Below are 55,987 nucleotides of genomic sequence, written 5' to 3'. Positions count from 1 at the left end.
TCATCAAGCAGTAAAAAGTATGGATTTACGGCCAGTGCTCTAGCGATGGCTACACGCTGTGCTTGACCGCCAGAGAGCCTGTTTGGATAGGTATCTTCTTTGTGGCTAAGCCCCACTTTAGCTAAAAGCTCTTTTGCCTCTTTTATTGCTTCGTTTTTATCCTTTTTTTGAACATAGATCGGAGCTTCGGTGACATTTTGAAGCGCTGTTAGGTGTGGGAAAAGGTTAAAGCTTTGAAAAACCATGCCTGTTTTTTTGCGAATTTCTAAAAGCTCTTTTGAGCTAAGCTTCTCTTTAAAATTTACAGCTCTATCATCTACCTCTAAAATGCCACTTTGTGGGATCTCAAGTAAATTTATACATCTAAGAAGTGTTGATTTACCACAACCAGATGAGCCAACTATCACGGTCGTTTGCCCCTCTTTGAAGCTTGTATTTATGTTATCTAGCACCAAATGATCGCCGTAAGATTTGCTTATATTTTTAAAATTTATAGCCATTAGACATACCTTGAGACAGCTTTTTCAAGCCTTGATTGAAGATAAGTTAAAAGTGTGCAAACCACCAGGTAGATAAGTGCTGCTAGGATGTAGAGGATGAGTGGCTCAAAGGTTCTTGCTGCGATCCTTTGAGCGACCATAAACATATCTACCATCGTTATAGAAGCTGCTAGTGAAGTGTCTTTAACAAGGCCTATAAATGTGTTCGAAAGCGGTGGTAGCGAGATCCTCACTGCTTGAGGTGCGATGATGCGCTTTAAAATTTGATAGTGTGTCATGCCAAGCGATGTGGCAGCCTCCCACTGACCTTTTGGCACAGAAAGTATGGCTGCTCTTACAGACTCAGAGGCATAAGCACCCACGTTTAGGCTAAATGCGATAGTCGCCGCACTCCAAGTATCAAGCGTGACACCGATGCTAGGAAGCCCATAAAATACTATAAAAAGCTGCACGAGAAGTGGCGTGCCGCGAAATATCCAAACATAGGTGGCAAATATAAATTTTAAAATTTTTATATTTGAAAGCCTCACTACTGCTGTGATAATGGCGATGACAAGCCCTAGCGAAAACGAGAGCAATGTAAGCGGGATCGTCACCTTTAAAAGTGCAATGATCATCGGTAGCGTCGAGCTTGAAACAAGCTCGATCACTCTATCTAAATTTTCCATTTTTGCCTTGTTGGTTTATAAATTTATTTTGAGACGTCTTTGCCAAAGTAGCTTTTTGAGATAGCTTCTAGTTTGCCTTCTTTTGAAAGCTCAGTTAAAGCATTTGAAATTTGCTCTGCAAGTTCGGCGTTGTCTTTTTTAACAGCTGCTGCTGTGTAGTCTTTCTCATCAAGTGAGGCAGCTATTTTTACAGGCGCGTTTGGACGCTCTTTTATGAAGTCGTAAAATACGATGTTGTCTCTTACGACAGCATCTACGCGTCTTGATATAAGAAGCTCCATACTTTTAGCAAAACTATCTGTTACGACGTGTTCAGCGCCGTATTTTACGGCGACTTTTGCCCAGTTGCTAGTCGCTGAGTCGGCATTTTTTTTGCCTTTTAGGTCGGCAAAGCTTTTTATGTCGTTATTATCTTTTCTAGTGATGATGGCACCAAATGTTACAGTATAAGGCACTGAAAAAGCATATTTTTTCTTTCTCTCATCAGTTATGCTTACTTGATTAAATACAACATCGGCCTTACCAGCGTCAAATGCAGCTAGCATCGCATCCCAAGGAGCTGTTAGAAACTCAACTTTTAAATTTAGTTTTTGCGCTACCGCTCTTGCGATATCTACATCGTATCCTACTAGCTCATTTTTATCATTATAAAATGTAAAAGGAGCGTAAGTACCTTCAGTTGCTACTGTTAGCACGCCGTCTTTTATAGTTTTTGCTTGTAAATTTAGAGCCATTGCAAGCACAGCTACTACTTTTAATAAATTTGTAAATTTCATTTTAATCCTTTATTTTGAAATATCTTTTCCAAAATATTTCATCGAAATTTCACTTATCTTGCCCTCGGCTTTTAGCTCGTCAAGCGCTTTGTTTATCGCTTCTAGTAGCTCAGTGTTGCCTTTTTTAACGATTGCAGCTGTTGGCATCGGCTCGTTGCTTGTGTATGCGATTTTTAGTGGCGCATTTGGGCGTTGTTTGATGTAGTCAAAAAATGTAACGTTATCGTTTATCGTATCATCAGCTCTTTTTGAGATGATAAGCTCCACGCCTTTGCTAAAGCCATCAGCCACAACCACTGTTGCGCCGTTTTTCTCGGCTATCGCTGCCCAGTTGCTAGTCGCAGAGTGTACACTCTTTTTGCCTTTTAGATCAGCAAAACTTTTGATGTCGTTATTGTCTTTATGCACGACAATTACCGGATATGGCATAGTGTAAGGCACGCTCATACCATACTTTTTCTTTCTATCCTCATTTATACTTACTTGATTAAACACAACATCTGCTTTGCCAGCATCAAAAGCCGCGAGCATCGCATCCCAAGGAGCTGTTAGAAACTCGACTTTTAAATTTAGCTTTTGCGCTACTGCTCTTGCAATATCTACGTCATATCCTACTAGCTCGCCCTTTTCATCGTAAAATGAGTAAGGTGAGTAAGTACCTTCAGTTGCGACGATAAGTTCGCCTTTTTTGATAGTTGAAGCATTTAAATTTAAAGCTAAAAAAAGCACCTGCGATCAAGCCAAAAATGGGCTTAAAATTCATTGATTCTCCTTATTTAAAAATATCTTTGCCGAAGTATTTAAGCGAAATTTCGCTTAAAGCTCCTTCTTTGCTAAGCTCATTTAGGGCAAAATTTATCTTAATTAGCAGCTCTTTGTTACATTTTTCTACCTTATAGCCTATTTATTCGCTATTTATATGGCATCATCTTTTATGATTGCTAGTAAAATTTTGTAAAGGCAGAATTTAGCAAACAATCGCACGAATTGCACCAAATTTAAAAAGCAATAGAAATTTTTATACAAAACTCTTTGCAAAAAATTTCAAGATTTATGCAAATGTCAGTCGCAACTGCAATCTGGGTAGTATTTTGGCGCATTTTATCACGAAAAAAGAGGGCGGTGCCTCACTCCGCTAAAAGTGAGACCGCTAGAGCTTTTACGCCCTTAAAATCAACCTTGCCACTTGCAAGTGTTGGGATATCATCAACGATGAAGATATAGCTTGGCATCATTATCGGAGCTAAGTTGCTCTCTTTTAAAATTTGCTCTAAATTTTCAGGCTCTGTGCCACTTTTTACTAAAAGCGCGATCGCTTCGCCCTTTTTGCTATCTGGCACGTTTGCACTGCTAAAGACAACGTCGCTTCCAAGCACCTTTGCAAGCTCTTCTTCGACGCTTCCAAGGCTTATCATCTCGCCACCGATCTTGGCAAATCTTGAGTATCTATCGACGATAAACACAAAGCCGTTTTCATCGATGTGGCCTTTATCGCCAGTTTTATAGTATCTTACGCCGTCTATATGCGTGATGACCTCGCTTGTTTTGGCTTCGTCGTTTAGATAGCACTTCATCACCTGCGAGCCGCCGATCACTATGAGTCCGTCTGTGCCAGTTTCTAGCTCTTCAAGCGTCTCTGGGTCGATTATCTTGATGATAGTGCCAGGCAGAGGCATGCCAACGCTGCCAGGTCTATTAAATGTAAGCTCTTTTAGGCTCTCTTTTTCTAGGATATTTGGCATATTTACAGCAGCTACTGGCGCCGTTTCGGTCGCGCCGTATCCTTCATAAATTTCTATGCCAAATTTGAGCCTAAACTCATCTTTTATCTCAGGTTTTAGCTTCTCCGCCCCAGCTACGACCATTCTGGCACTTTGAAACATTAGCGGATGAAGCTTTTTATTTCTTGTGTAGAGCCTAAAGAACGTTGAGGTGCCAAAGATGATGCTAGCGCTGTGTCTTGCAGCCATTTTGCCGATAGTTGCTCCATCTGTTGGGTCAGGTACGCTTACCATTTTTATGCCCTCACAAAGTGGCATGAGCGTGGTGACCGTTAGGCCAAATGAGTGAAATACTGGGAGTGAGTTTAAGATCACGTCATCTTTTTTGAAATTTAGAAGTTCGCTTATTTGCTTAATATTTGCAAGTAAATTTTTGTGGCTTAGCTCGATGCCTTTTGGCTCGCCCTCGCTGCCACTACTAAATAAAATGGTAGCTGTATCTTCTAAGCTCACTGGCCTAAAATAGCAAAGCTTAATAAGCCAAGTTGGGGCAAAAAATGCCGTTAAAAGCGCTAAAAATTTCTCTTTTTTTGAGACGCTAGCTGAGAGATCTTCTGCAAATTTAGCCTTGCCACTCATCGCATCTTTTAGATCAAAGCCTTTAAGCGCTAGTTTTTCAAGAAATTTGCTAGAGGTGATGACTGTGTTTATATCTGCCTTTCTTAGAGCGTGATTCAGCGAGGTAACATTAAGCGTGTAGTTTAAATTTACGCTCACTTTGCCCATGGCAAGAAGCGCCATATTTACGATAGCTGCGATGCTTGAGCTAGGTAGCAGGATGCCTATATTTTTCTCATCTTTTAGCTCGCGTTTGAAAATTTTGATAAATACTAAAACGGCTGTTATAAATTTCAAGTTACTTAAATTTAGCCCAGTGCTATCGCTTACGCACTCTTTAAATTTCTCTTCTTTTGCGTTGTTTAGCCACTCCTCGGTTAGCGGTTTTTGCCTTGAGATAAAGCTCTCCCACGATAAAAAGCTAAGCTCAAGCACCTTTTGCTTCATCTTTGCAGCGTTTATAAATGTGGTTATCGGCTTGCCAAAGGCAACGATGATGTCGCGTCTGCCGTTTTTAGAAGTGAGGTCCTTGTAAAATTTACTAGCTCTTGAAAAGCTTGAGCCCCAAAGGCCACGAAGATAAAATGGCACGATGCAAATTTCTTCTAGATCTCTGATGATAAGCTCAAAACCCTTTTGAAATTCATTTATCTGGCCGTTATAGCTGATGTGGCCCTCTGGGAAAAGTGCGACTACTTCGCCATTTTTTAGACACTCTCTAACTAACTCGATCGACTCTTTGCTAGCCCCTGCGCCTATTGGGATTACTTTAAAAAATTTAAAAATTTGCTTTAGATACCATTTGTTATAGATCGTTCTATACATGACAAATCTTATGCCCCTTGGGCTTGCAGCTTGAAGCACGAGCCAGTCGATCCAGCTGATGTGATTGCCAAGAAGTAGAGCGCCACCACTTTGTGGTAAATTTTGAAGGCCTTCTACAAAAAAGCGGTACTTTGTCTTTAAAAATGGCAACAAAAGTAGTCTTGTAAAAAGGTGCGGAAGCTGCAAAATAGCGTAAAAACTGCCTATCAAGCAAACAAGGGCTGTAAAGACAAAGAGCCCAGTGGTTGAAATTTCAAAATATACTAAGCCTATGCCAATAGCTAGAAATAGCAGCATTGAGACGTTTTGTAAGAAGTTGTTTGCCGCCATTATCTTGCCGGTGGTCTTTTGCGGGGCAAAGTACTGGATCATCGCATTTAGCGGCACTATAAATATGCCTCCAAAAAAGCCAAATGCAAATGAACTAAGGCCTACTACACCGATGCTTGAACCAAATGCGAAAAATAAAAGTGAGAAAAATATGCCCATAGCGCCCATCGGCACGATACCAAGCTCGATGTGAAGCTTTGACATAGAGCCAGCCACGTATGAGCCAAATGCGATGCCTATGGCGCTTGCTGCAAGGATTGCTTGTACCGCTAGCGAGCTGTCGTCGTTAAAAACGGCCTTATAATGAGCTGGGAAAGCTGCGATGATGATCTGAGAAATTCCCCAAAATATACTAAGTCCAGCGATGCTTAGCCAGATATTTTTATCTGACCTTACTTCTTTTAAATTTTCTCTTAAATAGCTAAGGCGAATATATTTTTTAATATCAAAATTTTCGTTTGTTTCGTCTTTTTCATCGATGCAAGGTAACTTATAAGCAAAATACGCTTCAAGCGAGCTAAAGATCACTAAAAAGATGCCAATAGGATAGACGCTTTTTAAGATCTCTTCTGAGTTTTCGCCTTGGATGTATAAATTTTCAAATATAAATGAAAACAAAAATGAGCTAACAAGTATCGCTACGATGGTGAGCGCTTGAATAATGCCATTTGCTGTGCCAAGGCGCTCAGGGCCGACTAGGGCTTTGATGATGCCATATTTTGCTGGTGAGTAGATCGCACTTTGAGCGGCTAGTATGAGCGTTAAAGCAAAGGCTACGCCAAAAGCGCCCGCAAGATAGCTAAAAAGCACCGCGACGCTGATAATAACGCCAAAAATGGCACAAATTCTTATGACCTTTATTTTTGCGAATTTGTCGTTTATAAAGCTCGAGGGCGAAAATAAAAAGATAAATGGTAGCAAGATCATTGCGTTTATGACGGCTGTTAGGATAAAAAGTATATCGCCATCGTATGTTTTTAAAAGAACATTTTGTATGGTGATTTTGTGTGCTAGATCGACACTTGCATTTAAAAATGCGATCGCAAGGTAGGGCAAAAAGCCAGCAACTTTTAATAAACTCATCATAGAAATACCTTTGTGATTTTAAAAATTTTGTAAATCTAACAGCAAAATATTTAAAATATTATTAATAAAAAACTCTACATTAAATTTGGCAATAAAAATTTTTAAAAAATTTAAATTTTATATGCTTTTGGATAAAATCAGCCCATCAAAAATAAGGAAAAATTTATCATGAACTATGAAATAATCGTCGTTGGCGGCGGACATGCAGGCATTGAGGCAAGTCTTGCGGCTGCTAGAATGGGCAAGCAAACTTTACTAATCACGATCTTAGCCGAGCAAATAGGCGCTGCAAGCTGTAATCCAGCTATCGGCGGCCTTGCGAAGGGGCATCTTGTAAAAGAGATTGATGCGCTTGGTGGTCAAATGGGGCTTACAACTGACGCTGTTGGCATCCAGTTTCGCGTGCTAAATGAGAGCAAAGGTCCAGCAGTACGTGGTAGCCGCGCTCAGATAGATATGGATAGATATAGAGTTTATATGAGAAATTTACTTTTAAACACTCCAAATTTAGAAATTTCTCAAGAGATCGCTACTGAAATTTTAAGCGAAAATGGCGAAGTAACTGGCGTTAAAACCCACCTAAATAATATCTATAGTGCAAAAAAAGTGATAATCACAACTGGTACATTTTTAAACGGGCTAATTCACGTTGGATTTAACAAGCTAGAAGCTGGCCGTGTGGGCGAGCTAAGTGCAAAGGATCTAAGTGGCAGTCTAAGAGAGCTTGGGCTAAATTTAGGCAGGCTAAAGACTGGAACATGCCCAAGGATCGATGCAAAAACTATAAATTTTGAAATTTTAGAAAAGCAAGATGGTGACGCAAAACCAGTTGCGTTTAGCTTTAGAACTAAAAATTTTTCCCCAACGCAGCTGCCATGCTACATCGCCTATACAAACGAAACCACGCATGAGATAATCCGCTCAAATTTCGACAAAGCGCCACTTTTTACAGGACAGATTGAGGGCATTGGGCCAAGATATTGCCCAAGTATCGAGGATAAGATAAACCGCTTTGGCGACCGCGACAGACACCATCTTTTCATCGAGCCTCAAACACTTGAAGCTACAGAGTACTACATAAACGGCTTTTCAACGAGCCTGCCTTATGAGGTGCAAGTGCAGATGCTACGCTCCGTAAAGGGTTTTGAAAACGCCAAAATCGTAAGGCATGGATACGCTATCGAATATGACTACGTCGAGCCAACACAGCTAAAACATAGTTTGGAGACTAAAAAAGTCAAAGGTCTTTATCTAGCTGGACAGATAAATGGAACGACTGGATACGAGGAAGCTGGCGCTCAGGGGCTAATGGCTGGCATAAATGCAGCGCTTTCGCTTGATAATAAAGAGCCACTTGTCTTGCGCCGCGACGAGGCGTATATCGGCGTTTTGATCGACGACCTTGTGACAAAAGGGACAAAAGAGCCATATAGGATGTTTACGAGTAGGGCGGAGTATCGCTTGCTTTTGCGTGAGGAAAATGCCATTTTAAGGCTTGGTGGATATGGCCATGAGCTTGGGCTTCTTGATGATGAGACTTTTAATGAAATTGAAGCTATCAGGCAAAATTTAAAAGATGGGCTTGCTTACCTTAACAATACGCAAATTACGCCAAGTAAGCAAAATTTAGAGCTTTTAGCCAGCCTTGATGAAGAGCCAATAAGCCAAAATGTGAGCCTTCAAAAGATTGTCGCACGCAAGAGCTTTACAGCTGAGAAACTAAGAAAGCTTGATCAGAAATTTGCAAATTTAGATGATGCGAGTGTGGATCAAATTTTAACCGAGTGTAAATATCAGCACTACATAAATGAGCAAAAAAATCAGATAGAAAAAATGAAAGATATGATGGATGTGAAAATTCCTGAAAATTTTGACTTTAGAGGTGTGAGTGGTCTTAGTAATGAAGTGGTCGAAAAGCTTGAGAAATTTGCACCGCCTACGCTCTTTGCTGCGAGTGAAATCTCAGGTATCACACCAGCTGCGATTGATATCTTACATATTTATATAAAGATGAATGAGAAAAGGCTTGGCTGATTTTGATTTTTGGTTTAGTTCAAAAAGCCATAAAACTTAAAATTTTTATCTTAAAATCAAGATTTACGTTTAAGTTAAAATTAACATTATTTTTGCAGATTATATTTAGAAATTATACTTTTTTAATTTTTTGAGAGTATAATCGTTAAGAATTTATTTATAGAAAGGAATTTAATGTCAGTAAAGCAAGAAAGACGTAGCTTTATCGGCCTTGCATTTGGTGCTGTGGCAGCTGTCGGCGGCGCTATGTCACTAGTGGCTGTTAAAAAGACTTGGGATCCGCTTCCAAGCGTAAAAGCTGCTGGTTTCACAACAGTTGATCTAAGTCCGATCAAAGATGGAGAAATGAGGCAGGTTGAATGGCGTAAAAAGCCTATTTTCATCCTTAAAAAAAGTCCTGATATGGCTAAAAATGACAAAAGAGATGTTGTCGTAGGGGATGCTAGATACGTAGTTCTTATCGGACTTTGCACGCATCTTGGTTGTATACCTGAGTATAAAGCAAGTAAACAAATGTTTGTATGTGCCTGTCATGGCGGCGAATTTAATGCCGACGGAATGCAGACATACGGACCTCCTCCAAGACCACTTGATATACCACCATTTAAGATCGATGGAACCAAGCTAGTTCTAGGCGAAACAAGCCCAGAATACGAAAAATTAGTAGCAAAAGCTTAGGAGGATAGCAATGTCTTTAGCTCATAAATCAACTGGCGTTATTGACTGGCTTGATCAACGCCTAGCTTTTACAAAACTTATAAAGGTTCTAGTTAGCGAATACTGGATTCCAAAAAATATAAATTTCCTTTGGGCAATGGGCGTTATTTTAACAACGCTTTTTATGCTCTTAATTGTTACTGGTTTTTTACTTTTAATGTATTACAAACCAGATGTAAATTTGGCATTTGATAGTGTAAATTATACTATCATGCAAGAGGTCGAGTATGGCTGGCTTTGGCGTCACATTCACGCAGTTTCAGCTTCTACGATATTTCTTATTATGTATATTCACTTGCTTACTGGACTTTACTATGGTTCATACAAAAGAGGCAGAGAAGTCATTTGGATAAGTGGCATGGTGCTATTTATCTGCTTTTCAGCAGAGGCATTTAGTGGCTATATGCTCCCATGGGGACAGATGAGCTACTGGGCGGCAACTGTTATCACTCAGCTTTTTGGCGGTGTGCCAGTTATTGGCGATGCTTTAGTTGAGTGGATTAGAGGCGATTACGCAGTTGGTGACTCAACACTTACTAGATTTTTTATGCTTCATGTTTGTTTATTGCCACTTGTAACGATAGCTGTTTTGGTTATTCACTTCTACTCTTTAAGAGTTCCGCACGTTAACAACCTAACAAGCGAAGATATAGACTTTGAAGTAGAGGCACAAGAGTATCTACACGGCGATAGAGCGAAATCTAAAGTTATACCATTTTGGCCAGGATTTTTGGCAAAAGACTTTATGTATGTATCATTCTTTATGATATTTGTCATCTATCTTGTTTGCTATCACTTCAATTTTGCAATGGATCCTATCAACTTTGAGCCAGCAAATCCACTAAAAACCCCACCACATATCTATCCAGAGTGGTATTTCTTGTGGCAATATGAAATTTTACGTGGCTTCTTCTTTGATATAGCTGGAATTTCTGCTTATAACATCGGTCTTATCGCGTTTGCGTTTGCAGGTGTTGCATTTATGCTTATACCTCTTCTTGATAGAAGCGACCTTGTAGCTCCAGCTCACAAAAGACCACTATTTTTTATATGGTTCTGGGTCTTAGTTGTCGATCTTATCGTTTTATCTATATATGGCAAGCTCCCAACAGGTGGTTATAATGACTGGATAGGATTTTATTCATCATTGCTATTCTTGTTCTTATTTATAATTGCGTTGCCAGTTATAACAATACTTGAAAGAAAGAGGGGCTAATTATGAAAGAGCTTAAAATTTTTGCCATTGTTGTTATTCTTTCAGGTGTTTTATATTGGGGTATCGAGCCTTATGCTCACACAAAGCTTCACCCTCATACTGCAAATGCTGAGTATAACTTCTCAAAAGAAGATACTAACTATGCAAAGCACTTTTTAGAGCAAAAAAAGGCAGCACTTGAGACTGCTAAGGCTAGCGGAAATAAGGCAAGTATAGATGCGGCTACAAAAGATGTAGAAGTAGCACAAAAAATTCTTGATGACTATACAGCATTTTGGAATGACATTAACTCTATTGATCTTACAAAAGGTGACGCTACAAAGGGTGCTGATACTTTTGTAGCAGCTGGATGTACAGGATGCCACGGTATAGAGGCAGCAGGTATGCCAGCTGGTATGGATGCTGAGACAGCTAGTCAAAGCTTTGGTGTAGTGCCACCAGATCTTAGTACCGCTGGTAAAATTTATGACGATAAATTCTTAGCCGCACTCATTAAAAATCCAACTATGGCTTTAAAGCTAACTCATAAATTTAACGACGAGCATCCATTTCCGATGACCGCATTTATGGGCGCTGGTGGTGATATAAATGCTGAGACTGCTGATATAGTAGCTTATTTGAAAAAGGTATCTGCTGATTATGAAAAGGCAAATAATAAGATCACTGAAGAAAAGGTTTTCGCTGATGCATGTCAAAGATGTCATGATATAAAATATGACAAAAAATATGCATTTAGCAACAAAGTAAGCCTTGCTGCTTATATGGGCTCAAATCCACCTGATCTATCGATGATGATTCGTTCAAAAGGTGATGAGTATTTACATAAATTTATAAACGATACTCAAAAGATGCTACCAGGTACCGCAATGCCAAGAGTTGGCTTAAATAAAGCTGCTGAAGACGACGTGGTATCTTATATCCAAAAAGTAGGTGACAAGAAGAAGGTTGAGCGCGAGAGCACAGGGCTTTATGTCATGATCTACTTCTTTATATTAGGAATTTTTGCTTGGCTTTGGAAACGCAAAGTTTGGAGCGAACTCCACTAAAATTTAAGAGCCTCTTTGGCTCTTAAATCCTCTCTGGTAAATTTACATATATAAATTAGGTATGTGAATTCTTTTTTAAATTTATTCTTTTTTACAAATTTTAAAATTCCATTCGCTCGCAAGAATTGACTACTGATTTTTGTATGTTTGCATTTACATTTTTGGCTGTTAGGATAGGATGATAAAAGGCATTATTTAAACCGTTTATAGCATCTACTGGATGTAAGATAATATTTCCTAAATCAGCAAGTCCTTCAAGTCCGCCTACTACAAATCCACCTACCATACACGGTTGATTTTGTATAATCTAATATGCCGGGGTTTGTTTTAATATACAAATTATCTTTGTAAAAATCTGAATTTTCATATGCCTTTGAAGCATACATATACCTATCCTCGTATTGCTTCTTATCCGGATTAAAGGCATTTGTATTGTCTAGGCTCGTATTATAAAAGCTACTTTGTTTTATGAAATTCGTTGCTAGTTCTATATTGTAAAGATTATTTGAGCTTAGGCTTTGTCTATATGTTTCATTAAATGATTTATCCGTTAAAGATACCGCTGCTTTTGCTAGGATAGATTTTGCTTCATCGTCGCTATAAATTTTATTTGTTGTAGTTTGAAGCTTTGATTTAAAGCTTGCTATATTGTTTTTATTGTTTATAAAGTCTATCTCTCTTTGATGAAGCTGCCTATTATAAGTATCTGCGCTTGTGATTATTTTATATCCTGCGTTTGCTCCTTTATCGCCGTTTGTGTTATTTAAATTGAAAGAAACACCAGTTACAATAAAAGCAGTAAATGCAAAAATTAAACTTATTAATTTACTCATTATATTCCGCCACCCATTGCCTAAAATATTTTTAAATAAAATTTTATTTGCTAATTTTTAGCCCATAGATGATATAAATACTGCCGAATTTTCTCCTATCCAAATTTCTAGCGGCATACTACCCAAAAACCACCCAAATCATCGTCTAAATTTTGAAAATATAAATTTATATGCGTAAATATATGCTTCATTTATAGTCAAATATCTTTTCATACTTTATTTCCATTTGGGTCGTGTTGAAGACGATACACCTGTTTTTTTTATAAAATTCATTCTTGTATCCTAATTAATTTTAATGTGTTTATTGTGCTATTTTTTAATTCGTATTCATCAATTTCTCCATCGTTTCTTAATTGTTTATTGGAGCAATATTCTTCCACATCATAAAACAAATCCTGCATAATATCATAGTACTTATCAAAAAATTCATTATCATCATGCAATAATTTAAAAAAATAAGTTTGATATATATCGGCACTTATTTTATTATTAACAAAATCGTTCATCAATTCTAAAAAATTATTGTAACTCATAGGCTTCCCCTATTTATTAGGTTATTTAACTGACTATTATTTAGTTTCCAAGTGCTTAAAAACTCGCCTTTGTTATCTATTATTACATTCAAACCAGTTTTTTTATCTAAATAATGAGTTACTTGTTGCCCCCTGTATGTTCCATGGATTTTTGTTGTAGTTGTAGCATTCATATGCTCTTTAATTGCTTCTTTGAAATTTAGTAAATTTTCTTTGGTATATTTTGTAGGCAAATCAAAATCTCCTGCGTGTTTTAATTTCTTTTGCAGTTGGCTGTCTTTAAAAACTATATCAATATTCTTATTTACAACCTCACTTCCCTCGGCAACAATCATACCATCATTGCCATTATTATTCCAATTGTTCCCATTGTTATTTGAATTTGTAGTAGCCGATTTAGTATCGCTTGGTTTATTGTTTTTAACTATATTGTCGCCATTTTTACCGATATTTGCTAGTTTGCTACTATTTTTTGCTATTTGTCCTACTTTACCAACAGCTCCAAGAGAACCTATATTTTCGCCTAGTGCGTGATAATTTCTATAATTTATAGAACTATGATCACTTAAGACACTATCTACAAAATTTTTAGCCATAAATTCTAGGTCTCAAAAAGCTTGACACTAAAATCAGAGCCGAAATTACTCGTTCATGAAATTCTAAAAATTGCTGGAATTTTGTGTATTGATAGTGTCATACGCGCTTAGTGTGCAAGAAAAGAAAAGACGGCAAATGTGAGGATGAAAACAGCCTCTAAACGAGTAAATTTGATTTTTTAAGCAAATTTACTCAGCAAAAAACCACATAAATTTACGCAAAACAGCCAAATTTAGCTAGCGTAAAATCACACTAAACGGCTAAATTTCCTTGGCGATCTTGCTCATTTTATTGAGCAGTTTTTCACGTTCATTTGGCTTTAGGTTGCCGTATTGAAGCTTTGTTATCATCTGCATGAAGTCAAATTGTTTAAACATTTGTGCATCGCTTTTTAGCTCTTTTTCTAGCTGTTTATAAATTTTTTCAGTCTCTTTATTTGCTTTTTCTAAATTTTGTAAAAAGCTTCCAGTCGCGCTCATATCAAGGTCGTTTTTTGCAGCTTTATCGATGGCATTTTTTAGATTTGCTAAATTTTCAGAAATTTTCATCAGCATTTCCTTTTGGATTTTAAAATTTAGAGCAAAATTTATTCCTAAATTTCCTCCCACCATTTTTTTCTAGGCGGATTTTGTGCGGTGAAAACTTCCCCGATCATCGGCATTGCGTAGTTTAGCTCAAGTTTTGTCGCTGCCTTTTCAAAACGCTTGATCGGCTCATCCCAAGCGTGATAAGATAGATCAAATTTACCCCAGTGCACCGGTACACCAAGCTTTGCACCAAGATCTTTTAGCGCTTGCGCCGACTCCTCTGGCCTCATATGCACGTAAGGCCAGCCATCGCCGTAAGCACCATTTTCTATAAAAACTAGATCAAATGAGCCAAATTTCTCATTTATCATCTTAAAATGTTTGCCGTATCCGCCATCTCCGCTAAAATAAAAGCTAAAGCCAGCCTCTTCAACCGCCCAGCCACCCCAAAGTGTCGTGTTTCTTTTAAATGTGCGCCCGCTAAAGTGCCTTGAAGGGCAAAACGTGAAGTTTAAATTTCCTATTTTTTGCTCACCAAACCAGTCAAACTCATAAATTTTAGATTCATCAACGCCCCATTTTACAAGGTGAGCTTTTACGCCAAGCGGCACTAGAAATTTGCAAATTCTATCTTTTAGCTCAAGTATCGTTTTATGATCAAGATGATCGTAGTGATCGTGCGAGATGAGGGCGATATCGATCGCATCTGGGTAGTCACTAGTGGTGATAGCATGCTCGTAGGCAAAGGGCTTACCGCCAATTGGCAGTGGAAATGCTCGGTACAAAACAGGGTCCGTGATGATGGTTTTGTCATCAAGCTTGCATATGAGGCTAACGTGCCCTAGCCAGATAAACTCACCATTTTTGAGGGCATTTGCATCAAATTTTAAATTTGGCAAAGGCTTAGTTGGTAGCTTACCTTTTGGTGGAAAAAGTGTTTGGCGGACGAAATTTAGCATAGATGCTTGCGGATTATTTTTTACCATATCAATCGTTGGCTCTAAATTTATAAAAACTTTGCCGTTAAAATTTGGCGAAGCCTTTATCAGCTTTTGGCTTTTAATATCTGGCACGCCACCAAAAACTGGGGCAAATCTCATAAATACAAAAACTGCAACAATAAGCAAAAGTATAACTATAAAAATTCCCATAAAAAGCCTTTTAAATTTAAAGGTCGGATTATATTTTAGATTTTTAAATTTCAGTTTTATTTAATTAACCCGAGCTTAAATAATTAACTTGTAAATTTAAACTTAATTAAGATATTTTTACTCTTTATAGGAAAATTTTATTAATAAATATTATCCTTTAGCAAACAAATATACCTAAAAATCGATATTAAGTAGATAATCTTAAAAATATATAAAATAAAAATTTAATTCTAAAAATACAAAATTTGTCAGATAGATGACGGAATTTATTCATTGTAAGTTATAGAATTATTACAAAAATTAGGAAGGAGCGTTTGAGATGTTAAATAAAAATTTAACTATCTCTATTTTGGTGACTAACCATCACTTTAAAAGTGAGCAGGGCAGTTTAGCCTTGTTTAATGGGAGGAATTTATGAAAAAACATAAATTTGTGATTGCCGATTATAAACGCTGTATAGGATGTGCAACCTGCATGGCTGCATGTTTTAAGAGCGCTTATGAACGCGGCAAGCTGTCACGTGCAAGGCTAAGTGTGCTAAGAGAAGCTACTGGCGTTATGCCAACTCAGTGCAGACAATGCGACGATGGTCCTTGTGCGAATGTGTGTCCAACTGGAGCGTTGCGATTTAATGATAATTGCATCGAGCTTCACGAGGAAATTTGTATAGGCTGTAAGATGTGCACGATCGCTTGTCCTTACGGTGCGATAAGCTCAAGTGCAGAGCTTATGCCTTCAGTAAATTACGCTGTCGAGCCAAAGTACAACCTTGAGATAGAGTCACAATCAGGTGCAAAAAATATCGCTGTTAAATGCGATATGTGCTTTGGTCGTGAGAACGGACCAGCTTGTGTTGATGTCTGTCCAACGAGTGCTCTTGTTATGATTGATCCAGAAGAGGGTAAACATAAACTTGGCAAGAGGATAGATTATGAAGCAGCGAATAAATTTGCTACTAAAATTTTAAACGGACAAGGAGCATAAGATGACTACGGTTTATATGCTATTTCTTGTAAGTGCCGTCGTTAGCATCTTGCTTTATTGTGCTCCAAAGGCCGCTGTAAAGGTTGGTTTTGGACTAAGCGCTTTAAGCTGTTTTTACGCGATGTGCCACTTTGTTGCAAATATGGGAGTAAGCGATAGCTTTGCTCTTATGGATGGCTTTTTGTATTCGCCAAAATTTGCGCTAAATCCACTTGGAAATTTCTTTAGCTTTGTAGTTGTTTTCATCGGATTTGCAAGTAGCGTTTATGGTATGAGCTATGCAGATGAGTACATCAAAAAAGCAAACGTTGGCGTATTTGCATGTTTGTTTAATACATTCATTCTTTCAATGCTTCTAGTAATTAGCGCTGATAATGTATTTTGCTTTGTTGTTTTATGGGAGCTTATGACTCTTATTTCATCATTTCTTATCATCGTCAATGATGGTAAAAATACACTTAAAGCAGTTATGGTATATCTTGGCATCGCACAAATCGGTGCATTTTGTATCACCTGTGGCTTGCTTATCACTGCATACTACGCAGGAAGCTTTGAGTTTAGCGCATTTATGGGCGTTAAGATGCCATTTGGCGCTTCTGTTGCTGTATTTGCGCTATTTTTGGTCGGCTTTGGTAGTAAAGCTGGTATGTGGCCATTTCACGTTTGGCTTCCACAAGCTCACCCAGCAGCCCCATCAAACGTTTCAGCCCTTATGTCAGGCGTTATGATTAAAGTTGCTCTATTTACATTAGTTAAATTTACACTTTACTTGCCACTTAGCACATATTTTGGACTTACTATACTCGCTCTTGGTGCAGCTAGCTCACTATTTGGTGTTTTATACGCTCTTTGCCAACACGACTTTAAGGCTTTGCTTGCTTATCACTCAGTTGAGAATATAGGTATCATCTTGCTAGGTCTTGGTACAGGAATTTACGGCGTTGCAGCCGGAAATTTAACACTTGCAGCAGTAGGTTTTCTAGCAGGTTGCTACCACGTAGTTAACCACGCTATATTTAAAGGTCTGCTTTTCCTTTGCGCTGGTTCAGTTATCCACGCTACTCATACACAAAATATGGACATCCTTGGTGGTCTTGCTAAAAAGATGCCATGGACAAGCCTTGGTATGTTTATAGGTATCATGGGTATCGCAGCTTTACCTCCAGTAAATGGCTTTGTTTCAGAGTGGTTTACATATCAAGGTATGCTTCAAGGTGCGATGGGAGAAGGAACATTAGTTAGATATGCATTTACACTTGGCGTCGTAGCTCTTGCGCTAACAGGCGTTTTGGTTGGTATGCACCTTAAACTTTACGCTGTTATATTTGCAGGTACTCCAAGAGATCAAAAAATTTGGGAAAATGCTAAAGAGAGTCCAATAGGCATGGTTCTTGGTATGATCATCCTAATGATAGGCTGCGTTGGCTTTGGTCTTGGCGCAAACTACATAGTTGATTACATCATGCAAGCTGTAAATTCTATCGCTATAAGCGACTATAAAGCTAGCCTTGGTGCTATAAATGTAACTTCACCTATAGGCAGTATGATCTCAACTCCACTTATCGCTTTAGTTTTATGTGCGACTATGATTTTGCCATTTATCATCCTTGCTGTTATGAAAGCAAATAGAGATAAACCACGCGAGACTGATCCTTGGGCATGCGGCTTTAAATATAGCTCACGTATGCAAATGACAGGTGGCCCATTCACTGGCGACCTTAGAAAAATTATGCAATGGCTATTTAGAGCTGATAAAAAGATCGTTACTAGAAATTATTTTGACGCGGTTGAATATCACAACCATCCAAAAGATATCTGGTGGGGAATGTTTTATGAGCCAGTCATTAAATGGTGTATGAAATTTGCCGATAAACTAGGCATTGTTCAAAGCGGATATACAAACATATATACACTTTATATTCTAGTTTATTTATGTGCCATACTTGCTGTGGGCTACTTTTTAGTTTAGGAGACGAAAATGCAAACTATACTTTTAATGATATTTCAAGTAGTCGTTATCGTTTTGGTAGCTCCTTTGTTTGATGGTATGGCAAGAAAACTAAGAGCTAGACTTCAATCAAAACAAGGTAGCGATTTCTTTCAAACATATCGCGATATTATAAAACTCTTTAGAAGAGGAAGAACCGTCCCTGAGTGCTCTCACTGGGTATTTAGATGGGCTCCATTTTTCCTTTTTGCAACTTCAGCTGCAGTGCTAGCTGCTATACCTATAACATATAGCAAAGACACTGTTTTTGGAGCATATTCAGATATATTTGTGATCCTTTATCTTGGCGCATTGCTTAGATTTGTATTTGGTGCAGCTTCAATGGATAGCGGCAACCCATTTGCAGCAACAGGCGGCGGCAGAGAGCAAATGCTGGGTGTATATGTCGAGCCAGTTATGATCATGTGCCTAATCGTAGTAATGCTTGCAGCTAAAACATCAAATTTAATTGAGATCCAAGAGATGGTAAAAACTGGTGTTATCGGATATCAAATCCCAAGTTTTGCCGTAGCTTCTATCGCATTTTTATGGTGCATGTACGTTGAGACTGGCAGAAAACCATTTGACGTAGCTGAAGCTGAGCAAGAGCTTCAAGAAGGCTTGCTTGGCGAGTATGCAGGTAGCGACCTTGGTTTAGTTCAAGCATCACTTATATTAAAACAGTTTGCTATGATCGGACTTTTCCTAACTATATTTGAGCCATGGAATTTTAGCAATCCTTTCTTAGCTATTATCGTTTTTGTGATAAAAACTGGAGTATTTTATGTAGCAGCTGTCTTTATAGACAACTTTGGACCACGCTTTAAAATGACTTCATCTTTACGCAAAAATGCGCTTGGTGCACTTGCTATCTCGTTTGTTGCACTAACACTTTATGTAGTAGGAGTGTGAGATGCAAACACTTGATATTTTAGCCATTTGCATGATCGTAACTTCGCTTGCGGTTTTTGGTCTTAGAAGCTTAAAACTCTCAATCATCGCTTATGCGATTGAGACACTACTTTTAGTTAGCATATTTTTCTTGCTATCTGAGAAATTTAACGCCGAACAGCTCAAAACTTGGGCGATAGTTGCCTTTTTTACCAAAGTTTTGCTTGTGCCAGGAATTTTATTCTGGCTTATCAAAAAACTTGGCGTAGTTAGCGAAGATGAGCCAGTTGGTGGATTTTTTGTAAGTCCTGTTATTGCTATGGGATTTTCTCTAGCTCTTTCAATGAGTATCCACCCTATATTTTTAAAATTCTCTCTTATCAAAGAAGAGATCATGCTTATCGCAGCTGGAACCGTCTTTATGATGGGAATTTTTGGCTTCATGCTAAGAAACTCATTTATAAAACAAATTCTAGCTTACTGCTTGTTTGAAAACGGCATCCACCTAAGCCTCGCTCTAATGGCTTATAACTCACATGAGTTAGTCGAGCTTGGAATTTTAACAGATGCGATATTTGCCGTTATCATCATGAGCGTCTTAGCGATTAGATTTTATAAAGCTTATGATAGCTTAGATACTTCTAAAGCTTCGAATTTAAGGGGTTAGAGATGGATAGTTTAGCTTTAATACTTATCTTACCGCTCCTTGGTGCTTTGGTCTTGTTTTTGAGTCCTAAAAATTATGCGGTATTAAGCGGACTTCACGTTTTGTTTTCTGCTGCGACATCGGTGGCTTTACTTAACAATGTTCTTAAAGTCTTAAGTAGCGGAACTTTTTATAGTTTTGATAAATTTTTGTTTTTAGATAGCTTAGGCTGTGTTTTCTTGGTGCTTATCGCAGTAACTGGATTTATAGTAAATTTCTACTCTATCCACTACATGAGATGGGAGCTTGAAGACGGACACATTCACTTAAACGATCTTAAAAAATACTACGCACTAAGCCATGTATTTATCTTTACAATGACTTTAAGCGTTATTTGCAACAACGTTGCGTTTATGTGGGCAGCTATCGAGGCAACAACTCTTGCTTCAGTATTTTTGGTCGCTATCCACAAAGACCAAAAATCAACAGAAAGTGGCTATAAATACATCGTTCTTTGCTCAATCGGCCTAGCATTTGCACTTTATGCGACTGTTCTTTTATATTCAGCCACATTTAGCACTCTAGGAGATGGCGAAGCTTCTATGCTATTTTCAAGCATAATGGCAAATGCTAAAAATTTAAACCCAGATGCAGCAAAGCTTATCTTTGTATTTGCTCTAATTGGTTTTGGTACAAAAGCTGGTCTTGCTCCAACTCACACTTGGCTACCAGACGTTCACGCTGAAGGTCCAGCACCTATCTCAGCTTTGCTTTCAGGCGTACTTTTAAAATGTGCGATGCTAGCGCTCTTAAGATACTACGCTATCACAGCTCAAGCTGTTGGATTTAGCTTTGTTGAGGGCATAATGATCGTTTCAGGAACTATCACACTCTTTGTAGCGGGATTTTTCCTAATCAGACAACACAACGTAAAAAGAATGTTTGCATATCACTCAATCGTTCACATGGGTGTTATCGCATTTGCACTTGGTGTTGGCGGTAAATTTGGTCTATTTGCAGCGATATTCCACTGCTTGGCTCACAGCTTCACAAAAGCTTTGGCATTTTGCTCAACAGGCAATATTGCAAGAATTTACGGCCATAAAGATATGAGTAAGATGGGTGGCATGGTTAAGATCGCACCGATCACCACTATAATGTTTGGCGCGGCTGTTTGCTCACTTGTTGGTGTTCCAGCGTTTGCTATATTTGTTAGTGAATATAACGTATTTGTAGGAGCTATCACAAGCGGTCAATACATCGCAGTTGCACTATTTGCTATTGCACTTGCAGTTATTTTTATAGCTGACTTTGCACACTTTAACATGGCAAGCTTTGGCGAGCCAAAAGGTGTGATCGTTCACAACAAAGAGATGAGTTTGTTAGAGAATTTACCTCTTATAGCACTTTGTGCCCTTATCATAATCTTTGGCGTATGGCATGTAGATAGCTTTTATACGCTAGTGGATAACGGTGTTAATATAATGATGGGAGCTTTAAAATGAGAGGCGATAAATTTATAGAAATCCTAAAAACTAAAGTAAAAATTTTAGAGGTAACTCGTCAAGCAGACGATCAGATCACTGTTTTAGTCGATAGAAATGACCTCCCGCTAGCTGTTAAGACGCTTTACTATGATATCGGCGGCTTTATAAGCACAATGATACCAAACGACGAGCGTCAGATAAATGGCAGCTATGCGCTTTACTACGCTATCTCAATGGAAGGTAGCAAGATGACAGAAGCGGACGACTTTGCACCTGAGGATAAGTGCTTTATTACTGTTAAAACTCTTATCCCAGGAAGCGATCCGACATTTCCATCAGTTACTCCGCTAGTGCCAGCTTGTGTTTGGTATGAGAGAGAAACTTATGATATGTTTGGCCTTGTGGCCGAAGGTTTACCTGATAAAAGGCGTCTAGTTTTAAGTGATGACTGGCCAGACGGACTTCACCCACTTAGAAAAGATGCGATGGATTATCGCTACCGCCCTGATCCAGTTGATCACAGAGATGAGCCTGATTCTGAGTTTTTGTTCCCAACAGGTGATGCAGTAGTTGATGTGCCACTTGGACCACTACATATTACTTCAGATGAGCCTGGTCACTTTAGACTTTTCTGCGATGGCGACGAGATTATAGACGCTGACTACCGCTTGTTCTATCAACACCGCGGTATGGAAAAGCTAGCTGAAAATAGAATGAACTATGATCAAATGGGCTATCTTGCAGAGCGTGTTTGTGGAATTTGTGGTTATGCTCACGCTATTGCGTGTATCGAAGCTGCAGAAAAAGCTATCAAGCTTGAAATTCCACTAAGAGCTCAGGCTATACGCGTCATTTGTCTTGAGATCGAGCGTCTTCACAGCCACCTTTTAAATATCGGTCTAGCTTGTGAGGTCACTGGTAATTACAACGCTTTCATGCATATCTTTAGAGTTCGTGAGTACTCTATGGAGCTAGCTCAGCTTGTAACTGGTGGACGTAAAACATACGGCAATGTCGTTATGGGCGGCTTAAGACGTGATATGACAAGCCACGAGATCAAAAAAGGTATCGAGATCATAAATAAACTTGATATTCAAATTTCAGAAATTTGGGATGCAGTTTTGGAAGATAAACGCCAAATCGGACGCTGGAAAGGTGTAGGAATCCTAGATCGCCAAATAGCACGTGACTTTAGCCCAGTTGGTCCAAATATGAGAGGCTCTGGCTTTAAACGTGATAACCGCTACGATCATCCATACGACTTTTTTAAACAGATAGAATTTGAAGTAGCAGTTGAGCATGGTTGCGACGTTTTTGCTCGTGAGATGGTTAGATATAAAGAGCTAAAAAGCTCTATCCACATCATCCGCCAATGCTTTGAGCTAATGCCTCAAACTCCGATCATGATCGATCCTGTGACTATGATCAAACCTGAAAATTTTGCACTTGGTCATGATGAAGCACCACGTGGCGAGAATGTTCACTGGATCATGCAAGGCAGTGCTCAAAAAGTATATCGCTGGAGATGCAGAGCTGCAACATATAACAACTGGCCAAGCCTAAGGTATCAATTTAGAGGAAACAACATAAGTGACGCTGCGCTTATCGTTTGCTCACTTGACCCTTGCTACTCATGTACAGAGCGTGTTACATTAGTCGATGTAAGGACTAAAAAGAGCAAAATTTTAACAGAGAAAGACCTTAAAAAATTCTGTCAAGATGGCGGGGTTAGTAAGAAGGATTTAAGATGATGAAGTTATTTGACATCACAGAAAAATATGGAAAGGCGACATACGCCTATCCATTTGAGCCATATATTGTTCCTGAAAATTTCCGTGGTCAGCCAAACTATACATACGATCTTTGCATAGGTTGTGCAGCTTGCGGTATCGCTTGTCCTAGTAACGCGATAGAGCTTAAGATGAACGATGAACAAACAAAGCTTGTTTGGGAATTTGACTGCGGACGCTGCATATTTTGCGGACGCTGCGATGAGGTTTGCCCAACTGGAGCCGTTCGCCTAAGTGATAGCTTTGAGCTTGCAGTTAAATTTGACAAGAGCGCTCTTATACAAAGGGGCGAGCTTGAGATGCAAACTTGCAAATGCTGCGGCAAGCCATTTACGCCAAAAAGGCTTATAAATTTCACCCTTGAAAAGCTTGGAACAGCAAATTTACTCCCAGGCAGACTTGAAGAGGCAAAAGACTACCTTTATATCTGCCCAGAGTGCAAGAAAAATCAATCTGCTGAGAGGCTAACAAAAGGCATTGAGGAGGCTATAAAATGAGTCTATATCAAGTCCCAGAGGACATAAAAACAGCAAATGATCTAACTGCAAAGTTAGAGCATCTAAAAAATATCAAAAGAAGCTTTAGCGTTTATAGGATCGACTGCGGAAGCTGTAACGGCTGTGAGATAGAAATTTTTGCAGCTATTACACCGATGTGGGATCCTGAGCGTTTTGGTTTCAAGCTTGTTGCAAACCCAAGACACGCTGATATTTTGCTCTGCACCGGTCCTGTAACAAGACAGATGTATTATCCGCTTCTTCGTGCTTATGAGGCGACCCCAGATCCTAAGATCGTAGTTGCTCTTGGTGCGTGCGGAAGCAGTGGCGGAATTTTCCATGACGCTTATAGCGTTTGGGGTGGCATCGATAAGATAATCCCAGTCGATGTTTATATCCCAGGCTGTCCTCCACACCCAGCAAGCATTATTTACGGTCTTGGCATGGCTCTTGGTATCATAGATCAAAAGCTTCATAAAAAAAGCTATGAGGAAGATAATACATTGCCACCTTCAGTTGAGAAGTCAGTCATAGGCGATATCTTGTTTGAGCGCGACTTGCAAGCTGAAAGTAGAAGGCTAATGAGCTATATCTTTGGTAGAATCCTTTTTGAAAAATATATGAATGCTATCAAATGTTCAAAAGATGTCCATGACCCAAGCATTTCAAGAGAGGCTGTGCTTACAGCTATCAAAAAAGAGGAAGATCCTAGATATGCTGAGTGCATGGGGCTTTTGCATAATGATGTCTATCTAAAATATGCAAAAGCTGATAAAAGCTTTGCGATAGATGTTGATAGCGAGGTTTGGAGTAAGAGATGATACAAGTTTATAAGCTTACAAAAAGGCATATGGACGACAACGACAAGCTTCCACGCGAGCTAAAGGAGATAAAAATTTTCTCCACTTGTGTGGGGCATGGCGTTGGCACGATTGATTTTAGCGAGAAAATTTTAGAGCTAAGCGATGAGGAATTTGACGAGATGATCAAAAACTCAGGCGAATACGTGAAATTTAAAATCGGAAATTTAAGCAAATATTTTGAAGTTGAAATTTTTGCTGAGCATATCGCTAAACTCTTGCCGCAGCTTTGTGAGTGTAAGCTTAAAGAAATTTTGGCAAATTTAAAAGAGGGATATATCGTGCTTAGGAAGGACTTTTGATGAAAAAGGCCATTCTTTGCATCGGTAATCCTATGCGTGGTGATGATGATGTGGGTAACGAAGTCGGCCGCATCGTAGAGGCCGAGCTAAAAGAGTGGAAGGTCTTTTTTGGGCAAGATGTGCCTGAGAATGAATTCTCAGCTATTAGAGAATTTGCGCCTGATATTTTGATAGTAGTCGATGCGATGAGCGGCTTTGATGAGGATAAGATAGAGTTTTTCGACCTAAGTGACGATAGAGACTATATCTACTCGACTCACAATCTTCCAACGCCAGTGCTTTTAAGCTATTTGCGAAAAATTTGCCCAAAGACGCTTTTTCTTGGCATTAGTGTCTTGCTCGAAAATGTCTTAAATTTTGAAGAAGGACTAAGTGAGCAGGCTAAAAAAAGTGCCAGAAAAGCTTTTTTAAGAATTGTAGAGATTGATAAAAATTTAGTCGGTTAAATTTAGCAAATAGCTAAATTTAGTCTTTTTAGTTGCTAAAGGCAAAATTTACTTTTAACCGCAAGCATTGATTTGACTTTAGTGATTTTGCAAAGTGTTAAACTTTGGTCGCAAAGATGAGCTTGGCTCATGTGCGAGATTGAAAATAAAAAGGAGAATGTGATGTTAAATCCGGCAGAAACCGCTCAAGCGGTCTCAAGCTCTATGGAGCATAAGGCTCATATGCCGCTTACTAGTATTATCTTCCTTGCTATCATGGCTGGAGCTGCTATTGCTATGGGTGATATTTTTTGGGCTCACTCAACAGTTGGTATGGCTGAAAACCAGTCTATTGGTCTTTCAAATTTTATCGGCGGTATCACATTTAGCTGTGGTCTTATGATGGTTGTCTTTTATGGCGGACATCTTTTTACAAGCTCTGTTTTAAGTGGTGTTAGTGCGTATGAAGGAAAGCTAAAACTAGGTAAGACTATCGGATACTGGGCTATCGTTTGGATATTTAACTTCGTTGGCGGCGCATTGATCGCTTATATGTACTACTACTCAGGCTTGCCACTAAAGTATGATGGCTACATCTTGCAGCACTTTATACCAGCTGGTATTGGCAAGATCACAGCACCATTTCATGAGCTATTTATCCGCGGAATTTTTTGTAATGTCTTTGTTTGTATGTCTGTCTGGACTGCGACAAGTGAGAGCAATCTATCTGGTAAATTCTTTGCTATTATGTGGATGATCGGCGCATTTGTAGCTTGCTCTATGGAGCACTGCGTGGCGAATATGTTCATAATCACTGAAGCCATCATCTCAAAAGCTCACTATATAGCAGCAAACGGCGGAGATATCGCTGCTGCAGCTACAGCTTTAGGACATGGCATCACGGCTGAAAAACTAGAAGTTTTAAACTGGGGAAATTTCATCGGTAAAAACTTAGTTCCAGTTACACTTGGTAATATCTGTGGCGGACTTTTCTTTGTTGGTTTAGTTGGCTTTATGGCTAATAAATTCGATATGAAGAAAAAAGCTTAAAAATTTTTAGTCTTTGCTTCTTGGCAAAGACTAATCTTCTAAGGCTACTCTTTGCTAGCCATTATAAAAATTTTTGATTTTTAGTTTGTGTAACTTTCGAGCTTTTCGTAATCTATGATCAAAAACTCATGTGGCGTTATTTTTCTTATGATGTCGTTTTTTATAAGCTCATTAAAGGCAGTTGAAGCGCTTTGGCGTTTGAGCCCCACAAAGCTTGAGAGCACCTTTAGAGAAAATGGCAAAAATATGTAGTGATAGCCATTTTGTTTTAGATCCTGCTCCTTTGCAAGCTCGATCAAAAAATTTGCAATCCTACCTTTTGCATCTTCAAAAAGTATTGATTTTATGATCTGACGTTGCACGATAATGGCGTTTAACGCCGCTTTTAAAATTTCATCTACAACATTTACATTTGATAAAATTTCACTTATTTCGCTTAAGTTTATGGAGTAAATTTTTGCATCTTCTAAAATTTCAAAAGCGCAGTTATCATCAAGAACAGCAATGTTATTTGCTTCCAAACGGTAAAGGATAAATTCTTCCCCATCTTCAAAAAACGAAAGCTTTGCACAGCCGCTTTTTAAAATGATGATTTTGATCTCTTCTGCGTAGATGATGCTTGTTTTTGGAAGGTTTTTGTACTCAAATTTATCAAGCTCGGATTGAGTTAGGATATCTAAAATTTGTGTTTGCAAAAGACCTAGACGTGATTTTTTCATTTTTCTCCCAAAAATGTATAGAGCCTGATTTTACTTCACAAAGCATTTAAAGAAGTTGAAAAATATTGCTTTTAGTTTAAGAATTTCAATAATTTTTAAAAGTAGTATTAATTTTTTAATTTGGTTGCATAAATCGCAACCAAATTTTTAAAATCCATGAAGTTGTTTTAGCTTCTCATCGATTGGCTTTTTAAGCCCATCTTTTGTTACGCTTACGTAAGTTGCGGTAGCGCTTGTAACGTGTATAGTTTCTCTATATCCGCCCGGATTTAGCCTAAGAGCGGTTACTTCTATTTGCGTTGTTATCGATGTTTTGCCAACTGCAATGATCTTTGCGTAGCAGCTTAGCACATCGCCTACAAAGACTGGTTGCTTGAAAATGATCTCTTTCATAGAAATCGTCACAACGCGTTCAGGAGAAATTTCTCTAGCAGCCTGTGCACCAGCAAGGTCGATCTGGCTTAGTATCCAGCCACCAAAAATATTTCCAGCTGAGTTTGTGTCTTTTGGCAACATAACTTGTTTTATACGTGGCTCACCAAAATCCTTTAAAATATCCATTTTTTGCCTTTTAGATGTTAAAATTTTTGGTTGATTGTAGCAAATTTTAAGGCTTTATGCTAAAATCTTGCAACTTCAGGGGATGAAAAAATGAACGATTTTAAAAGATTAAATGAACTCACAAAAGAGCAGAAAAACAAGTTAAATGCTATTTATAAAAATTTAGACGATGATATCATAAGCGAAGCTGTTAAAATTTGTGGCCTTTCTGGCACACCAAGCGAGAAACTAGCTCTTGCAAGAAGGATAGTAGATCTTAAAGTAGATTCGCTTCAAAATGAGCTAAAAAAGCTAAATTTAGGCGAAGACGAGCAAAAACGAGTGCTAAATTTAATGTATGGCTACGTTAGAAATTTATATGAAAATCTGCACGCTAAGCTTTTAGAAAAGGCCAAAGAAGAGAAAATTTTAGATCCATTTAACCAAGCCTTTGTGCAGGCTATGCACGAGCTTGGACTTAGTCTAAATGCGTGGCAAATTTCATGGCAGGATCGTATTATCGACACCACAAATAAAGAGTTTGAGGCTAAATTTAAAGATCTAAGCCAGGCAAATGAGTTTATTACTAAAAACGGCTTATTTCAGTGTGACGCTAACTGCGTAAGGGCTGATAGAACGTATGGCGCGGTAGTAAAAGAAGGTGATAAATTTAGCTTTTTGCCTTATGCACTCGCTTTTAAGGATGAGGTTAGAGAGCTTAAAAGTGTTTTTGCTAAAAATCTTGAAATTTTAAGAAATTTAGCCCAAAATGACGAGCAAAAATCCTACGTAAAATACCTCGAAAAGCTACAAAGCGCCTTTTGTGAAGAGGATAATGCAAAGGTGATAAATGCTTGGCAAGAAGCCGAGATAGCGTGGATGGATGTAAAAGGCGCACTTCAGCCGGGCCATCCGCTAGAGTATTACGAGGATGCCTATACGCATGCAGTCGCACTTGAGTGGGACATCAGACTTGTTGATAGCGAGGGCATTGACGAGCTTAAATTTAAAGAAAAAGTGACAAAAACTTATAAGAGCGTTTGCGAAAAGATAAAATTTGATAACGCTGAGACAAACAGAGCAGTTAGTGAAAATATTGCTAGAACGCAGCTTTATATAAGCGTGCCGATGATCTATTACGGCGCGGAGCTAAACGGGCTTTTTAGTGCTCAAGTCGTGCCAAATGATGAGAGTGTGAGTGCAAAATGTGGTAAGAAAATTTTTGCCTTTGTAAATCACGTCTATGAGGGAGCAAAGGCAAAGCCTTTTATGAAGCTTGGGGCTGAAATTTTTAGCAAGGAATTTTTGGATTTTGGTAGGGAAATTTTATTTTTAAAGCCAAAAATTTGGAAAAAAGTCTATGAAATTTCAACGATCGGCCATGAGTTTGGACACATCCTCTTTATCGGGCTTGATACTGAGATGATGATGAATAAAAGTGGCGTCTTTAAATTTATAGAAGAGTATAAGGCGACGACTGGTGGGTTAGTAAATTTTTTCTTGCACGAAGAGGCGGAGTATAAAATGGCCGTTTTTCATGAGCTAATAGCTCGTGCTGTTGGGCTTATCGCGTGGCGAAAGGTCGATGAGGTGAGGGCTTATTACTGCGAGGGACTCATACATCTTAGCTTGCTTTTTAGAGCTGGAGTGCTTAAATTTGATGGCAAACTAAGCGTGGATATGAGCGAGCAAGCTTACGCTAAATTTAAAGAAATTTGCTTAGAGAACTACTTTAACCTAGCACAAATATACGCTGAAAAAGTTGATGCGAGCACATTTTTGGAGAAATTTTGCCAAAAAGATGAACTAAGCTATCTGCCAAAAGATGAAGAGTGCAAGAAATTTGTTGAGCATTTTTACGCTAGATACGAAGCTATCGGCAACGACGTCGATGAAAGTGGCGAGTGGCAAAGATGGCAAAGCTTAGCCAAAAAGGCAGAGAAAGATAGATAAAGACGGAACATGATAAGTAAAATAAGCAACGAAAATCAAGTATCTTTTGTATTTATGTTGATACTTTTTTGTGTATATGTTGTTAGTTATTTTATTGCTAGTGGTTTTTATGAAGACATAATTACTACTCTATTTGATTTTATGATCACATTATTTATCTTTTTAAAGCTAAAAGAGACAAGAAATTTAAAAACATATTGGATATATATATTACTAGGCCTTACTTGTTGGGTAGCATCAGACACTATGTGGATGCTATATGATAAGGTTGATTTTCTTAAACAATTTCTTTCTAAAGTCAATTTTATACAAATCTCATACGTAGTCTCATATTTTATGTTTGCATTTTCTGCTTTTTATATTTTGATTAAAAATTTGAAAAATTTATTTTTAATGCAAGTATTTGTGGACTCAGTTTCTATTTCCGCAATATATTTTAGCTTTATGTGGTTTATGATTTTTAATAGAAATTTAACTCAAGTCTTAAGCCAAAAAGATTTTTTTAATCTAAGTTACATTGCCATAGATTTATTTATGTTTTGTACTTCATTTATTGCATTTTTTTCACTCAGATTTTCAAAAAGAAGGCTATCTATACTTTTATGCTTGATAGCGCTTATTGCAATAAGCACTTATGATGTTTTTACCACTACAATGGATTTTTGGATAGATGAAATATCCTTTTTTGGATACGACATTGTATTTAAGAGTTCATTTTTTATGTTGTTTGTTGCTGCGCTTCATTTAAGAGAGGGCGAGGCAAATCTAAAATTTAGGGCACTCAGAAACGATTTTGATAAAATTTTAATACAAAAGCTATTTGTTTTTGCCGCATTTTTGACAATTATGATCTTGTACTCTTGGAAGATAAATTTGACATGGTTATTTTCTATTTTAGTTACTTTGCTTGCATACGGGGCATTATCTTATACATTTTCTAACGTTAGAAAGATGGATATTTTAATTAAACGTGAAATACATATCAAAAAAGTGTTAAATAATCAGATAGAAAGTAAAGTAAAAGAGCTTGAAGAGACAAATAGGCACCTACAAAGGATCAGTAAATATGATTATCTAACGAATGCTCTAAATCGCCAGTATTTTATCGCAAGGCTTGAAGAGATGATAAAGTCAAAGGCACTTGGCGAAAAGATAGATATTTATAGTATTGACATAAACCATTTTAAAGCGATAAATGACTCATATGGGCATTATATAGGCGATGATGTAATAGCAAAGTTTGCTTCAAATATTGAGTCAATATTGCCACCAAACGATTCCTTATTTGCAAGATCTGGCGGAGATGACTTTATCGTTGTTGTCAAGCAAAATGAAGACATTCATTGCAGGGAATTTTTACATTATCTACTAAAAGCTATTTCAGAGCCAATCGTTATAGATGATTATAAAATTGTACTTGATGCGAAAATAGGGATTAGTTCGACACAAACTAGTGAAATTTTGGCTGATGATTTTATCATGCAATCAGAAGCAGCACTAGAAGCAGCAAAAAAAGATACATCTGAAAAGTACGTTTTTTATAGTGATATAAAAAGCATGATTCAGGATAGAAACTACATAGAAATATTGCTAAATAGTATAAGCTTTGATGAAGAATTTGAGCTAAAATTTCAGCCCCAGTATCTAATAGAAGGTAAAAAAATAGTAGGAGCAGAGGCTCTTGTTAGGTGGAACTCTCCTATAAAAGGTCCAGTGGATCAATCAAAATTTATCCCAATAGCCGAACAAAGCTCTATTATCAATGCGATAGGAAAATGGGTGGCAAAAAATGCTATAAAACAAATGGCCTTTTGGAATGAGAAATATAATACAAACCTAAAAATAGGTATAAATATCTCACCAAAACAGATTGATAATATAAATTTTGCATCTAAATTTTTAAGCTATATAGATAGATACGGCATCGATCCATCTTGTGTAGATGTTGAGATCACTGAGGCTAGTCTTGTCAATGCTGAAGAGATGATGCAAAGTGTGTTATCTGAGCTTTCTAATAGAGGAATTTGCATCTCCATAGATGATTTTGGTACCGGTTTTTCATCGATGAATTATATCAAAAAATATCCTATGAGTCGCCTAAAGATCGCTAAAGAGCTGATAGATAATATTGCTAAAAATGATATAGATAAAGATGTGGTAAAAAGCGTTATAGTTTTGGCCAAAAATGTGGAGCTAAAGATTATCGCTGAAGGCGTCGAAGATGAAACCCAGCTTGAAATTTTAAGAGAGCTTGGATGCGATGAGGTGCAAGGGTATCTTTGGGGCAAGCCAATGAGTGCAGAGGATTTTGAAAAGCTTATAATAAGCGCTATTTAAGCACACTCTTTGCGCTAAAATTTTCAAATTTTAAAATATCTTTATGGCAAAGTTTAGCCAGCTCATTTATCATTTTTGAGCTAGCTTCATCTTTTGGGATTATTAGATGAATTTTTTCTTCTAAAAAAATGATAAAAATATTTTTGAGCTCATAAATTTCACTAACTTCATTTAGGTCAAATTTTTCATTTTCTTTGGGTTCGCCTTCATAGTAAGCCAGAAATTTCTCATTTACTTCAAAATTCATTTGCTTTTGAGTATCTGAAATTTCAATTCTTTTTAATGCAGCTATGCGACTTCTTTTTAAAAAAATAGGATAAAAAATGATCCAAAATATAGCAAAAATGGCTCCGATAATAGTAAAAATTTTACTTTTTAATAGCATATCTACAACAAAACCAGCTATGATCGCTTCAGTAAATATCATAAAAGTGTTTATAAAATACTGCTTTCTTGCTGCCTTTGAAAAAAATAATATAAAAGATTTATAATCTATTAAATTTTGTCCATTTATGACGATATTGCACTTCATAAGATACCTTTGTGAATTTTAAAATTTTTGGGAAATTATAACCAAAAGCAAAGTCAATTTTTGTATAATTTGGACTATTTCTTAGGAGAGGGACACTATTTTTTTATTATCAAAATCATCTATAACTGGCATGCGAAAATGGATCTTAGTTGCAGTTGTAGCACTATTCGTATTTGCACTATTAGCATCTTTAATAGACTATAATCTAATTGGAAAAATTTCTATTTTGCTTGGTTTCTTTATAGTAACTTTTGGCATTTATACTTCAATGGATAAAGTAAAAACCAAAATAACGCATTGGCTTGCAATATGTTTTGGTGTTTTTTTATGGTCTATTTGCGATGCATTAATGGTGTTAAATCAAGACGTGCTATTGCGAGCTCATAGTTCTTATGCATATCTTGATGTGTTTTTTATGTTGCCGATGATATCTATTTTAGCTGGCGTTAGTATATTTTTGTATTCAAAATTTGCAGCCAGTCAAGAAAAATTAGCCATCATTATGGATAGCATAAGTGTCTTTTTTTTAATAGTAATTTTAATATATGGTATTTTTGATGAAGTAGATATCTTATCGATGATAAATAATAGATCAAATATCGTTTTTCTCTCTATTGTAGCCATAAATTTTCTTATACTTTTTATTACTTTAAGTGAGATTTTTACAAGCAGGTTGCTTCATATAAAAATTAGTGGCTTTTACCTTATATCAGCTAGCATTTTATTTACGATGCTAAATTTATTTATTTTTTATAGTCAGATCTCAAATGTAAATTTTGGCCATAAAATAGATTTTTTATATATCGTTCCTTTCTTCTTCTTGATGATAGGAGCTTTTCATTTAAAAGCTAAAAACGAATATGTTACAAATACCGATAAAGATATCTCAATAGGATCAAAATGGCTACCAATAATAATAGTTTTACCTTTGCTATTACAGGAAGATTTAACATCTTTTAGTGCACTCATCTCACTTTTTGTTTTAGTTGTAAATGCTATTGTTAATTACTATGTTAAAAGCTCTATTGCAAGCAGAAAAATATTAGATTATGAGAGAAATCTTCATAGAGAGATGGAAAAGTCGATGCATGAGCGGACCAATGAACTTATGCTCGCAAATTTAAGGCTTCAAGATATGTCTGAGAAAGACTATCTAACAGACCTTGGCAATAGAAATTTTATAGTAAATGAGCTTGAAAGAATGTGCAAAAGCATCTCTGAAGATGAGGAAATCGCAGTTTATTATATAAATTTAAGCCGTTTTAAAAGCATAAATACATCTTATGGACATGAAATAGGCGATAGAATTTTAAAATTAGTTGCAAAAAGGATACTTGAAGTTTGCAATAGACAAGAAGCCATAGCAAGGATTAGTGCGGACGAATTTATCGTACTAGCAAAAATGGAGATAAATAGTCATACAAAACGCTTAAATCTTGGTATTGCCTTAAAAGACGCTATTGAAAAGCCAATTCAAATAGATAGATATCACTTTGGGCTTAAGTGTATAATAGGCATAGACGTAGCAACAAAAAATAGCTCGTCAAATCCAAGAAATATTATAAAAAATGCAGATATGGCAATGTATTACGCCAAGAAAAATCCAGCTTTAAATCCTATGGTTTATAGCGATAAAATTAGCAATGAAATGCACTTAAGCTCAAGCATCGAGATCGCGCTTAAAAAAGCTAATTTGCAAGAAGACCTTCATGTGTATTTTCAACCAATATTTGATCTAAAAATCGAAAAAATGATCTACGCAGAGGTTTTTTTATATTGGAAATCAGAAAAATTTGGCTTGATGGAAGCAAGCAAATTTATGAAAGAGGTCAATGTAAATAGTGATATCTTAAACGATATTTGCTCACTTCTAGTTTCAAAGACCATAGAGTATGTAGATAGATGGCAAAAAGAAAAACTCTTGATACCAAAAATAAGTATAAATGTTGCACAGATTCAAAGTAAATCAGAAAAATTTGTTTTAGACTTTATTTCTAGCTTACGCTCTCGTCATATAAATCCAGAACTTCTTGAAATAGAATTTGGCGAAGAAATATGGACAAATAATACTAAGACACTTGATAAAATTTTTTCTATTCTTAAAGAAAATAATATAGACGTTTGTATAGATAATTTTGGCTCTGGATATACTTCATTTATTTATATTAGAAAATACGATGTTAAGCGTATAAAAATAGCAAGTGAATTTGTTGCTCAAGCATCAAATAGCAAAATAGATGCACAAATCGTATCTGCAATTATCGATTTAGCAAAGGCAATGAAGATAAAAGTTGGTGCAAAAGGCATAGAAAAAGAAGAAGACATTCGTTTTTTAAAAGAGCTTGATTGTAATGAAGTGCAAGGACTTTTCTTATCTCGTCCTATGAGTGCAGAAGAATTTGAAGACCTTGTAAGACAAGATCCTCAAATGATAGCTAGAGTTTAAATTTCAGCCTTTATCTCTTCGTTTGATTTTACGACCATGCCTGAGCCATGGATCACGCTTGGAACACAACTGGTGCAGATATCAACTTCTTCGCCATTTTTATGAGCGTGGATAAAAACTGCATTTGTATCATCACTGCTTTTTAGTCCGCAAACATTGCAAACCACTAGATCTTTTTCTCTCATTTTTTCTCCTTTGAAATTTTTGCTTATTTTAGCTCCTAAATTTTATACATAAAATGATTTAAGTCAAGCTTGCCTCGTGGCATTTAATAATTTTTTGTTATAATCCTTTAAAATTTTTTAAAGGCCTAAAATGAATGAAAGAACGATTATTTTAGAGATGTTAAAGATGCAGCAAAGCCTAAATGATGAGACGAATGGGCTTGGCTGGGAAAATGGTTATACTAATAAAAATAAATTAATCAGCTGGAGGCGCTGCATATATATGGAGTGCGCTGAGCTAATCGATAGCTTTGCATGGAAGCACTGGAAGAGCATTGATGCAAAGACTGATGAGCAAAATTTACGCATAGAAGTTGTTGATATTTGGCACTTTATAATGAGTCTGGCTTTGCAAATTTATAAATCAAAACAGCTTGGAGACATAGAAACTTTAGCTGATGATATTTGTCAGTCAAGCGGATTTAGTGAGTTTTGCAAAGAGCCACTAAAGATCGAAGACGAGAGCATTTATGAGATAATGAATGATGTTGAGATGCTTATACATGAGTGCAGCGGGTTTGACTACGATATATTTGATATTTTAAAAATTTACTTCTCTATGTCTTTAAAATGTGGCGTAAATTTATACTCACTTTATGAGTGCTATATCGCTAAAAACGTGCTAAATCGCTTCCGTCAAAATAATGGCTACAAAGAAGGTAGTTATAAGAAAAATTGGAACGGACGCGAAGATAACGAAGTGATGAGTGAAATTTTGTCAAATGGCGTTAGTAAGATAGGTGAAATTTACGCAGCACTTGAGCATGAATATAAAAAGGTGAAATGATAAACCTTCTTCGCCTTGGTTTTAAAGATTTTTTTACAGCCAAATTTATAGTGCTATCCATCTTGCCACTTTGCCTTAGCATTTTTAGTCTTGCGTGGCTTACTATCTGGGGTGGCGGTGAGATTTTTGACCTTTTAAGTGATGGCTCAAAAAACGAAAATTTTACCTTTTTAGAGCCAAACTCGGCGCTCTCTTTTATCGCTATTAAAATTTTAAGCTTTAGCACCACAAAATGGATAGTTAGTATACTTTTTTATATTCTGAGCACCTTTTTAACGATCATTGTTAGCATCGTGATTGCTCTAATCGTAGCTGGCTTTTTAACGCCGGTTGTGGCTAAAGAGATAAACAAAAGGCACTACAACTACGTGCTTAAAAGCGAGGTTAGCACGGCTAGAGTGCTAAAGGTGATGATGATTGAGATCATGAAATTTCTTGGGATATTGCTCGTTTGCCTACCGCTTTTATTTGTGCCAGTCTTAAATTTTTTCATCATAAATGTGCCGTTTTTTTATATCTACTATAAACTTTTACTGATAGACGTTGGCTCAAATACTCTTGATAGTGATAAATTTGAGCTAGCACTACTTGAAGGTGGCGGGATAAAATTTATAATTTTTACACTTTTGTTTTATCTCATCTCGCTTGTACCGCTTGTGGGACTATTTTTTCAGCTTTATTTTGTGATAGTCTTATCGCACCTCTTTTTTGAGAGAGAGGCGCTTATAAAAATTTAGAGCCAGAAGGCCCTAAATTTACGCATAGTAAGATACTTTGTTGCTCTCATTAAGTAATGTGTCAAATAGCCTTTTTGTGGCACTTAGTAGATTTTTGTTTGCATCATTTTTAGCCAGAAGCTCGTCAAACATCTTTAGCATATTGTCATTTATAAAATTTTTGTGATTTAGATCTTTTGCGGTAGGCAACATTTGCTTGATCTTGTTTGAAAGATCACTTATGCTTTGGCTGCTACCAGCGATCTTGTCGCCCTCTTTGACGTTTTTCATAAATTCATCAACCTGTGGGCGAATTTGCTTCATCGCCTCTTCGATCTCTTTCATATCTTGCTCGTCTATGCCGTTTCCTTTATATAAAAACTCATAGCCGTATTCGCGCATGAGAGTAAGACTTCTTTGGCTTGAAGTACCATTTTTCTGGCTTGAAAACTCCAAACTTTTGTTGTCATACATCGAAAAGCTTATCTCATCGCCTGAGCTAGTCTTCATCGAAAAGCTCATGTTGTTGTAGCTTCCTTGAGAGTAAAAATTTGTTTGCATTTTTAAATCCTTTTGAGGCTAAATCGGCAAAATTTTAATTTCATAAAGCAAAATTTTGTAAAATGCGTCAAAAAAGGACGGGCGATGTGTTGTTTTGGGACTAGGATCTTTTTGCTTATGCTTATCACTGTTTTAAGCTTTGGCTTTGCTAGGCTCTACCCAGTTTTACCAGTCGTTGGTTACTACTTGATACTTGCAAATTTGCTCTCAATTTTGATGTTTTCACTATTTTTTAAAGGGCTTTTGCCAAGCTTTGTAAAGGTTAATGCGATCCACTATTTTTCGCTAATCGGCGGCTTTTTAGGAGCATTTTTAATGATGCTTGTTTTTAAAAAAGTTGCAAAAGATAAATTTACTCTAATAGAGCTTATTATTTTTATGCTTTGGGTGCTAATAATCGCCATAGTCATCTTTAAATTTCAAGCCATTCTTGACATTTTTAGGGGAATTTAGATGGATGAGAGGATAGTTAAATTTCTAAAAAAGATGCACCTTGCAAGTGTCTGCGCCATCGATGATGAGGGGCAGCCTTATGCTTTTAGCGCATTTTACGCCTTTGATGAGCTAAGCTTTTGCCTTTTGCTGGCTAGCTCTGACGAGAGCTCACATATCAAATTTTTAAAAAACTCAAAGCTCGTTGCTGGCACAGTTGCTCTTGATACGAAGATCGTTGGCAAGATAGAGGGCGTACAGTTTCAAGGAGTGATGAGCGAGGCTAGCGCAAGTGAGCGAGAAATTTACTTTAAAAGATTTTTTTATGCAAAAGCAATGGATCCAAAAATTTGGTGCATAAATCTTGAAAAGCTTAAATTTACGAGCAATGTTCTTGGTTTTGGCAAAAAGATAAAGTGGGAAAGAAACGATAAAATTTAGACGTTAAGCTTATATAAGCTACAATCGTTGAAAAATTAGAAAAAAATAAGGAGAATCTATGAAATTTAGCGGAAAAAACGTGCTAATAACAGGCGCAAGTAGAGGTATCGGCGCACAGATCGCAAAGACGCTTGCAAATATGGGCTTAAAAGTGTGGATAAACTACCGCTCAAAGCCTGAGATAGCAGACGCTTTGCAGGCTGAGATCGAGCAAAATGGTGGCAAGGCTGCAGTAATAAAATTTGACGCAACTGACGAAGATGAGTTTATAAAAGGTATAAATTTGATAGTTGATAGTGATGGTGAGCTAAGCTATCTCGTAAATAACGCTGGCATCACAAATGACAAGCTAGCGCTTCGTATGAAAACTAGCGAATTTACAGATGTAATAAATGCAAATTTAACTTCAGCTTTTATAGGATGCAGAGAGGCTTTAAAAGTGATGAGTAAAAAGCGCTTTGGAGCGGTCGTAAATGTCGCATCTATCGTTGGTGAGATGGGAAATGCTGGACAGGTGAATTATTCAGCCAGCAAGGGCGGACTAATCGCCATGAGTAAGAGCTTTGCAAAAGAGGGCGCAAGTAGAAATATCCGCTTTAACAGCGTAACTCCGGGCTTTATCGAGACTGATATGACACATGGGCTAAGCGATGAGGTGAAAAAAACTTATAGCGATAACATCCCGCTAAAACGTTTCGGTAGCGCTAGTGAGGTGGCTGAGGCAGTAGCGTTTTTACTAAGTGATCACGCAAGCTACGTAACTGGAGAGACACTTAAAATAAATGGCGGACTTTATATGTAGGTAAATTTCAGACAAGTTTTGAAATTTAAAATAAATAAAAGCGTAAATATTATAAGATAACAGACATTTTTTATAAGGAGACCTTAAAATGGCAGTATTTGAAGACGTAAGAGACGTAGTTGTAGAGCAACTAAGTGTAGATCCACAAGCAGTAAAATTAGAGTCTAAAATCATTGAGGATTTAGGCGCTGATTCACTTGACGTTGTAGAGCTAGTTATGGCTTTAGAAGAGAAATTTGAAGTAGAAATTCCTGATAGCGAAGCAGAGAAATTAATAAGCATTCAAGACGTTGTAAATTATATAGAAAAACTAGGCAAATAATTTAAATTTGCACAGTTTGATTTAAGGAGATGTATTGAAACGAGTCGTTGTAACTGGTATAGGCATGATAAACGCACTTGGTCTTGACAAAGAGAGCTCTTTTAAGGCTATTTGCGAGGGTAAAACAGGTGTGAAAGAGATCACAAGCTTTGATGTAAGTGACTTTCCTGTTAAAATTGCTGCCGAAATAACTGATTTTGATCCAAATAGCATTTTAGACGGCAAAGAGGTGAAAAAAGTAGATCGTTTCATACAGCTTGGCATAAAAGCATCTAATGAAGCTATGGCTGATGCAAATTTTAAAGAGTTTGATGCTCATAAATTTGGCGTTAGTTCAGCAGCTGGCATAGGCGGTTTGCCAAATATTGAGAAAAACTCGATTACATATTTTGAAAAAGGTGTAAAGAGAATTTCACCATTTTTCATTCCATCTGCACTTGTAAATATGCTAGGTGGTATAGTTTCTATAAATCACGGACTTAAGGGTCCAAATTTGTCTAGTGTAACAGCATGTGCAGCAAGCACTCATGCGATATCGCAAGCTGTAAAATGCATTATGATTGGTCAAGCTACAAATATGCTAGTTATCGGCGCTGAGTCTACTATTTGTGGTGTAGGTATAGGCGGCTTTGCAGCAATGAAAGCTCTCTCAACTAGAAATGATGAGCCAAGTAAGGCATCAAGGCCATTTGACGCAAATCGTGATGGTTTTGTAATGGGTGAAGGAGCCGGTGCGCTTGTACTTGAAGAGTATGAGTCAGCTATTGCAAGAGGTGCTAAAATTTATGCTGAAGTAGTTGGATTTGGCGAGAGTGGAGATGCTCATCATATCACGTCACCAACACTTGAAGGTCCATTAAGTGCGATGAAACAAGCACTTGATATGGCAAAAGGTGTAAAGATAGATTATGTCAATGCACATGGTACTTCAACACCTGTAAATGACAAGAATGAAACTGCGGCGTTAAAAGCAGTTTTTGGTGACAAATGTCCACCAGTTAGCTCAACAAAAGGTCAAACTGGACACTGCCTAGGTGGTGCTGGTGCGATCGAGGCTGTTATATCTATAATGGCAATGAGAGACGGCATTATCCCTCCAACAATAAACTACGAAACTCCTGATCCAGAGTGTGATCTAGACTATGTTCCAAATAAAGCTAGAAAAGCTGATATAAAGGCTGTTATGAGCAATTCGTTTGGCTTTGGCGGCACGAATGGCGTCGTGATATTTAAAAAGTTGGATTAAGATGTCAAATTATTTAGATTTTGAAAAAAGCATAAAGCAAATTGATGAAGATATAGCAAATGCTAAGATCAGAGGCGATGAACATGCTGTTGAAATTTTAAATAAGAATTTATCTAAAGAGATATCAAAAATATATAAAAATTTAAACGAATATCAACGTTTGCAACTTGCTCGTCATCCAGATAGACCATATTCTATTGATTATATTAATGCGTTTTTGATTGATGGATATGAGATTCATGGAGATAGAGCATTTAGAGATGATCCAGCGATAGTTTGCTACATCGGCTATATCGGAGGCAAAAAGACTGTCGTTATAGGCGAGCAAAAAGGCCGTGGCACTAAAAATAAATTAAGAAGAAATTTTGGTATGCCTCATCCTGAGGGTTATCGCAAAGCTCTTAGAGTTGCAAAAATGGCTGAAAAATTTAATTTACCTATTTTATTTCTCATAGATACTCCAGGAGCATATCCAGGCGTTGGAGCTGAAGAGCGAGGACAAAGTGAAGCCATAGCTAGAAATTTATTCGAGTTTGCAAATTTAAAAACTCCAATAATTGCTGTTGTTATTGGCGAAGGTGGAAGTGGTGGCGCATTAGCTATAGGCGTGGCTGATAGACTCGCTATGATGAAAAACTCCGTTTTTTCAGTTATCTCTCCAGAAGGCTGTGCGGCAATACTTTGGAATGACCCAGCTAAACAGGAACAAGCTACAAAATCTATGAAAATAACAGCTGATGATTTAAAAAGTCTATCGCTGATTGATGCTGTTATAGATGAGCCGATAAATGGAGCCCATAGAGATAAAGATGGTGCTGCAAAAGCACTTGCAAATTATTTTATCTCAGAGCTAGCTGAGCTTGAAAAGTTTGATATAAATGATCTTGTAGCAAAAAGAATAGAAAAAATTCTCTCTATCGGAGCATTTGAAGAATAAATTTATAGTCACAACAATTTTATAAGAATACTTATCAAATTTGTTTGTGGCATCATCTACTGCAATACTAAAACAATTTAAAAATCTATATAAATTTAATCGATTTAACAACCATGATTTTACACTAGCTTTTTTATCTTTAAGATTTAAACACTAAAATTGTTAATGTCAAATCTACATAAAGAGTATTAATGAATAAATTCCAAGAAAAATATATCACTCTTTCAAAAGAATATTATAAAAATAATGGCAATGCTTCTAGCATTGAGGCACTCTATCAGTTTAAAGAAGAGTTGGAAAATTGTGATGACATTTGCGCAAAGTATGTTTTAGTCGATGTTTATCAGCTTTTATCTATGAGAAAGAGTGCTTACGACTTACTTTTAAAAATACATGACAAAAGTGATAAAAAGCAGCTAAAGGCACTTGGCTATCTAGTGCAATTCATTGACGAAAATGATAAATGGGCGCTGCCTCGCCCAAAAAGTAGAGATCAAATTTTGGCTCAAAAAGATAAAGCTATCACGTTACCAAAATTTATCTACCATCCCAATCCTTTAAAAACTGGCGCATTTAAAGATGATATGAACATAGTGTGTGAGTGTTGTGGCAAAGATACTGAAGTTTATTATAGCGGCAGTATTTATTGCGAGCAGGATATTTCGTATCTTTGTCCTACTTGTATTTCTAGTGGTAAGGCTGCTAAGAAATTTGACGCAACATTTGTGCAAGATGCTGACAAACTAACTACAAGTGATGCTAAAAAGAATGACGAACTCTTTAGAAGAACCCCGGGCTACGAGAGCTGGCAGGGCGAGCATTGGATAGTTTGTTGTGATGATTATTGCGAATTTTTAGGCGACATTGGTACAAGAGAGCTTGAAGAAATGGGTATGGCAGACGAGGTCTTTGATGACTATGCAAAAAGAGCCGAATATGACGATAAAATGCTACGCGAATATCTTGTCAAAGCTGGCGATATTGCTGGATATTTGTTTCGTTGTTTGCATTGTAAGAAGTATCATATATACGTTGATGCTTGTTAAAGAGGAAAATATGGATATTGCAAAAATTTCTAAAGGTTGTAAAGAACGTGGCCTGGATGAACTTTTTATGCTTTTATCGCCACTAGCAAGAAATGCCATAAGGATAGATACGCAAGCTAAAAATGACGATGATATCGCCGTTGGAGCGTCTAAATTTGGCGGCTCGCCAGATCTGCCAGATGGTTTATCGTGGCCTTCAAATGAAAACGGCGCTTTGAGTTTTGTGGCACAGATAAATTTTGCTGAAGCTAGCAAATTTGACATTGACTCACTACTTCCAAAAAGCGGAATGCTCTATCTTTTTTATGATAGAAATTTACGTGTTTGGGGCTACGACCCTGCCAATAAAAAGGGCTTTGCCGTGATCTTTAGTGAGGTAGCTAAAGACCAGCTTGCTCGACAAAACATGGATAGCGGAAATTTCACATTTGGCGCACGCTCTCTTAGCTTTAGAAACGAGCTAAATTTGCCAAGTTTGCAAAGCTCGATTGTGCCATTTAGTAAAATTAGTGAGGCTGAGTGGGAGGCCTATCATGAGGTTATTGAGCCAAGCTGGCAGGCTAAAGAAAATAAGCTCCTTGGGCACTCCGATAATGTCCAAGATGGCATGGAGCTAGAGTGTGAGCTGGTTGCAAATGGACTTAGCTGTGGTGATGGTAGCGCTTATCACCACCCAAGAATAGCGGAATTTGAGAAAAATTCTGCCCAGTGGCAACTACTTTTACAGATAGATAGTGATGATGAGGGCGATATGGACTGGGACGGAGAGGGCAGAGTTTATCTGTGGATAAAGAGGGACGACCTAGCGGTGCGCGACTTTAGCAAGACGTGGCTAGTTTTGCAAACAAGTTAAGGCTACCGAATTTATAAAAGATAAAAATTAAAATTTATAGGGAAATTTTATACTAGGGTTACACAATAAATTTTTACTAACATTTTTAGTGTGATTATCAAAATTTCACTTCCATTTCTACCACTAACTACTTAAATATATAAAATAATCAAAGATGGTAATGCCCAAATTTAGGCAAAATTTAGTAAAATCCTTAAAAATTTTAAAGGCAAAATATGTTTAATGGCTTGATCCGTGAGATCGCACAGGTTGTTAGTTATTCACAAAATATTTTAAGGCTAAAGGCAAATTTTCGTCCAAATTTGGGCGATAGCATTGCTGTAAATGGTGCTTGCTTGAGTGTGATAAAACTGCATGAAGATGGCTTTAGCGTGGAGTTAAGTGCAGAGAGTAGGGCAAATATCGCGGTTGAAAATTTAAAAGAAAGAGTGCATATTGAGCCAGCGATGAAGCTAGGAGACAGAGTAGATGGGCATTTGATGCAAGGACATATCGATTTTATTGGTAAAATTTCAAATATCAGAAAGAATGAGAATGGGGTTGATTTTTACATCGACTTGCCGCGCGATGCTATGAGCTTGATGTCAAATAAAGGTTCGGTGGGTGTTGAGGGCGTGAGTCTAACCATAAATGAAATTTTGCCAAATGGTATAAGGCTTACGATCATACCAATCACTTTTAGAGATAGTCTTTTTGGCACTTTTAAGGTCGGCAGGCGCGTAAATATCGAAAGCGATCTTTTGGCTCGATACGTGGCTAGGCAGCTTTTTTGCAAGCAAGATAGTGGCCTTAGCTGGGACGATGTTGAGCGAATTTCTAGCCTTTACTAGGTGGATAAAATGCGTGAAAATTTAGAGATCGTTTTTGATAAAAATGGCGTATTAGCTGGCTTTACAAATAGATTTGGTGGTGTGAGTGAGGGTGCTTATGAGAGCTTAAATTTAGCAGATCATGTTGGTGATGATCCGCTAAAGGTCGCACAAAATCGTGAAATTTTAGCGACGGCGCTTGGCATTATGCCTATTAATTTAAAATTTATGAGCCAAATCCACTCAAATAAAGTGGAAATTCTGCAAGATTTTAACGATACTCTACCTCCGTGTGATGGTGTGATAACATCATTAAAAGGCGTGACGCTTTGCGTCTTAGTCGCTGACTGTGCGCCTGTTTTGATAATAGATGAACATCTTGGCGTAGTCGCAGCTGTGCACGCGGGGCGTGCAGGTGTTACTAGTAAAATTTGCACAAATGCGGTAGGACTGATGATGAGTGAGTTTGGTTGTCGCGCTAGTAATTTACGCGTATTTATAGGCGCAAATATCAAAGTGCAAAACTACGAAGTAGGCAAGCTGGATCTTGGCGAATTTAACCGATACAAAAAAGATGGGAAATTTGATATAAATGCAGCTTTATTAGACGAATTTGCTAAGCTTGGGGTAGAGCAAATATGGCTAGATCCTCGCTGCACTTTTGAGAGAGATGAATTATTCTCATACCGCAAGCAGAGTAGGACTGGGCGTTTTTGCGGATTTGTGATGAATAGAGCCACATCGGTAAATAGTAAAAAATAAAAGTAAATTTTTAGCTTCATTGCTTGCCTATTAAAATTTGCCAGCTAAATTGTATTGAACGTTTTGATATTTAATTTGATCTAAAAAATGGCTAAATATAATAATTTTTAGCTACAATTTGACATCAAATCTCAAAAATAACAACGAGGAAAATCATGAAAATAGGTAGAATTTTGACCGCTGTTATGTTAACAGGAGCCTTTTATATGGCGCAAGCACACTTGTTTTGGGTAGATGGAGCTAATGATGAAAAGCTAGGAAAATTTATCGCAAATATGGGTTATAGCGACGATTTTCCAAAGCTAGAGCCTATTATGGCCGAACGCGTCCATCTTTTTGCGCCAATTACTGTAATAAGTAAAGATGGTAGTAAAAAGAAGCTTACACAAAGTGGCGAGAACTACCGCTACGAGGGCGAAAGATTAGACAAAGGCACATATATCTTACTAGCACAGCAAAATCCTATGTATTCGCTCAAAAGGCGTAGTGATGGCAAGTGGCTAATAGACACAACTAAGCTTGATCTAAAGGATCTAAGTGATATACAGATTTGCCGGCTGATGACGATAACATCTAAAAGAGTCTTAAATTTAGGTGAAATAGATGGCTTCGTAACTAAACCTGTTGGAGTTAAAATCGAGATCGTACCGCTACAAAACCCAGCAGAATTTAGAGTAGATAAGCCTTTTAAATTGCAGGTTTTTGCTGATGGAAAGCCGCTAGAGCGAGCTAAGCTAACTGGTACTTTTGCTGGATTTTTAGACCATAAGCACGCGTTTTATGGTGTGACTGATGAGCAAGGCATCACTGAAGTGTTAGCTCTAAGACCAGGATTTTGGGTATTTGAAGTGATTTATGAAAGACCTTATCCAGATGCTGCGAAGTGTGATAAAGAGACGTTAAAAACGACGCTTAGTTTTGAGATAAAAGAATAAAAGTTTGATATAAATTTGAGTCCGAATTTATTATAAATTTTTATAATTGCTTTGTAATTTTGAAAGTAGAGAAAGAATGCCTTACGAAAACTTTAAATCAAAAAATCCTCTTGTGCTAAAAATCACTACAAACGCAAGAAAATTTGGCGTAGAAACGCTACAAAATGAGGAGTTTGTAAGCATTCTTTTAAACGTTAAGAAGCTTAAAATTTCATCCGAACAAAGACAAACAATGGCAGAAATTTTTGCTAAGTTAATAAAAATCGAAGAAGACTCACAATTAAGTAAATAAACTTTAGTTTAAATTCATATTATTTTAAGTATAATCCCCCTTTATTTCACACACGACAATCCTAAATTTGGTTGTGCGAAAGCATTAATGGTCGTGGAGGATAAAACTAAATTCAAGGCAAAATGCCTAAAACAAGGAGAAACTCATGGTAACTATGAGAGATTTATTAGAGTGTGGCGTACATTTTGGTCACCAAACACGCCGCTGGAACCCAAAGATGAAAAAATTTATCTTTGGCGAAAGAAAAGGTATCTATATTATAGATCTACAAAAGACTATCCGCTACTTCCGCTACACTTACAATATCGTTCGTGACGCAGCTGCTGAGGGCAAGTCAGTGCTATTTGTTGGCACTAAAAAACAAGCTATCGACGCTATCAAAGAGTACGCTGAAAAATGTGGAATGCCTTATGTAAATCACCGCTGGTTAGGTGGTATGATGACAAACTTTGGTACTATCCGCCAGTCTATCCGCAAACTAGAAGTTATCGAGACTATGGAAGAAGATGGCTCGATAAATTTACTAACTAAAAAAGAGGCTTTAATGCTTCGTCGCAAAAAAGAGAAGCTTATCGCAACTCTTGGCGGTATCCGCAATATGAAAAGCCTACCTGATATGATATTTGTTGTTGATACAGTTAAAGAAAAGATCGCTGTTCAAGAAGCAAATCGTTTAAAAATTCCAGTTGTAGCACCGATCGATACAAACTGCGATCCTGACGTTGTTGACTATCCGATTCCAGGAAACGACGATGCGATCCGTTCTGTTCAGCTTTTCTGCCAAGAGATGGCTGAGGCGATCAACGAAGGCAAATCACTTCTTGAGCAAGATGGTGGCGAGCAAGCTGCTGGCGAAGAAGTAAGCCAAGATGAGAAAGATGCAGTTGTAGCTGAGGCTATGAGTGAAGAAGACTTTGGCGAGGACGAAGAGTAATGGAAATAACTGCACAAATGGTAAAAGAGCTCCGCGAATCAACCGGAGCTGGTATGATGGACTGCAAAAAGGCACTTGGCGAAGCAAATGGTGACATGGAAAAAGCTGTTGACATCCTTCGTGAAAAAGGCCTAGGCCAAGCTGCTAAAAAGGCTGATCGTCTCGCAAGCGAGGGCTTGGTAAGTGTTGAAGTTTGCTCAAAATGCAAAAAAGCAACTATCAGCGAGATCAACTCTGAGACTGACTTCGTTGCTAGAAACCCACAGTTTCAAACACTTGCAAAAGACGCAACAGCTCACATCCAATCAAGTGGCATAACAACAGTTGAAGAGCTAAATGCGAGTACTTTAAATGGTGTTAAATTTGAAGATTATTTCAAAACTCAGATCGCAACTATAGGTGAGAACCTTGTAGTTCGCCGCTTTGAGACTATTATTGCTGATGATAAAGGCGTAGTAAATGGTTATGTTCATTCAAATGGCCGTGTTGGTGTGCTTATAGGTGCAGCTTGCGAAAGCGCAGAAGTTGCAAATAAAGCAGCTGAATTTATAAGAAATTTATGTATGCACGCAGCTGCTATGAAGCCAAGTGTTATAAGCTACAAAGATCTTGATAAAGATTTTGTTGAGAAAGAATTTATCGCACTTCGCGCTGAGCTTGAAAAAGAAAATGAAGAGCTAAAACGCCTAGGCAAGCCACTTCACCACATCCCTGAGTATGCTAGCCGCTGCCAGATAGGTGAGGCAGAGCTTGCAAAAGCTACAAAAGCGATCGAAGAAGAGCTAAAAGCTGAGGGCAAACCTGAGAAAATTTGGGACAAGATCATCCCTGGTAAGATCGAGAGATTTTACGCTGACAATACAGTACTTGACCAACGCCTTACACTTTTAGGTCAGTTTTATGTAATGGACGATAAAAAGACTATCGAACAAGTTATCGAAGAGAAGAGCAAAGAGCTTGGCGGCAAGATCGAGATCGTAAAATACGTTCGTTTCGAGCTTGGCGAAGGCTTAGAGAAAAAAGTAGATGACTTTGCTGCAGAAGTTGCTGCTCAAATAGGCTAATGGAAATTTTAAGAGCGTCTAATCTAGGCTTTGCGTATGATTATACGCTCTTTAACAATATAAATTTAACTCTCAATCAAAAACAAAGCATCGCGATAACCGGCGTTAGCGGCTGCGGCAAGTCAACACTTTTACATATACTTTCAACACTTTTAAAACCAAATTTTGGCGAGGTCATCTATCAAGATAGATCGATCTATGAGCTTTCTCAAAACGAGCTTTTGGCTATTAGAAGGCTTCATTTTGGCATTATTTTCCAGTCACACTATCTTTTTAAAGGATTTAGCGCTTATGAGAATATTGAGCTTGCAAGCATCTTATCTGGTGAAAAGATAGAAAAAAATGATCTTGAAGCGCTTAAAATTTCAAGCGTTATGAACCAAAAAGTTGGCGAACTAAGTGGTGGTCAGCAGCAGCGCGTTAGTATCGCTAGAGTGCTTACTAAAAAGCCAAAGATCATCTTTGCAGACGAGCCAACGGGTAACCTTGACAAGCAAACTGCAAATGAGGTGATGCAAGTTTTATTTGACTATATAAATGAAAACAATGCCGCCCTTGCTCTAGTCACTCACGACAACGATTTAGCAGCAAAATGCGATAGCTCATACAAGCTTGAGAACAAAGAACTTGTGCAAATTTCTTAAAATTTAAAAACTAAAATTTATTATTTTATCTTTAATATTTTTATAAATTTTTCCAATTTAGATTTATCTATATCTTTATAATAAAAAATTTGTATTAAAAAGCTTTATGTAATAGGTAAAATCAGGCAAGCTTAAATTACTTGCCTGATTAATAAGAAAGTTTAGATTTATCCCGTCAAAAACCACCAACAGGTTTTGTATTATTCTTGTCAGTATTTTATTTTAAAAAATTCTATTCCTTTTTTATAGGTTTATAGTCATCTTTGAAGAATTTTTTTCTTAGTATTGATTTTTTGCTTTAGCATTTTCTTCTCATAAATTTTATATGTTGGCTTCCAGTATTCAAGGTAATTTATAAAGCCAGCGCTATGTCCTGCTTCATAGTGGCAACTTACAAATTTTAGTTTTTTGTTACTGCCAAGAATTTTTTATAGTGAGTATACATCTTTTGAGCTTGTGCTGATATTTTATTGCTACCTATCATATTTGTATGGCAGCTAGTGTAGCCATTGTCACCTATCTCTTTAAATTTGCTAGGATTATCGCCTTGATTTTGGTGGCAAGCAATACAATCAAAGCTAGATGTTTGTGATGAGAGGCTTTAGCTTATGTTTGGCTCTTAGCTCGTCAGAAACTACTATCTTTTGTAATATTTAGATCACTCTTTGGATAAGTACCAATCTATTAAGATAAATTAATATAAAAAGTATGCAAATAATTACCAATACGTTATTCTAAAGAAATTTATAAGCGAATAGTCGGACTTTATAATTAGAGAAATTTTGTGCTTTATGATAAGAGAGAAGAGCTTTAAATTTCTTCTTTGATTTTTTTATAAAGCTCTAAAATCTCATCTTTTTTAATAATAAAGCTATTTTTATTTGCTATTAGATAAGCTGAGCTTTGCATGATATCACCAGCGATCTTTAGCCCATTTTGTTTCATGGTTGAGCCAGTCTCGACTACATCAACTATCGCGTCGCTTAAGCCAACTAATGGTGCAAGTTCGATCGAGCCATAAAGCTTGATGATCTTTACAGCTACGGCTTGTTTTGTAAAATAATTTCTTGTTATATTTGGCATTTTTGTAGCTATTTTTAGCTCTGGCTGGTTTAGGTCTAGTTCAGAGTCGTTTTTTATGCCAATGCAAACTTTGCATTGGCCGATTTTTAAATCCAGTAGCCTTACAACATTTGGCTTGTGCTCTTCAAGCACGTCGAGCCCCACTACACCGATATCAGCTGCACCTTCAGTGACGTAAGTTGGGATATCTTGGTTGCGAACCATTAAAAATCTAAAATTTCCTTCTTCAAGGATTAATTTTCTATCTTCAAATAAAAAACTTGAACCAAAAATTTTTCTAAAAATTTCTAGTGTTGCCTCGGCTATTCTTCCCTTTGGTAGTGCTACTGTTATCATATTATCATATCTTTCTTTTCAGTTATTAGCTTTTGCATGGCACGAAAAACTAGCATCTTGTCGCAAATAGCATTTTTAAAAAATTTTGACAAAAAGTCGCCATCTCCACCAGTAAAATAGACTTTTTTGTCACCGGCTAGTTTATCTAGTAGAGTTATTATCGGTTTAATAATGCCATAACTCACGGCATCGGCTGTTTTTTGTGGTAGAGCATCTATGTCAATTTGCGAATTTATAGTGATATCAAGTCGTGGCGAGATGCTTTTGTAAGCATTTAGCATACTTGAAATGCCTGGCAAGATATATCCTCCAAGATGGATAGAGTTTGCCATAATATCAACTGTTATCGCACTTCCAGCATCAACAATTACGCCATTATTTATAGAGTAACATGCAGCGATTCTATCTACGCCTAGACCCTGATATATCGTATCAATAGTAAAAAATGGTTCTAAATTTACAAACATTTTATTATCTTTTAAAATATTTAAAATTTCATCATTTACGGATATAAAATATACTTTTTTTTCTGGCTTATAGCTTTTAAACTCAGAAATTTTCATACGTGAGATTTTGCCACCTTCTAAAAATGTAGCGTTTGTATTGCCTATATTACACAAAATCATAACATCGCCAATTATTGTCTTGTAGTTCTTTTAAGGCTTTAGAACAAATTTCTGAGCTATAAAATATAGTTTTTTTTCTTAGATTTATTTGGAATTTTGCCTCTATCTTTTTAGAAATTTCTTCAAGTTCCAAAGCCTCTTTGCGTAGCAATCTACTTTTTGCTGTTCTTAAAAAGACAAGATTGTAAAAGCTCTTATTGTCCACTCCCCAAAAGATATCAAGCGTCTTTTTTGTGCTAAATTCACTTGTATTAAGTGCTTTGATATCTTTTAAAAGGATTTTTTTGGCTTCAAAAAGCTCCCAAATTTTTTGGTTCATTGCCCTAAATTAACAAGTTCATTATCATAATAAAAGGCACCATTGCCCATAAAGCTTTTATCTTTTATCTCATCGCTAAATTCATAAATTTCAGCTCCACTGAGGTCTAAATTTGTTTTTATAACGTAGCCTGTTTTTTCGATTACGTAGAGCTTATTATTGATAATAGTGGCTGCTGAGAAGATGGCAAATTTGAAATTTACTTTATTTTGCTCTTTTAGCATAAGATTTGTTCTTACAATCGTACCATCTTTTTTAAAGATATAAATTTCATCGTTATTAACTAGTACATCTTTGATCTCACCGTCATAATAAACTGTTTGGCTTGGATTAATGACGATAAGTTTTTTAGCTGTTGCTGCAATTAGATTATCGCCCTCAACGCCTAAGAATATGATGTTATTAAAGAAATTTTCAGAGCTTACGACCACGTCACGTAAAATTCTACCAGTCTCTTTTTGCACTATGTAAATTTTGCCATCTAATGCCGGATAGACAATAAGTGAGCTCATAAAAAATGGCGCTACGACCCTTGAATCAACCGCAGCTATATTAGACGAGCTATATTCCATTATTGTTGTTGCGGTATTTATGTCTATTAGATAGATGTGGTTTGCCGCGCTGATAGCTGCTAATAGGTTTTGATCAAGAGAGGCAGCAACGATTGCTGTTGGAAATTTATTACTATAAACGCTGCGTCCGTTAGGATCTGTCACATTTAGATCGCCATTTATACTAGCTGAGATGGTAAAGCCGTTGTTTTCATTTAAGAAATTAAAATTTTCAGGCAACTTAATGTTTGTATTTAGGCCGTTTTTGGTGATAATATTGCCGTTATCAAGAGTGGCACCATTTGCATTTGTTGATTTGATATAAGATGGCATATCTTTTGACAAAGAAATTTTGCCAGAGGTTTGAGCTGGCTCGAAATATTGTCTTTTTGTGCCACATCCGCTTAAAACTAAAGCCAAGGCAAAAGCCAAGAAAAGAGTAATTTTTTTCATTATTTTATTCCCTGATAGTGTTTTAAATTTTTAACTAAAGTTTGAAGTTGAGAGTCGAGTGAAATTTTATTAAACTCATCATTTGCTTCTTTGATTTTGTTTTGTTTTAAAAGCTCAAAGCCTTTTAAGAGCGTGCTATATTCGCTTAAAATTTGAGTGTTTGCATTACCATTTTGTGAAAGAATAATATCTTTTACTATAGGATTTACTTTTAAATTTGCAAGCTCACTAATGCCATTTGTTTCATTTTTATAAAGCTTTTGCTGAAGTGAAAAAAGCGCATATAAATTTGGTTCTTTTTCTTTTAAAATGCTTAAGGCATTTGCATCGTTTGGATTTAAAATGAGCTTTGAGTAAGCCAAATTTGCATCTTCAATTCTATTATCATTTATTATTTTGTTCGAATAAAATCCAATAATTGCAATGACAGCAACAATAATGGTAATTATCATAAATTTTTTATACTTTCTAAAGAAACGCTCACCTTTGATCATGCTTTCTAAAAACTGTTCTTGAGCACCAATCTCTTGTTTTATCTGTGTTAGATCTTCTTTTATAGCCAACGCTTTTCCTTTGTTTTTAAAAAATTTTAATTCGCAGATTTTAACATAATTAAATTAAAACTATCCCAAAATTAAAGCTTGAATGTGATATAATGGCTCAAAATTAATTAATAAGGTTACTTATATAATGCAAATAGATGATACTCTTTTAAATAAATTAGAAAAACTCTCTGCACTACAAATTAATGATGAAAAAAGAGAAGAAGTAAAAAAACAACTAAGCGAGATTGTATCTTTTGTTGATATTTTAAATGAACTTGATCTAAGTAGCGATGAAGCTGTAGTTAGCTCTATAAAAGGTGGCACGCCTTTAAGAGAAGATGAGCCAAGACCAAGTGATGTGATTGATACGATCTTGAAATACGCTCCTTCACGTGAAGGGCATTTTTTTGCTGTACCAAAAATAATAGAATAATGGTAAAAATATGGATCTAATCGAACAGCTTCAAGCAAAGAATTTAAGTGTAAAAATATCAGAAGATAATAGCCTTAATAATCTTGCTGGCGATATAAAAACACTTTTAAAAACTGTTGTGAGTGATAAGGCAAGCGATCTTCACCTTGTTTCAAGATCCGAGCCGCAAATAAGAGTAGACGGTGCTTTAAAGCCCATTGATTTTGGCATATTAAGTGGCAAGGATATAGAGAATTTATGTTTTTCTTTGATTACTGATGAACAAAAAAGTGAGCTTAAGAATAATAAAGAGCTTGACTTTGCGATTGAGCTTCCAGATATTGGCCGCTTTCGTGGCAACTATTACTATACCATGAATGGCGATTTAGCTGCCGCTTTTCGTATAATCCCAATCAATATCCCATCTCTTGATGAGTTAAATGCCCCACAAATTTTTAAACACATTATTAAGCGTGAAAAAGGTCTTATTTTGGTTACTGGACCGACAGGAAGTGGTAAATCAACAACTCTTGCAGCCATGCTTAATGAGATAAATTTAAATTATAGAAAGCATATTATTACAATTGAGGATCCAGTCGAGTTTGTGCATAACAATAAAAAAGCTCTATTTTCTCATAGAAATATCGGCACTGACGCAACTTCTTACTCAAGGGCTCTAAAATCTGCGGTTCGTGAAGATCCAGATATCATACTTGTGGGCGAGATGAGAGATAGGGAGACGATTTCAACGGCTATCACGGCGGCTGAGACCGGACACTTAGTCTTTGGTACACTTCACACAAATTCAGCCATTCAAACTATAAATAGGATCGTTGATAGTTTCGATGGAAGTGAGCAATTACAAGTAAGAAATATGCTTAGCGTTTCGCTAACTGCTGTCGTTTCACAAAGTCTAATCCCAAAGATAGGCGGTGGAAGGTGCGCGGTGCATGAAATTTTAATAAACAATATGGCTATCTCAAACTTGATACGTGAAAACAAAATACATCAAATTTACTCTCAGATGCAGCTAAATCAACAACAAACTGGCATGAGTACGCAAACTCAGGCTTTGATGAAAGTGCTAAAAGAGGGTAAGATTACAAAAGAAAATGCGCTAGCTTATTCAACTAGTCAGCAAGAACTTCAAAATTTAATAGGAACTATATAATGGATTTAGTAACGTGGTTTGATATTATTATTATTGCTCTTGTCTTGATGCTTGGCATAAAAGGCATATTAAATGGACTTATCAAAGAAGCTTTCGGACTTATCGGACTTATCGGAGGTTTAATTATAGCTAGCAGATTTTCAGATCTATCTGGTGAGTTTATAACTAAAAATATATATAAATTTGAAAATCCTTCATTTTTACAGTTTGTCGCATTTATCTCTCTTTGGCTAGTTTTCTGGATAGTTTGCTTGCTAGTTGGTAAATTTTTATCAAAAATAGTTTCAGTAAGTGGGCTTGGTTTTTTGGATAGACTTGGTGGATTTGTTATGGGAAGTGGAAAAATTTTCTTAACATTTTCGGCAGTAGTTGCTGTAATATCTGGCACTTCGCTAAATAATATAATTGCTCCTTATTTTGCGAACAGTAAAGTTTATCCGGTTTTGATAGAAACTGGCAAATGGATAACAAATCTTGATGTTAAAAATATCAAAAGTGAGTTAGATGAGATAGTGGCAAGACCAATGGATACAAATAAAACTGATGCATTTATTTCAATGGATGCAAATGCTAGTGTAAATACCGACTCTAATATCACAAAAGGGGAATAAAATGATAGAAAATTTAGAATATGATGCGTTGCTTGAGAAATTCAAAAGAGTGCTTCGCGACAATGGTTTGAAATATACGAAACAGCGTGAAATTTTACTAAAAACGCTATATAACAATGGCGAACACTTTACTCCAGAAAGACTTTATCTTTTTATAAAAGAAACGCACCCTGAGCTAAATATTGGTATCGCAACTGTTTATAGAACACTAAATCTACTTGAAGAATCAGAGATGGTGACATCAATCAGCTTTGGTTCACAAGGCAAAAAATTTGAGCTTGCCACAAAGCCACATCACGATCATATGATATGCAGAAAGTGCGGTCTTATCATAGAATTTGAAGATCCAATGATAGAAAAAAGACAAATCAGTATCGCAAAAGATCATGGTTTTAAACTAACTGGTCATATGATGCAGCTTTATGGAATTTGTGAAAAATGCTCAAAAAATAATATAAAGGGAAAGTAAGGTGATATTTGACAATCAACATGAGATTCAACGACTACAAAGCATAGACGAACTAAGAAATTTAGGTATTAATCCATATCCGCATTTTCTTAGAAGAGATATGAATATCTCTAAATTTAGACTAAAATTTAACTACATTAATGATACAGAAGAGAAAAAGGCCGAAGGTCAGCTAGTAGGTCTTGCGGGTAGAATAAAACTCATTCGTGATGCTGGAAAAGCGGTTTTTGCAAATATTGAAGATGAAGATGGAAATTTACAAATTTACTTTAGTAATAAAACACTTGATCCAGAATGGTTTAAAATCGTTAAAAAATACGTAGAGATAGGTGATATCGTCTATGTTAGAGGTTATGCATTTATAACAAGAACTGGCGAATTTTCTATGCATGTAAGCGAGCTTAGCCTTGCTTCAAAGTCGATAAGCCCACTTCCTGAGAAGTATCATGGACTAGTTGATGTTGAGACAAGATATCGCCAAAGATACCTTGATATGATAATGAACCCTGAAGTTAGAGCTGATTTTAAAAGACGCTCAGTGATTATTAGTACGATTAGAAGATTTTTTGAAGAAAAAGGCTTTTTAGAAGTTGAAACACCGATGCTACACCCAATAGCAGGCGGTGCAAACGCAAAGCCATTTATAACTTTTCACAATGCCCTTGGGGTCGAGAGATACCTAAGGATCGCACCTGAGTTATACCTCAAACGCCTTATAGTAGGTGGCTTTGAGGCTGTTTATGAGATGAATAGAAATTTTAGGAACGAAGGTATGGATCTTACTCACAATCCTGAGTTTACAAGTATAGAGTTTTACTGGGCATACCATAACTATCACGATTTAATGGGTATCACAGAGGATCTTTTTAATGTCATTTTAGACAAGCTAGATATGGAAAAAGTTGTAAATTTTGACGGCATGGAGATTGATTTTAGTAAGCCATTTAAGCGAATAAGCTATAAAAAAGCTCTCGTTGAGA

The 55,987-nt window shown here is 36.8% G+C and carries 61 protein-coding genes (2 of these 61 cut by a window edge); 40 read left to right on the top strand and 21 right to left on the bottom strand.

Features of this window, described 5'->3' with window-relative positions; all coding sequences use genetic code 11:
- The 5 genes from CVS97_RS05705 to CVS97_RS05680 all read right to left on the bottom strand — a co-directional run.
- Nucleotides 1-500, bottom strand: the 5' portion of a protein-coding gene (locus CVS97_RS05705) for an amino acid ABC transporter ATP-binding protein (protein ID WP_103576604.1). It extends 238 nt beyond the left edge of the window; 500 of the gene's 738 nt are visible here — the first part of the coding sequence; it begins with the start codon at nt 498-500; the stop codon falls past the left edge of the window.
- On the bottom strand, nt 500-1,168 hold the full coding sequence (locus tag CVS97_RS05700) for an amino acid ABC transporter permease (protein WP_107785389.1): 669 nt from the start codon (nt 1,166-1,168) through the stop codon (nt 500-502). Before CVS97_RS05700 ends, CVS97_RS05705 begins: the two co-directional genes overlap by 1 nt.
- A gap of 23 nt (nt 1,169-1,191) precedes the next feature.
- Nucleotides 1,192-1,944 (bottom strand): amino acid ABC transporter substrate-binding protein, encoded by a 753-nt coding sequence (locus CVS97_RS05695; RefSeq protein ID WP_072594557.1) that lies wholly within the window; start codon nt 1,942-1,944, stop codon nt 1,192-1,194.
- Between the two features lie 9 nt (nt 1,945-1,953).
- Nucleotides 1,954-2,673: an amino acid ABC transporter substrate-binding protein gene (locus CVS97_RS05690; RefSeq protein ID WP_107785388.1), complete on the bottom strand. Its 720-nt coding sequence runs from the start codon at nt 2,671-2,673 to the stop codon at nt 1,954-1,956.
- 398 nt (nt 2,674-3,071) lie between these two features.
- Nucleotides 3,072-6,524: an acyl-[ACP]--phospholipid O-acyltransferase gene (locus CVS97_RS05680; RefSeq protein WP_107785387.1), complete on the bottom strand. Its 3,453-nt coding sequence runs from the start codon at nt 6,522-6,524 to the stop codon at nt 3,072-3,074.
- Between the two features lie 168 nt (nt 6,525-6,692).
- On the opposite strand from CVS97_RS05680, the gene mnmG reads away from it, so the two are divergent.
- The 4 genes from mnmG (at nt 6,693) to CVS97_RS05660 (ending at nt 11,537) form a co-directional block, all read left to right on the top strand.
- Entirely contained in the window at nt 6,693-8,558 is a 1,866-nt protein-coding gene (mnmG, locus tag CVS97_RS05675) for a tRNA uridine-5-carboxymethylaminomethyl(34) synthesis enzyme MnmG (RefSeq protein WP_107785386.1), read from the top strand.
- Between the two features lie 174 nt (nt 8,559-8,732).
- Nucleotides 8,733-9,236: a ubiquinol-cytochrome c reductase iron-sulfur subunit gene (gene petA / locus CVS97_RS05670; protein WP_021091707.1), complete on the top strand. Its 504-nt coding sequence runs from the start codon at nt 8,733-8,735 to the stop codon at nt 9,234-9,236.
- Between the two features lie 10 nt (nt 9,237-9,246).
- A complete protein-coding gene (locus CVS97_RS05665; RefSeq protein ID WP_021091658.1) occupies nt 9,247-10,491 on the top strand; it encodes a cytochrome b in 1,245 nt (414 codons plus the stop codon).
- A gap of 2 nt (nt 10,492-10,493) precedes the next feature.
- Nucleotides 10,494-11,537 (top strand): c-type cytochrome, encoded by a 1,044-nt coding sequence (locus tag CVS97_RS05660; RefSeq protein ID WP_107785385.1) that lies wholly within the window; start codon nt 10,494-10,496, stop codon nt 11,535-11,537.
- 100 nt (nt 11,538-11,637) lie between these two features.
- On the opposite strand, the gene CVS97_RS09230 is transcribed toward CVS97_RS05660, so the two are convergent.
- The 6 genes from CVS97_RS09230 to CVS97_RS05635 form a co-directional block, all read right to left on the bottom strand.
- Nucleotides 11,638-11,823 carry a hypothetical protein gene (locus tag CVS97_RS09230; RefSeq protein WP_159070900.1) on the bottom strand — a complete coding sequence of 62 codons (186 nt, stop codon included), beginning with the start codon at nt 11,821-11,823 and terminating at the stop codon, nt 11,638-11,640.
- Nucleotides 11,792-12,370, bottom strand: coding sequence for a hypothetical protein (locus tag CVS97_RS09315; protein WP_199905980.1), 579 nt, complete (start codon nt 12,368-12,370; stop codon nt 11,792-11,794). Before CVS97_RS09315 ends, CVS97_RS09230 begins: the two co-directional genes overlap by 32 nt.
- A 269-nt stretch (nt 12,371-12,639) precedes the next feature.
- Entirely contained in the window at nt 12,640-12,903 is a 264-nt protein-coding gene (locus CVS97_RS05650) for a colicin immunity domain-containing protein (RefSeq protein WP_107785384.1), read from the bottom strand.
- On the bottom strand, nt 12,900-13,499 hold the full coding sequence (locus CVS97_RS09310) for a colicin D domain-containing protein (protein ID WP_199905979.1): 600 nt from the start codon (nt 13,497-13,499) through the stop codon (nt 12,900-12,902). The genes CVS97_RS05650 and CVS97_RS09310 overlap by 4 nt, the downstream gene beginning before the upstream one ends.
- A gap of 261 nt (nt 13,500-13,760) precedes the next feature.
- A complete protein-coding gene (locus CVS97_RS05640; RefSeq protein WP_107785383.1) occupies nt 13,761-14,048 on the bottom strand; it encodes a hypothetical protein in 288 nt (95 codons plus the stop codon).
- 44 nt (nt 14,049-14,092) lie between these two features.
- Nucleotides 14,093-15,178, bottom strand: a complete 1,086-nt coding sequence (locus CVS97_RS05635) for an MBL fold metallo-hydrolase (RefSeq protein WP_107785382.1) — start codon at nt 15,176-15,178, stop codon at nt 14,093-14,095.
- A 414-nt stretch (nt 15,179-15,592) separates the two neighbouring features.
- Between CVS97_RS05635 and CVS97_RS05630 the strand changes: the two genes are divergently transcribed.
- The 11 genes from CVS97_RS05630 to CVS97_RS05580 all read left to right on the top strand — a co-directional run bounded on the left by CVS97_RS05630 (nt 15,593) and on the right by CVS97_RS05580 (nt 26,097).
- Entirely contained in the window at nt 15,593-16,162 is a 570-nt protein-coding gene (locus tag CVS97_RS05630; protein ID WP_021091760.1) for a 4Fe-4S dicluster domain-containing protein, read from the top strand.
- A gap of 1 nt (nt 16,163) precedes the next feature.
- Complete coding sequence (locus CVS97_RS05625; protein WP_107785381.1) at nt 16,164-18,131, top strand: proton-conducting transporter membrane subunit; 1,968 nt, start codon at nt 16,164-16,166, stop codon at nt 18,129-18,131.
- Nucleotides 18,132-18,140: 9 nt separating this feature from the next.
- Nucleotides 18,141-19,061, top strand: coding sequence for a respiratory chain complex I subunit 1 family protein (locus tag CVS97_RS05620; protein WP_084041928.1), 921 nt, complete (start codon nt 18,141-18,143; stop codon nt 19,059-19,061).
- Between the two features lies 1 nt (nt 19,062).
- Entirely contained in the window at nt 19,063-19,707 is a 645-nt protein-coding gene (gene hyfE / locus CVS97_RS05615) for a hydrogenase 4 membrane subunit (RefSeq protein ID WP_072594544.1), read from the top strand.
- Between the two features lie 2 nt (nt 19,708-19,709).
- Nucleotides 19,710-21,191 carry a hydrogenase 4 subunit F gene (locus tag CVS97_RS05610; RefSeq protein WP_107785380.1) on the top strand — a complete coding sequence of 494 codons (1,482 nt, stop codon included), beginning with the start codon at nt 19,710-19,712 and terminating at the stop codon, nt 21,189-21,191.
- Nucleotides 21,188-22,924 carry an NADH-quinone oxidoreductase subunit C gene (locus CVS97_RS05605; protein ID WP_107785379.1) on the top strand — a complete coding sequence of 579 codons (1,737 nt, stop codon included), beginning with the start codon at nt 21,188-21,190 and terminating at the stop codon, nt 22,922-22,924. The genes CVS97_RS05610 and CVS97_RS05605 overlap by 4 nt, the downstream gene beginning before the upstream one ends.
- Nucleotides 22,921-23,460, top strand: coding sequence for a formate hydrogenlyase complex iron-sulfur subunit (locus tag CVS97_RS05600; protein WP_021091765.1), 540 nt, complete (start codon nt 22,921-22,923; stop codon nt 23,458-23,460). The genes CVS97_RS05605 and CVS97_RS05600 overlap by 4 nt, the downstream gene beginning before the upstream one ends.
- On the top strand, nt 23,457-24,281 hold the full coding sequence (locus CVS97_RS05595; RefSeq protein ID WP_021091627.1) for an NADH-quinone oxidoreductase subunit B family protein: 825 nt from the start codon (nt 23,457-23,459) through the stop codon (nt 24,279-24,281). Before CVS97_RS05600 ends, CVS97_RS05595 begins: the two co-directional genes overlap by 4 nt.
- Entirely contained in the window at nt 24,278-24,622 is a 345-nt protein-coding gene (locus CVS97_RS05590; RefSeq protein ID WP_021091884.1) for a formate hydrogenlyase maturation HycH family protein, read from the top strand. The genes CVS97_RS05595 and CVS97_RS05590 overlap by 4 nt, the downstream gene beginning before the upstream one ends.
- A complete protein-coding gene (locus tag CVS97_RS05585) occupies nt 24,622-25,068 on the top strand; it encodes a hydrogenase 3 maturation endopeptidase HyCI (protein WP_021091859.1) in 447 nt (148 codons plus the stop codon). Before CVS97_RS05590 ends, CVS97_RS05585 begins: the two co-directional genes overlap by 1 nt.
- A gap of 162 nt (nt 25,069-25,230) precedes the next feature.
- Nucleotides 25,231-26,097 (top strand): formate/nitrite transporter family protein, encoded by an 867-nt coding sequence (locus CVS97_RS05580; RefSeq protein WP_107785378.1) that lies wholly within the window; start codon nt 25,231-25,233, stop codon nt 26,095-26,097.
- A gap of 80 nt (nt 26,098-26,177) precedes the next feature.
- On the opposite strand, the gene CVS97_RS05575 is transcribed toward CVS97_RS05580, so the two are convergent.
- Together CVS97_RS05575 and CVS97_RS05570 are read right to left on the bottom strand one after the other, a co-directional pair.
- Nucleotides 26,178-26,816 (bottom strand): Crp/Fnr family transcriptional regulator, encoded by a 639-nt coding sequence (locus tag CVS97_RS05575; RefSeq protein ID WP_107696032.1) that lies wholly within the window; start codon nt 26,814-26,816, stop codon nt 26,178-26,180.
- A gap of 147 nt (nt 26,817-26,963) precedes the next feature.
- Entirely contained in the window at nt 26,964-27,377 is a 414-nt protein-coding gene (locus CVS97_RS05570) for an acyl-CoA thioesterase (RefSeq protein WP_107785377.1), read from the bottom strand.
- 90 nt (nt 27,378-27,467) lie between these two features.
- Between CVS97_RS05570 and ciaB the strand changes: the two genes are divergently transcribed.
- Together ciaB and CVS97_RS05560 are read left to right on the top strand one after the other, a co-directional pair.
- Nucleotides 27,468-29,309, top strand: a complete 1,842-nt coding sequence (gene ciaB, locus CVS97_RS05565) for an invasion protein CiaB (RefSeq protein WP_107785376.1) — start codon at nt 27,468-27,470, stop codon at nt 29,307-29,309.
- A 720-nt stretch (nt 29,310-30,029) separates the two neighbouring features.
- Entirely contained in the window at nt 30,030-31,646 is a 1,617-nt protein-coding gene (locus tag CVS97_RS05560) for a putative bifunctional diguanylate cyclase/phosphodiesterase (protein WP_234401447.1), read from the top strand.
- Here CVS97_RS05560 and CVS97_RS05555 read toward each other — a convergent pair.
- Nucleotides 31,639-32,178, bottom strand: a complete 540-nt coding sequence (locus CVS97_RS05555) for a hypothetical protein (RefSeq protein WP_107785374.1) — start codon at nt 32,176-32,178, stop codon at nt 31,639-31,641. The two genes, CVS97_RS05560 and CVS97_RS05555, sit on opposite strands and share 8 nt — an antisense overlap.
- Before the next feature lie 367 nt (nt 32,179-32,545).
- On the opposite strand from CVS97_RS05555, the gene CVS97_RS05550 reads away from it, so the two are divergent.
- Nucleotides 32,546-34,624, top strand: coding sequence for an EAL domain-containing protein (locus CVS97_RS05550; RefSeq protein ID WP_234401885.1), 2,079 nt, complete (start codon nt 32,546-32,548; stop codon nt 34,622-34,624).
- Here CVS97_RS05550 and CVS97_RS05545 read toward each other — a convergent pair.
- Nucleotides 34,621-34,809 (bottom strand): hypothetical protein, encoded by a 189-nt coding sequence (locus CVS97_RS05545; RefSeq protein ID WP_021091806.1) that lies wholly within the window; start codon nt 34,807-34,809, stop codon nt 34,621-34,623. The genes CVS97_RS05550 and CVS97_RS05545 overlap by 4 nt on opposite strands.
- Before the next feature lie 130 nt (nt 34,810-34,939).
- Here CVS97_RS05545 and CVS97_RS05540 point away from each other — a divergent pair, with 130 nt between their 5' ends.
- Nucleotides 34,940-35,635: a dUTP diphosphatase gene (locus CVS97_RS05540; protein ID WP_084041937.1), complete on the top strand. Its 696-nt coding sequence runs from the start codon at nt 34,940-34,942 to the stop codon at nt 35,633-35,635.
- Nucleotides 35,632-36,372 (top strand): EI24 domain-containing protein, encoded by a 741-nt coding sequence (locus tag CVS97_RS05535; RefSeq protein ID WP_107785373.1) that lies wholly within the window; start codon nt 35,632-35,634, stop codon nt 36,370-36,372. Before CVS97_RS05540 ends, CVS97_RS05535 begins: the two co-directional genes overlap by 4 nt.
- 18 nt (nt 36,373-36,390) lie before the next feature.
- Here CVS97_RS05535 and CVS97_RS05530 read toward each other — a convergent pair whose 3' ends face one another.
- Nucleotides 36,391-36,912 carry an ATP/GTP-binding protein gene (locus CVS97_RS05530; protein ID WP_107785372.1) on the bottom strand — a complete coding sequence of 174 codons (522 nt, stop codon included), beginning with the start codon at nt 36,910-36,912 and terminating at the stop codon, nt 36,391-36,393.
- Nucleotides 36,913-36,996: 84 nt separating this feature from the next.
- On the opposite strand from CVS97_RS05530, the gene CVS97_RS05525 reads away from it, so the two are divergent.
- From CVS97_RS05525 to CVS97_RS05455, 15 genes are all read left to right on the top strand, one after another.
- On the top strand, nt 36,997-37,365 hold the full coding sequence (locus tag CVS97_RS05525; RefSeq protein WP_234401424.1) for an L-arabinose ABC transporter: 369 nt from the start codon (nt 36,997-36,999) through the stop codon (nt 37,363-37,365).
- Nucleotides 37,366-37,785, top strand: coding sequence for a hypothetical protein (locus tag CVS97_RS05520; RefSeq protein WP_107785371.1), 420 nt, complete (start codon nt 37,366-37,368; stop codon nt 37,783-37,785).
- Nucleotides 37,786-37,843: 58 nt separating this feature from the next.
- Entirely contained in the window at nt 37,844-38,587 is a 744-nt protein-coding gene (gene fabG, locus CVS97_RS05515; RefSeq protein WP_021083753.1) for a 3-oxoacyl-ACP reductase FabG, read from the top strand.
- An 88-nt stretch (nt 38,588-38,675) separates the two neighbouring features.
- A complete protein-coding gene (gene acpP / locus CVS97_RS05510; RefSeq protein ID WP_021091725.1) occupies nt 38,676-38,909 on the top strand; it encodes an acyl carrier protein in 234 nt (77 codons plus the stop codon).
- 34 nt (nt 38,910-38,943) lie between these two features.
- The gene (locus CVS97_RS05505; protein ID WP_103583101.1) at nt 38,944-40,155 is read left to right on the top strand and encodes a beta-ketoacyl-ACP synthase II; all 1,212 of its coding nucleotides are present in this window, start codon (nt 38,944-38,946) and stop codon (nt 40,153-40,155) included.
- A gap of 1 nt (nt 40,156) precedes the next feature.
- Nucleotides 40,157-41,092, top strand: a complete 936-nt coding sequence (accA, locus tag CVS97_RS05500) for an acetyl-CoA carboxylase carboxyl transferase subunit alpha (RefSeq protein ID WP_107785370.1) — start codon at nt 40,157-40,159, stop codon at nt 41,090-41,092.
- 191 nt (nt 41,093-41,283) lie between these two features.
- Nucleotides 41,284-42,138, top strand: coding sequence for a CbrC family protein (locus CVS97_RS05495; protein WP_107785369.1), 855 nt, complete (start codon nt 41,284-41,286; stop codon nt 42,136-42,138).
- 10 nt (nt 42,139-42,148) lie between these two features.
- On the top strand, nt 42,149-42,991 hold the full coding sequence (locus CVS97_RS05490; protein ID WP_107785368.1) for a YwqG family protein: 843 nt from the start codon (nt 42,149-42,151) through the stop codon (nt 42,989-42,991).
- A gap of 215 nt (nt 42,992-43,206) precedes the next feature.
- Complete coding sequence (locus CVS97_RS05485; protein WP_107785367.1) at nt 43,207-43,821, top strand: riboflavin synthase; 615 nt, start codon at nt 43,207-43,209, stop codon at nt 43,819-43,821.
- A 9-nt stretch (nt 43,822-43,830) separates the two neighbouring features.
- Nucleotides 43,831-44,562, top strand: a complete 732-nt coding sequence (gene pgeF, locus CVS97_RS05480; RefSeq protein WP_107785366.1) for a peptidoglycan editing factor PgeF — start codon at nt 43,831-43,833, stop codon at nt 44,560-44,562.
- A 155-nt stretch (nt 44,563-44,717) separates the two neighbouring features.
- A complete protein-coding gene (locus tag CVS97_RS05475; protein WP_107785365.1) occupies nt 44,718-45,497 on the top strand; it encodes a DUF4198 domain-containing protein in 780 nt (259 codons plus the stop codon).
- 76 nt (nt 45,498-45,573) lie between these two features.
- On the top strand, nt 45,574-45,789 hold the full coding sequence (locus tag CVS97_RS05470) for an acetyltransferase (protein WP_084041948.1): 216 nt from the start codon (nt 45,574-45,576) through the stop codon (nt 45,787-45,789).
- 145 nt (nt 45,790-45,934) lie between these two features.
- Entirely contained in the window at nt 45,935-46,723 is a 789-nt protein-coding gene (gene rpsB, locus CVS97_RS05465) for a 30S ribosomal protein S2 (RefSeq protein ID WP_002941277.1), read from the top strand.
- Entirely contained in the window at nt 46,723-47,787 is a 1,065-nt protein-coding gene (gene tsf / locus CVS97_RS05460) for a translation elongation factor Ts (protein ID WP_107785364.1), read from the top strand. The genes rpsB and tsf overlap by 1 nt, the downstream gene beginning before the upstream one ends.
- Nucleotides 47,787-48,431: an ABC transporter ATP-binding protein gene (locus CVS97_RS05455; RefSeq protein ID WP_107785363.1), complete on the top strand. Its 645-nt coding sequence runs from the start codon at nt 47,787-47,789 to the stop codon at nt 48,429-48,431. Before tsf ends, CVS97_RS05455 begins: the two co-directional genes overlap by 1 nt.
- A gap of 810 nt (nt 48,432-49,241) precedes the next feature.
- Here CVS97_RS05455 and hisG read toward each other — a convergent pair.
- Genes hisG through CVS97_RS05425 form a run of 5 tightly spaced genes read right to left on the bottom strand, consistent with a single transcriptional unit; the run spans nt 49,242 to nt 52,362 of the window.
- Nucleotides 49,242-49,850 (bottom strand): ATP phosphoribosyltransferase, encoded by a 609-nt coding sequence (gene hisG / locus CVS97_RS05445; RefSeq protein WP_084109560.1) that lies wholly within the window; start codon nt 49,848-49,850, stop codon nt 49,242-49,244.
- A complete protein-coding gene (locus tag CVS97_RS05440) occupies nt 49,847-50,476 on the bottom strand; it encodes a type III pantothenate kinase (RefSeq protein WP_107785362.1) in 630 nt (209 codons plus the stop codon). Before CVS97_RS05440 ends, hisG begins: the two co-directional genes overlap by 4 nt.
- Nucleotides 50,463-50,795, bottom strand: coding sequence for a hypothetical protein (locus CVS97_RS05435; RefSeq protein ID WP_087577808.1), 333 nt, complete (start codon nt 50,793-50,795; stop codon nt 50,463-50,465). Before CVS97_RS05435 ends, CVS97_RS05440 begins: the two co-directional genes overlap by 14 nt.
- The gene (locus CVS97_RS05430; RefSeq protein ID WP_107785361.1) at nt 50,792-51,799 is read right to left on the bottom strand and encodes an L-seryl-tRNA selenium transferase; all 1,008 of its coding nucleotides are present in this window, start codon (nt 51,797-51,799) and stop codon (nt 50,792-50,794) included. Before CVS97_RS05430 ends, CVS97_RS05435 begins: the two co-directional genes overlap by 4 nt.
- Nucleotides 51,799-52,362, bottom strand: a complete 564-nt coding sequence (locus tag CVS97_RS05425) for a hypothetical protein (protein ID WP_107785360.1) — start codon at nt 52,360-52,362, stop codon at nt 51,799-51,801. Before CVS97_RS05425 ends, CVS97_RS05430 begins: the two co-directional genes overlap by 1 nt.
- 127 nt (nt 52,363-52,489) lie before the next feature.
- Between CVS97_RS05425 and gatC the strand changes: the two genes are divergently transcribed.
- The 5 genes in view from gatC to lysS are tightly spaced (at most 10 nt apart) and all read left to right on the top strand, a layout consistent with a single transcriptional unit that may run on beyond the window.
- Nucleotides 52,490-52,777, top strand: coding sequence for an Asp-tRNA(Asn)/Glu-tRNA(Gln) amidotransferase subunit GatC (gene gatC / locus CVS97_RS05420; protein WP_107785359.1), 288 nt, complete (start codon nt 52,490-52,492; stop codon nt 52,775-52,777).
- 10 nt (nt 52,778-52,787) lie between these two features.
- Nucleotides 52,788-53,927 (top strand): type IV pilus twitching motility protein PilT, encoded by a 1,140-nt coding sequence (locus CVS97_RS05415; RefSeq protein WP_107785358.1) that lies wholly within the window; start codon nt 52,788-52,790, stop codon nt 53,925-53,927.
- Nucleotides 53,927-54,538, top strand: coding sequence for a CvpA family protein (locus CVS97_RS05410; protein ID WP_054197121.1), 612 nt, complete (start codon nt 53,927-53,929; stop codon nt 54,536-54,538). The genes CVS97_RS05415 and CVS97_RS05410 overlap by 1 nt, the downstream gene beginning before the upstream one ends.
- A gap of 1 nt (nt 54,539) precedes the next feature.
- Nucleotides 54,540-55,007 (top strand): Fur family transcriptional regulator, encoded by a 468-nt coding sequence (locus tag CVS97_RS05405; RefSeq protein ID WP_021091630.1) that lies wholly within the window; start codon nt 54,540-54,542, stop codon nt 55,005-55,007.
- A 4-nt stretch (nt 55,008-55,011) separates the two neighbouring features.
- On the top strand, nt 55,012-55,987 hold the 5' portion of the coding sequence (gene lysS, locus CVS97_RS05400; RefSeq protein WP_234401426.1) for a lysine--tRNA ligase. It continues 533 nt past the right edge of the window; the window shows 976 of its 1,509 coding nt (coding positions 1-976); it begins with the start codon at nt 55,012-55,014; its stop codon lies off the right edge, out of view.

It is taken from the genome of Campylobacter concisus (genome assembly GCF_003049735.1).
In the GTDB taxonomy this organism is placed as follows: Bacteria; Campylobacterota; Campylobacteria; order Campylobacterales; family Campylobacteraceae; genus Campylobacter_A; species Campylobacter_A concisus_AN.
Note: the sequence above shows the minus strand (reverse complement) of the source record. Positions and strands in the feature narration are given on the sequence as shown.

Excerpts from the sequence above, each read along its gene's own strand:
- CVS97_RS05700 (WP_107785389.1), bottom strand. The coding sequence starts at position 1,168 with ATGGAAAATTTAGATAGAGTGATCGAGCTTGTTTCAAGCTCGACGCTA.
- CVS97_RS05695 (WP_072594557.1), bottom strand. The coding sequence starts at position 1,944 with ATGAAATTTACAAATTTATTAAAAGTAGTAGCTGTGCTTGCAATGGCT.
- CVS97_RS05680 (WP_107785387.1), bottom strand. The coding sequence starts at position 6,524 with ATGATGAGTTTATTAAAAGTTGCTGGCTTTTTGCCCTACCTTGCGATC.
- mnmG (WP_107785386.1), top strand. The coding sequence starts at position 6,693 with ATGAACTATGAAATAATCGTCGTTGGCGGCGGACATGCAGGCATTGAG.
- petA (WP_021091707.1), top strand. The coding sequence starts at position 8,733 with ATGTCAGTAAAGCAAGAAAGACGTAGCTTTATCGGCCTTGCATTTGGT.
- CVS97_RS05665 (WP_021091658.1), top strand. The coding sequence starts at position 9,247 with ATGTCTTTAGCTCATAAATCAACTGGCGTTATTGACTGGCTTGATCAA.
- CVS97_RS05660 (WP_107785385.1), top strand. The coding sequence starts at position 10,494 with ATGAAAGAGCTTAAAATTTTTGCCATTGTTGTTATTCTTTCAGGTGTT.
- CVS97_RS09230 (WP_159070900.1), bottom strand. The coding sequence starts at position 11,823 with ATGGTAGGTGGATTTGTAGTAGGCGGACTTGAAGGACTTGCTGATTTA.
- CVS97_RS09315 (WP_199905980.1), bottom strand. The coding sequence starts at position 12,370 with ATGAGTAAATTAATAAGTTTAATTTTTGCATTTACTGCTTTTATTGTA.
- CVS97_RS05650 (WP_107785384.1), bottom strand. The coding sequence starts at position 12,903 with ATGAGTTACAATAATTTTTTAGAATTGATGAACGATTTTGTTAATAAT.
- CVS97_RS09310 (WP_199905979.1), bottom strand. The coding sequence starts at position 13,499 with ATGGCTAAAAATTTTGTAGATAGTGTCTTAAGTGATCATAGTTCTATA.
- CVS97_RS05640 (WP_107785383.1), bottom strand. The coding sequence starts at position 14,048 with ATGAAAATTTCTGAAAATTTAGCAAATCTAAAAAATGCCATCGATAAA.
- CVS97_RS05635 (WP_107785382.1), bottom strand. The coding sequence starts at position 15,178 with ATGGGAATTTTTATAGTTATACTTTTGCTTATTGTTGCAGTTTTTGTA.
- CVS97_RS05630 (WP_021091760.1), top strand. The coding sequence starts at position 15,593 with ATGAAAAAACATAAATTTGTGATTGCCGATTATAAACGCTGTATAGGA.
- CVS97_RS05625 (WP_107785381.1), top strand. The coding sequence starts at position 16,164 with ATGACTACGGTTTATATGCTATTTCTTGTAAGTGCCGTCGTTAGCATC.
- CVS97_RS05620 (WP_084041928.1), top strand. The coding sequence starts at position 18,141 with ATGCAAACTATACTTTTAATGATATTTCAAGTAGTCGTTATCGTTTTG.
- hyfE (WP_072594544.1), top strand. The coding sequence starts at position 19,063 with ATGCAAACACTTGATATTTTAGCCATTTGCATGATCGTAACTTCGCTT.
- CVS97_RS05610 (WP_107785380.1), top strand. The coding sequence starts at position 19,710 with ATGGATAGTTTAGCTTTAATACTTATCTTACCGCTCCTTGGTGCTTTG.
- CVS97_RS05605 (WP_107785379.1), top strand. The coding sequence starts at position 21,188 with ATGAGAGGCGATAAATTTATAGAAATCCTAAAAACTAAAGTAAAAATT.
- CVS97_RS05600 (WP_021091765.1), top strand. The coding sequence starts at position 22,921 with ATGATGAAGTTATTTGACATCACAGAAAAATATGGAAAGGCGACATAC.
- CVS97_RS05595 (WP_021091627.1), top strand. The coding sequence starts at position 23,457 with ATGAGTCTATATCAAGTCCCAGAGGACATAAAAACAGCAAATGATCTA.
- CVS97_RS05590 (WP_021091884.1), top strand. The coding sequence starts at position 24,278 with ATGATACAAGTTTATAAGCTTACAAAAAGGCATATGGACGACAACGAC.
- CVS97_RS05585 (WP_021091859.1), top strand. The coding sequence starts at position 24,622 with ATGAAAAAGGCCATTCTTTGCATCGGTAATCCTATGCGTGGTGATGAT.
- CVS97_RS05580 (WP_107785378.1), top strand. The coding sequence starts at position 25,231 with ATGTTAAATCCGGCAGAAACCGCTCAAGCGGTCTCAAGCTCTATGGAG.
- CVS97_RS05575 (WP_107696032.1), bottom strand. The coding sequence starts at position 26,816 with ATGAAAAAATCACGTCTAGGTCTTTTGCAAACACAAATTTTAGATATC.
- CVS97_RS05570 (WP_107785377.1), bottom strand. The coding sequence starts at position 27,377 with ATGGATATTTTAAAGGATTTTGGTGAGCCACGTATAAAACAAGTTATG.
- ciaB (WP_107785376.1), top strand. The coding sequence starts at position 27,468 with ATGAACGATTTTAAAAGATTAAATGAACTCACAAAAGAGCAGAAAAAC.
- CVS97_RS05560 (WP_234401447.1), top strand. The coding sequence starts at position 30,030 with ATGTTGTTTGTTGCTGCGCTTCATTTAAGAGAGGGCGAGGCAAATCTA.
- CVS97_RS05555 (WP_107785374.1), bottom strand. The coding sequence starts at position 32,178 with ATGAAGTGCAATATCGTCATAAATGGACAAAATTTAATAGATTATAAA.
- CVS97_RS05545 (WP_021091806.1), bottom strand. The coding sequence starts at position 34,809 with ATGAGAGAAAAAGATCTAGTGGTTTGCAATGTTTGCGGACTAAAAAGC.
- CVS97_RS05540 (WP_084041937.1), top strand. The coding sequence starts at position 34,940 with ATGAATGAAAGAACGATTATTTTAGAGATGTTAAAGATGCAGCAAAGC.
- CVS97_RS05535 (WP_107785373.1), top strand. The coding sequence starts at position 35,632 with ATGATAAACCTTCTTCGCCTTGGTTTTAAAGATTTTTTTACAGCCAAA.
- CVS97_RS05530 (WP_107785372.1), bottom strand. The coding sequence starts at position 36,912 with ATGCAAACAAATTTTTACTCTCAAGGAAGCTACAACAACATGAGCTTT.
- CVS97_RS05525 (WP_234401424.1), top strand. The coding sequence starts at position 36,997 with ATGTGTTGTTTTGGGACTAGGATCTTTTTGCTTATGCTTATCACTGTT.
- CVS97_RS05520 (WP_107785371.1), top strand. The coding sequence starts at position 37,366 with ATGGATGAGAGGATAGTTAAATTTCTAAAAAAGATGCACCTTGCAAGT.
- fabG (WP_021083753.1), top strand. The coding sequence starts at position 37,844 with ATGAAATTTAGCGGAAAAAACGTGCTAATAACAGGCGCAAGTAGAGGT.
- acpP (WP_021091725.1), top strand. The coding sequence starts at position 38,676 with ATGGCAGTATTTGAAGACGTAAGAGACGTAGTTGTAGAGCAACTAAGT.
- accA (WP_107785370.1), top strand. The coding sequence starts at position 40,157 with ATGTCAAATTATTTAGATTTTGAAAAAAGCATAAAGCAAATTGATGAA.
- CVS97_RS05495 (WP_107785369.1), top strand. The coding sequence starts at position 41,284 with ATGAATAAATTCCAAGAAAAATATATCACTCTTTCAAAAGAATATTAT.
- CVS97_RS05490 (WP_107785368.1), top strand. The coding sequence starts at position 42,149 with ATGGATATTGCAAAAATTTCTAAAGGTTGTAAAGAACGTGGCCTGGAT.
- CVS97_RS05485 (WP_107785367.1), top strand. The coding sequence starts at position 43,207 with ATGTTTAATGGCTTGATCCGTGAGATCGCACAGGTTGTTAGTTATTCA.
- pgeF (WP_107785366.1), top strand. The coding sequence starts at position 43,831 with ATGCGTGAAAATTTAGAGATCGTTTTTGATAAAAATGGCGTATTAGCT.
- CVS97_RS05475 (WP_107785365.1), top strand. The coding sequence starts at position 44,718 with ATGAAAATAGGTAGAATTTTGACCGCTGTTATGTTAACAGGAGCCTTT.
- CVS97_RS05470 (WP_084041948.1), top strand. The coding sequence starts at position 45,574 with ATGCCTTACGAAAACTTTAAATCAAAAAATCCTCTTGTGCTAAAAATC.
- rpsB (WP_002941277.1), top strand. The coding sequence starts at position 45,935 with ATGGTAACTATGAGAGATTTATTAGAGTGTGGCGTACATTTTGGTCAC.
- tsf (WP_107785364.1), top strand. The coding sequence starts at position 46,723 with ATGGAAATAACTGCACAAATGGTAAAAGAGCTCCGCGAATCAACCGGA.
- CVS97_RS05455 (WP_107785363.1), top strand. The coding sequence starts at position 47,787 with ATGGAAATTTTAAGAGCGTCTAATCTAGGCTTTGCGTATGATTATACG.
- hisG (WP_084109560.1), bottom strand. The coding sequence starts at position 49,850 with ATGATAACAGTAGCACTACCAAAGGGAAGAATAGCCGAGGCAACACTA.
- CVS97_RS05440 (WP_107785362.1), bottom strand. The coding sequence starts at position 50,476 with ATGATTTTGTGTAATATAGGCAATACAAACGCTACATTTTTAGAAGGT.
- CVS97_RS05435 (WP_087577808.1), bottom strand. The coding sequence starts at position 50,795 with ATGAACCAAAAAATTTGGGAGCTTTTTGAAGCCAAAAAAATCCTTTTA.
- CVS97_RS05430 (WP_107785361.1), bottom strand. The coding sequence starts at position 51,799 with ATGAAAAAAATTACTCTTTTCTTGGCTTTTGCCTTGGCTTTAGTTTTA.
- gatC (WP_107785359.1), top strand. The coding sequence starts at position 52,490 with ATGCAAATAGATGATACTCTTTTAAATAAATTAGAAAAACTCTCTGCA.
- CVS97_RS05415 (WP_107785358.1), top strand. The coding sequence starts at position 52,788 with ATGGATCTAATCGAACAGCTTCAAGCAAAGAATTTAAGTGTAAAAATA.
- CVS97_RS05410 (WP_054197121.1), top strand. The coding sequence starts at position 53,927 with ATGGATTTAGTAACGTGGTTTGATATTATTATTATTGCTCTTGTCTTG.
- CVS97_RS05405 (WP_021091630.1), top strand. The coding sequence starts at position 54,540 with ATGATAGAAAATTTAGAATATGATGCGTTGCTTGAGAAATTCAAAAGA.